54 protein-coding genes, 1 rRNA gene and 2 riboswitches (1 of these 57 running past the window's edge) are annotated in these 55826 nt (G+C 70.0%); of the genes, 21 read left to right on the top strand and 34 right to left on the bottom strand.

The window, feature by feature from the left end:
* From ACZ48Z_RS27235 to lnt, 3 genes are all read left to right on the top strand, one after another.
* Window positions 1-926, top strand: partial view of an FAD-dependent monooxygenase gene (locus ACZ48Z_RS27235; protein ID WP_468738513.1) — the 3' portion only. The gene continues 247 nt to the left of window position 1, outside the view; the window shows 926 of its 1173 coding nt (coding positions 248-1173); its start codon lies beyond the left edge, outside the window; it ends in the stop codon at window positions 924-926.
* Window positions 927-1086: 160 nt separating this feature from the next.
* Window positions 1087-1566 carry a nuclear transport factor 2 family protein gene (locus tag ACZ48Z_RS27230; protein ID WP_468738512.1) on the top strand — a complete coding sequence of 160 codons (480 nt, stop codon included), beginning with the start codon at window positions 1087-1089 and terminating at the stop codon, window positions 1564-1566.
* Between the two features lie 65 nt (window positions 1567-1631).
* Window positions 1632-3197: an apolipoprotein N-acyltransferase gene (lnt, locus tag ACZ48Z_RS27225; protein ID WP_468738511.1), complete on the top strand. Its 1566-nt coding sequence runs from the start codon at window positions 1632-1634 to the stop codon at window positions 3195-3197.
* Here lnt and ACZ48Z_RS27220 read toward each other — a convergent pair.
* Entirely contained in the window at window positions 3121-4026 is a 906-nt protein-coding gene (locus tag ACZ48Z_RS27220; RefSeq protein ID WP_468738510.1) for a Gfo/Idh/MocA family protein, read from the bottom strand. The two genes, lnt and ACZ48Z_RS27220, sit on opposite strands and share 77 nt — an antisense overlap.
* Window positions 4027-4171: 145 nt before the next feature.
* Between ACZ48Z_RS27220 and ACZ48Z_RS27215 the strand changes: the two genes are divergently transcribed.
* Both ACZ48Z_RS27215 and ACZ48Z_RS27210 read left to right on the top strand, forming a co-directional pair.
* The gene (locus ACZ48Z_RS27215) at window positions 4172-4684 is read left to right on the top strand and encodes a DinB family protein (protein ID WP_468738509.1); all 513 of its coding nucleotides are present in this window, start codon (window positions 4172-4174) and stop codon (window positions 4682-4684) included.
* A gap of 113 nt (window positions 4685-4797) precedes the next feature.
* Window positions 4798-5325 (top strand): hypothetical protein, encoded by a 528-nt coding sequence (locus ACZ48Z_RS27210; protein ID WP_468738508.1) that lies wholly within the window; start codon window positions 4798-4800, stop codon window positions 5323-5325.
* A gap of 13 nt (window positions 5326-5338) precedes the next feature.
* Here the strand turns inward: ACZ48Z_RS27210 and ACZ48Z_RS27205 are convergent, their stop codons facing one another.
* From ACZ48Z_RS27205 to ACZ48Z_RS27175, 7 genes are all read right to left on the bottom strand, one after another.
* Window positions 5339-5860 (bottom strand): hypothetical protein, encoded by a 522-nt coding sequence (locus tag ACZ48Z_RS27205; protein WP_468738507.1) that lies wholly within the window; start codon window positions 5858-5860, stop codon window positions 5339-5341.
* Between the two features lie 123 nt (window positions 5861-5983).
* Window positions 5984-6667, bottom strand: a complete 684-nt coding sequence (gene ung / locus ACZ48Z_RS27200; protein WP_468738506.1) for a uracil-DNA glycosylase — start codon at window positions 6665-6667, stop codon at window positions 5984-5986.
* 90 nt (window positions 6668-6757) lie between these two features.
* Window positions 6758-8338: an ABC transporter substrate-binding protein gene (locus ACZ48Z_RS27195; RefSeq protein ID WP_468738505.1), complete on the bottom strand. Its 1581-nt coding sequence runs from the start codon at window positions 8336-8338 to the stop codon at window positions 6758-6760.
* 189 nt (window positions 8339-8527) lie between these two features.
* On the bottom strand, window positions 8528-9292 hold the full coding sequence (locus tag ACZ48Z_RS27190) for an SDR family oxidoreductase (RefSeq protein WP_468738504.1): 765 nt from the start codon (window positions 9290-9292) through the stop codon (window positions 8528-8530).
* 11 nt (window positions 9293-9303) lie between these two features.
* Window positions 9304-10065: a 3-oxoacyl-ACP reductase FabG gene (gene fabG / locus ACZ48Z_RS27185; RefSeq protein ID WP_468738503.1), complete on the bottom strand. Its 762-nt coding sequence runs from the start codon at window positions 10063-10065 to the stop codon at window positions 9304-9306.
* 152 nt (window positions 10066-10217) lie between these two features.
* On the bottom strand, window positions 10218-10634 hold the full coding sequence (locus tag ACZ48Z_RS27180; RefSeq protein ID WP_468738502.1) for a DUF3037 domain-containing protein: 417 nt from the start codon (window positions 10632-10634) through the stop codon (window positions 10218-10220).
* Complete coding sequence (locus tag ACZ48Z_RS27175; RefSeq protein ID WP_468738501.1) at window positions 10631-11386, bottom strand: HipA family kinase; 756 nt, start codon at window positions 11384-11386, stop codon at window positions 10631-10633. The genes ACZ48Z_RS27180 and ACZ48Z_RS27175 overlap by 4 nt, the downstream gene beginning before the upstream one ends.
* A gap of 167 nt (window positions 11387-11553) precedes the next feature.
* Between ACZ48Z_RS27175 and ACZ48Z_RS27170 the strand changes: the two genes are divergently transcribed.
* Window positions 11554-12039 (top strand): Rieske (2Fe-2S) protein, encoded by a 486-nt coding sequence (locus tag ACZ48Z_RS27170; RefSeq protein WP_468738500.1) that lies wholly within the window; start codon window positions 11554-11556, stop codon window positions 12037-12039.
* Here ACZ48Z_RS27170 and ACZ48Z_RS27165 read toward each other — a convergent pair.
* Window positions 12026-12682: a cysteine hydrolase family protein gene (locus ACZ48Z_RS27165; protein ID WP_468738499.1), complete on the bottom strand. Its 657-nt coding sequence runs from the start codon at window positions 12680-12682 to the stop codon at window positions 12026-12028. The genes ACZ48Z_RS27170 and ACZ48Z_RS27165 overlap by 14 nt on opposite strands.
* Before the next feature lie 136 nt (window positions 12683-12818).
* On the opposite strand from ACZ48Z_RS27165, the gene ACZ48Z_RS27160 reads away from it, so the two are divergent.
* Entirely contained in the window at window positions 12819-13286 is a 468-nt protein-coding gene (locus ACZ48Z_RS27160) for a pyridoxamine 5'-phosphate oxidase family protein (RefSeq protein WP_468738498.1), read from the top strand.
* A gap of 15 nt (window positions 13287-13301) precedes the next feature.
* Here the strand turns inward: ACZ48Z_RS27160 and ACZ48Z_RS27155 are convergent, their stop codons facing one another.
* Complete coding sequence (locus ACZ48Z_RS27155) at window positions 13302-14204, bottom strand: LysR family transcriptional regulator (RefSeq protein WP_468738497.1); 903 nt, start codon at window positions 14202-14204, stop codon at window positions 13302-13304.
* A gap of 74 nt (window positions 14205-14278) precedes the next feature.
* On the opposite strand from ACZ48Z_RS27155, the gene ACZ48Z_RS27150 reads away from it, so the two are divergent.
* Complete coding sequence (locus ACZ48Z_RS27150; protein WP_468738496.1) at window positions 14279-15298, top strand: DMT family transporter; 1020 nt, start codon at window positions 14279-14281, stop codon at window positions 15296-15298.
* 21 nt (window positions 15299-15319) lie between these two features.
* Here the strand turns inward: ACZ48Z_RS27150 and ACZ48Z_RS27145 are convergent, their stop codons facing one another.
* The gene (locus ACZ48Z_RS27145; RefSeq protein ID WP_468738495.1) at window positions 15320-16651 is read right to left on the bottom strand and encodes an aminotransferase class I/II-fold pyridoxal phosphate-dependent enzyme; all 1332 of its coding nucleotides are present in this window, start codon (window positions 16649-16651) and stop codon (window positions 15320-15322) included.
* A 35-nt stretch (window positions 16652-16686) separates the two neighbouring features.
* Between ACZ48Z_RS27145 and ACZ48Z_RS27140 the strand changes: the two genes are divergently transcribed.
* Both ACZ48Z_RS27140 and ACZ48Z_RS27135 read left to right on the top strand, forming a co-directional pair.
* Window positions 16687-17370 (top strand): pyridoxamine 5'-phosphate oxidase family protein, encoded by a 684-nt coding sequence (locus ACZ48Z_RS27140; RefSeq protein WP_468738494.1) that lies wholly within the window; start codon window positions 16687-16689, stop codon window positions 17368-17370.
* Window positions 17370-18002: an FMN-binding negative transcriptional regulator gene (locus tag ACZ48Z_RS27135; protein ID WP_468738493.1), complete on the top strand. Its 633-nt coding sequence runs from the start codon at window positions 17370-17372 to the stop codon at window positions 18000-18002. The genes ACZ48Z_RS27140 and ACZ48Z_RS27135 overlap by 1 nt, the downstream gene beginning before the upstream one ends.
* A gap of 38 nt (window positions 18003-18040) precedes the next feature.
* Here the strand turns inward: ACZ48Z_RS27135 and ACZ48Z_RS27130 are convergent, their stop codons facing one another.
* The 3 genes from ACZ48Z_RS27130 to ACZ48Z_RS27120 form a co-directional block, all read right to left on the bottom strand.
* Window positions 18041-18952 (bottom strand): DMT family transporter, encoded by a 912-nt coding sequence (locus tag ACZ48Z_RS27130; protein ID WP_468738492.1) that lies wholly within the window; start codon window positions 18950-18952, stop codon window positions 18041-18043.
* 257 nt (window positions 18953-19209) lie between these two features.
* Window positions 19210-20205 carry an EamA family transporter gene (locus ACZ48Z_RS27125; RefSeq protein WP_468738491.1) on the bottom strand — a complete coding sequence of 332 codons (996 nt, stop codon included), beginning with the start codon at window positions 20203-20205 and terminating at the stop codon, window positions 19210-19212.
* A gap of 88 nt (window positions 20206-20293) precedes the next feature.
* The gene (locus tag ACZ48Z_RS27120) at window positions 20294-20860 is read right to left on the bottom strand and encodes a Clp protease N-terminal domain-containing protein (protein ID WP_468738490.1); all 567 of its coding nucleotides are present in this window, start codon (window positions 20858-20860) and stop codon (window positions 20294-20296) included.
* 198 nt (window positions 20861-21058) lie between these two features.
* Between ACZ48Z_RS27120 and ACZ48Z_RS27115 the strand changes: the two genes are divergently transcribed.
* Both ACZ48Z_RS27115 and ACZ48Z_RS27110 read left to right on the top strand, forming a co-directional pair.
* Window positions 21059-21247: a hypothetical protein gene (locus ACZ48Z_RS27115; protein ID WP_468738667.1), complete on the top strand. Its 189-nt coding sequence runs from the start codon at window positions 21059-21061 to the stop codon at window positions 21245-21247.
* A gap of 145 nt (window positions 21248-21392) precedes the next feature.
* On the top strand, window positions 21393-21821 hold the full coding sequence (locus ACZ48Z_RS27110) for a type II toxin-antitoxin system Rv0910 family toxin (protein WP_468738489.1): 429 nt from the start codon (window positions 21393-21395) through the stop codon (window positions 21819-21821).
* Between the two features lie 66 nt (window positions 21822-21887).
* Here ACZ48Z_RS27110 and ACZ48Z_RS27105 read toward each other — a convergent pair whose 3' ends face one another.
* Window positions 21888-22511 (bottom strand): PadR family transcriptional regulator, encoded by a 624-nt coding sequence (locus tag ACZ48Z_RS27105; protein ID WP_468738488.1) that lies wholly within the window; start codon window positions 22509-22511, stop codon window positions 21888-21890.
* Between the two features lie 317 nt (window positions 22512-22828).
* Between ACZ48Z_RS27105 and rox the strand changes: the two genes are divergently transcribed.
* The gene (rox, locus tag ACZ48Z_RS27100) at window positions 22829-24412 is read left to right on the top strand and encodes a rifampin monooxygenase (protein WP_468738487.1); all 1584 of its coding nucleotides are present in this window, start codon (window positions 22829-22831) and stop codon (window positions 24410-24412) included.
* Window positions 24413-24511: 99 nt separating this feature from the next.
* On the opposite strand, the gene ACZ48Z_RS27095 is transcribed toward rox, so the two are convergent.
* Window positions 24512-25405, bottom strand: a complete 894-nt coding sequence (locus tag ACZ48Z_RS27095) for an alpha/beta hydrolase (protein ID WP_468738486.1) — start codon at window positions 25403-25405, stop codon at window positions 24512-24514.
* 500 nt (window positions 25406-25905) lie between these two features.
* On the opposite strand from ACZ48Z_RS27095, the gene ACZ48Z_RS27090 reads away from it, so the two are divergent.
* Window positions 25906-26721: a PhzF family phenazine biosynthesis protein gene (locus tag ACZ48Z_RS27090; protein ID WP_468738485.1), complete on the top strand. Its 816-nt coding sequence runs from the start codon at window positions 25906-25908 to the stop codon at window positions 26719-26721.
* 7 nt (window positions 26722-26728) lie between these two features.
* On the opposite strand, the gene ACZ48Z_RS27085 is transcribed toward ACZ48Z_RS27090, so the two are convergent.
* Complete coding sequence (locus ACZ48Z_RS27085; protein WP_468738484.1) at window positions 26729-27529, bottom strand: CPBP family intramembrane glutamic endopeptidase; 801 nt, start codon at window positions 27527-27529, stop codon at window positions 26729-26731.
* 209 nt (window positions 27530-27738) lie between these two features.
* On the opposite strand from ACZ48Z_RS27085, the gene ACZ48Z_RS27080 reads away from it, so the two are divergent.
* A complete protein-coding gene (locus ACZ48Z_RS27080; RefSeq protein WP_468738483.1) occupies window positions 27739-29547 on the top strand; it encodes a substrate-binding and VWA domain-containing protein in 1809 nt (602 codons plus the stop codon).
* Between the two features lie 73 nt (window positions 29548-29620).
* On the opposite strand, the gene ACZ48Z_RS27075 is transcribed toward ACZ48Z_RS27080, so the two are convergent.
* Entirely contained in the window at window positions 29621-31138 is a 1518-nt protein-coding gene (locus tag ACZ48Z_RS27075; protein WP_468738482.1) for a glutamate-cysteine ligase family protein, read from the bottom strand.
* Between the two features lie 528 nt (window positions 31139-31666).
* Here ACZ48Z_RS27075 and ACZ48Z_RS27070 point away from each other — a divergent pair.
* The 3 genes from ACZ48Z_RS27070 (at window position 31667) to ACZ48Z_RS27060 (ending at window position 34023) form a co-directional block, all read left to right on the top strand.
* Entirely contained in the window at window positions 31667-32233 is a 567-nt protein-coding gene (locus ACZ48Z_RS27070) for a hypothetical protein (RefSeq protein ID WP_468738481.1), read from the top strand.
* A 375-nt stretch (window positions 32234-32608) separates the two neighbouring features.
* The gene (locus ACZ48Z_RS27065; RefSeq protein WP_328745488.1) at window positions 32609-32806 is read left to right on the top strand and encodes a DUF5999 family protein; all 198 of its coding nucleotides are present in this window, start codon (window positions 32609-32611) and stop codon (window positions 32804-32806) included.
* Window positions 32807-32985: 179 nt separating this feature from the next.
* Window positions 32986-34023, top strand: a complete 1038-nt coding sequence (locus tag ACZ48Z_RS27060; RefSeq protein WP_468738480.1) for a LacI family DNA-binding transcriptional regulator — start codon at window positions 32986-32988, stop codon at window positions 34021-34023.
* A 6-nt stretch (window positions 34024-34029) separates the two neighbouring features.
* Here ACZ48Z_RS27060 and ACZ48Z_RS27055 read toward each other — a convergent pair whose 3' ends face one another.
* The 4 genes from ACZ48Z_RS27055 to ACZ48Z_RS27040 form a co-directional block, all read right to left on the bottom strand.
* Window positions 34030-35073, bottom strand: a complete 1044-nt coding sequence (locus ACZ48Z_RS27055) for an endo-1,4-beta-xylanase (protein ID WP_468738479.1) — start codon at window positions 35071-35073, stop codon at window positions 34030-34032.
* Between the two features lie 55 nt (window positions 35074-35128).
* Window positions 35129-35893, bottom strand: coding sequence for a carbohydrate ABC transporter permease (locus tag ACZ48Z_RS27050; protein ID WP_468738654.1), 765 nt, complete (start codon window positions 35891-35893; stop codon window positions 35129-35131).
* 68 nt (window positions 35894-35961) lie between these two features.
* On the bottom strand, window positions 35962-36960 hold the full coding sequence (locus ACZ48Z_RS27045) for a carbohydrate ABC transporter permease (RefSeq protein WP_468738478.1): 999 nt from the start codon (window positions 36958-36960) through the stop codon (window positions 35962-35964).
* A gap of 6 nt (window positions 36961-36966) precedes the next feature.
* Window positions 36967-38262 (bottom strand): extracellular solute-binding protein, encoded by a 1296-nt coding sequence (locus ACZ48Z_RS27040; protein ID WP_468738477.1) that lies wholly within the window; start codon window positions 38260-38262, stop codon window positions 36967-36969.
* 1163 nt (window positions 38263-39425) lie between these two features.
* On the opposite strand from ACZ48Z_RS27040, the gene ACZ48Z_RS27035 reads away from it, so the two are divergent.
* Together ACZ48Z_RS27035 and ACZ48Z_RS27030 are read left to right on the top strand one after the other, a co-directional pair.
* Window positions 39426-41378: an APC family permease gene (locus ACZ48Z_RS27035; protein WP_468738476.1), complete on the top strand. Its 1953-nt coding sequence runs from the start codon at window positions 39426-39428 to the stop codon at window positions 41376-41378.
* Between the two features lie 47 nt (window positions 41379-41425).
* On the top strand, window positions 41426-41845 hold the full coding sequence (locus ACZ48Z_RS27030) for a TOBE domain-containing protein (RefSeq protein ID WP_468738475.1): 420 nt from the start codon (window positions 41426-41428) through the stop codon (window positions 41843-41845).
* A gap of 59 nt (window positions 41846-41904) precedes the next feature.
* On the opposite strand, the gene gcvP is transcribed toward ACZ48Z_RS27030, so the two are convergent.
* Window positions 41905-44790 carry an aminomethyl-transferring glycine dehydrogenase gene (gene gcvP / locus ACZ48Z_RS27025; protein ID WP_468738474.1) on the bottom strand — a complete coding sequence of 962 codons (2886 nt, stop codon included), beginning with the start codon at window positions 44788-44790 and terminating at the stop codon, window positions 41905-41907.
* Between the two features lie 63 nt (window positions 44791-44853).
* Window positions 44854-44968, bottom strand: a riboswitch (glycine riboswitch).
* Window positions 44969-45064: riboswitch (glycine riboswitch) on the bottom strand.
* Window positions 45065-45187: 123 nt separating this feature from the next.
* Here gcvP and ACZ48Z_RS27020 point away from each other — a divergent pair.
* Entirely contained in the window at window positions 45188-45565 is a 378-nt protein-coding gene (locus ACZ48Z_RS27020) for a PRC-barrel domain-containing protein (RefSeq protein ID WP_468738473.1), read from the top strand.
* 17 nt (window positions 45566-45582) lie between these two features.
* Here ACZ48Z_RS27020 and ACZ48Z_RS27015 read toward each other — a convergent pair whose 3' ends face one another.
* The 11 genes from ACZ48Z_RS27015 to rrf form a co-directional block, all read right to left on the bottom strand.
* Complete coding sequence (locus ACZ48Z_RS27015) at window positions 45583-46959, bottom strand: DNA polymerase IV (RefSeq protein WP_468738472.1); 1377 nt, start codon at window positions 46957-46959, stop codon at window positions 45583-45585.
* Between the two features lie 57 nt (window positions 46960-47016).
* A complete protein-coding gene (locus ACZ48Z_RS27010) occupies window positions 47017-47700 on the bottom strand; it encodes a MerR family transcriptional regulator (protein WP_468738471.1) in 684 nt (227 codons plus the stop codon).
* Between the two features lie 263 nt (window positions 47701-47963).
* Entirely contained in the window at window positions 47964-48437 is a 474-nt protein-coding gene (locus tag ACZ48Z_RS27005) for a bifunctional nuclease family protein (RefSeq protein ID WP_004002801.1), read from the bottom strand.
* A 77-nt stretch (window positions 48438-48514) separates the two neighbouring features.
* Complete coding sequence (gene ftsR / locus ACZ48Z_RS27000) at window positions 48515-49252, bottom strand: transcriptional regulator FtsR (protein WP_468738470.1); 738 nt, start codon at window positions 49250-49252, stop codon at window positions 48515-48517.
* Between the two features lie 18 nt (window positions 49253-49270).
* Entirely contained in the window at window positions 49271-50176 is a 906-nt protein-coding gene (locus tag ACZ48Z_RS26995) for an FHA domain-containing protein (RefSeq protein ID WP_468738469.1), read from the bottom strand.
* Window positions 50177-50237: 61 nt separating this feature from the next.
* Window positions 50238-51068: a DUF881 domain-containing protein gene (locus tag ACZ48Z_RS26990; RefSeq protein WP_468738468.1), complete on the bottom strand. Its 831-nt coding sequence runs from the start codon at window positions 51066-51068 to the stop codon at window positions 50238-50240.
* A 5-nt stretch (window positions 51069-51073) separates the two neighbouring features.
* Window positions 51074-51406: a small basic family protein gene (locus ACZ48Z_RS26985; RefSeq protein WP_003988855.1), complete on the bottom strand. Its 333-nt coding sequence runs from the start codon at window positions 51404-51406 to the stop codon at window positions 51074-51076.
* Window positions 51403-52239 carry a DUF881 domain-containing protein gene (locus tag ACZ48Z_RS26980; protein WP_468738653.1) on the bottom strand — a complete coding sequence of 279 codons (837 nt, stop codon included), beginning with the start codon at window positions 52237-52239 and terminating at the stop codon, window positions 51403-51405. The genes ACZ48Z_RS26985 and ACZ48Z_RS26980 overlap by 4 nt, the downstream gene beginning before the upstream one ends.
* 163 nt (window positions 52240-52402) lie before the next feature.
* Window positions 52403-54898: a sugar phosphate nucleotidyltransferase gene (locus tag ACZ48Z_RS26975; protein WP_468738467.1), complete on the bottom strand. Its 2496-nt coding sequence runs from the start codon at window positions 54896-54898 to the stop codon at window positions 52403-52405.
* Between the two features lie 115 nt (window positions 54899-55013).
* Entirely contained in the window at window positions 55014-55622 is a 609-nt protein-coding gene (locus ACZ48Z_RS26970; RefSeq protein WP_468738466.1) for a CDP-alcohol phosphatidyltransferase family protein, read from the bottom strand.
* 109 nt (window positions 55623-55731) lie between these two features.
* Window positions 55732-55826, bottom strand: a 5S ribosomal RNA gene (rrf, locus tag ACZ48Z_RS26965); the annotation flags it as partial.

The raw sequence follows: 55826 nt of genomic DNA, 5'->3' as shown, positions 1-55826 counted from the left end.
GCCGTTACGTGATCGGCCGCGAGGCCGAGGAGGAGTTCGGGGCGCCGTATCTCCAGGTCCACCGGGCCGATCTCCAGCAGGCGCTGGTCGGCGCGGTGCCGTCCCGGTCGCTGCGCCTGGACACCACCGTGGTCGGCATCGACCAGGACGACACATCGGCCCACGTGACGACGGCGAGCGGTGAACAGCTGGACGCCGACCTGGTCGTGGCCGCGGACGGGATTCGGTCCGCCGCCCGGCAGCGGCTCTTCGGCGTGGACGAGGCGGTGTTCTCGCACACCGCCGCCTACCGCGCCCTGCTCCCCGCCGCCGAGGTGGCCGACCTGGACCTTCCGGAGTACGCCGGCTGGCTCGGCCCCGGCCGCCACCTCGTCCACTACTGGCTGCGCCGCGGTGAACTCCTCAACGTCGTCGCCGTGTTCGTGACGGACCGGACGGCGCAGGAGTCATGGACCGCGCGGGCTGCGCCGGGCGAGCAACTGCGCGCGTTCGCGGACTGGGACCCCCGGCTGCTGACGGTTCTCGAACGCGCGGGCCAGGTCTTCCGCTACGGCATCCACACCCGGGCCCCGCTCACCCGCTGGAACATCGGCCGGATCACCCTGCTCGGTGACAGCGCCCACGCGATGGTGCCGTTCCAGGCCCAGGGCGCGGCCCAGGCCATCATGGACGCGGCCGTGCTCGGCGACTGCCTCACCGACACGACACCGGGCGAGGTACCCGACGCCCTCGACCGGTACGTCCGCAGGCGGGCTCCGGCCGCCACGACCGTGCAGGCCAGTTCCGCGCGGGCGGGTCAGGACTACCACCTGCCGGACGGCCCCGAGGCCGAGGCACGCAACGCCCGCCTGGTCGCCCTCGCGGCCGAGAACAGGTTCGGCCCGCACTCGGCCGCCTGGCCGGTGGACGTCCTGACCGACGGATGACGTACCGCTCACCGCCCGTCCGGCCCGTCGAGCGCCCCCGATGCCGACCGTCTCGCCCGACCCCCACCACCCGGCGGCCTCCCCGCCCGTCGGCTGCCCGCCCCCCGAATGTCACCGCACGCCCCTTGGCGCGGCCCGTCCCATGCCCAACACTGAGCCGATGACGCAGCGTGTGGAACTCGCGACCGTGATGGACCGGCTGGCCGTGGACGCACTCGTCACCGACTACGCCGTCGCCGTGGACGACGGCGACTGGGAGGCGTACCGGACGCTGTTCACGTCCGACGGACGGGCCGACTACCGCTCGGCGGGCGGCGTCGAGGGCGACGCGCACACCGTCGCCGCCTGGCTCACGCAGAGCCTGCAGCTGTTCTCGATGCGACAGCACCTGATCGTCAACCGTCGCATCCGGCTCGGGACCCTGGACGAGGACACCGGCGACACGGCCCGCGTCCAGGCCGACTACATCAACCCGATGCGCATCGGCGACGGCGACGGCACCGCCCCCGACTTCGTCTGCGGCGGCCGCTACTCCTTCACTGTGCTGCGCACGGACGCCGGCTGGCGGTTGCGCGAGGTCGTCGTACAGGAGAAGTGGCGACGTCTGCCCGACCCGCGGCCGGCACCTGTGATCAACTGAGCCGACGCCCTCGGGGTGGTCAACCACACGCACACCGGTGACACTCACGGGGTAGGAGGCGTCGTATGAACACGATCGGCCACTGGCTTGCCTCCCCGTGGCGGCGCTCGACCGTCGCCGCACTGGCGGGCGCCCTGCCCCTGCTCGCGTTCCCGGCACCGTCCCTGTGGTGGTTCGCCTACGTCGCCCTCGTCCCGTGGATCGCGCTGATCCGCTCGGCGCCCACGGCGAAACGGGCGGCCTACGACGGCTGGGCCGGGGGCTTCGGGTTCATGGTGGGGATGCACCACTGGCTGCTGCCGAGCCTGAGCGTGTTCATCTTCGTCATCGGCGCCCTGCTCGGCGCGCTGTGGGCGCCGTGGGGCGCGCTGGTACGGCACTTCCTGGCCGGGACGCCCTCGCGCGGCCGGATCGCGGCGGCGCTTGCCGTGCTGCCGTCGGGCTGGCTCGGCATCGAACTCGTCCGCTCCTGGCAGGGGCTCGGCGGCCCCTGGGGCGTGCTCGGCTCCAGCCAGTGGGAGGTCGAACCGGCACTGCGGCTGGCCTCGGTCGGCGGGGTGTGGCTGATCAGCTTCCTTCTGGTGGCCGTGAACGTCGCGCTCGCCGTACTGGTGACGGTCCGTGAGTCCCGGGTCCCCGCACTGGCGGGCCTGGTCGCGACCGCCGCCGTGACCTCGGCGGCCTGGATGTGGTCGCCGCGCCCCGACTCCGGGGGGACGACCCGGATCGCGGTCGTCCAGCCCGGCGTCATCGACGGCCCCGACAAACGCTTCGCGCGCGAGGAGCAGCTGACCCGCGACCTCGCCGGGCAGGACGTCGACCTGATCGTCTGGGGCGAGAGCAGTGTCGGCTTCGACCTCGACCACCGGCCCGACCTGGCGAAGCGGATCACGGCGCTCTCCGAGGAGACCGGCGCCGACATCCTCGTCAACGTGGACGCCCGCCGCTCCGACAAGCCCGGCATCTACAAGAGTTCGGTGCTCGTCGGCCCGGGCGGACCCACCGGCGACCGCTACGACAAGATGCGGCTTGTCCCCTTCGGTGAGTACATCCCGGCCCGCTCACTGCTCGGCTGGGCCACCTCGGTCGGCAAGGCCGCGGGTGAGAACCGCAGGCACGGTTCCGAGCAGGTCGTGATGGACGTCGGGCACGGGCTGAAGGTCGGCCCGATGGTGTGCTTCGAGTCGGCGTTCCCCGACATGAGCCGTCATCTCACCGAGGACGGCGCCCAGTTGCTGATCGCCCAGTCGGCGACCTCGTCCTTCCAGCAGAGCTGGGCCCCCGAGCAGCACGCCTCGCTCGCCGCCCTGCGCGCCGCCGAGTCGGGCCGCCCGATGGCGCACGCGACCCTGACCGGCGTCTCCGCCGTCTACGACGCGAGCGGGCAGCGCGTCGGACAGTGGGTCGGCACCGACTCCAGCACCGCGCGCGTGTACGACGTACCGCTGGCGACCGGGACGACCCTGTACGTCCGCTTCGGTGACTGGGCGCTGCACGCGGCGCTGCTCATCCTCGTGGCGTGGTGTGCCGTGGACGGCCTGCGTGTGCTACGGCTCAGGCGGACCGCTCCTGAACCGCTCGCACCACCCGCTCGCACAGCTCATGGGTCGCCAGCGCGTCCCGGGCGCTGAGCACCTTTCCCGCGCGCACGGCGTCGAGGAAGGCGAGCACCGCCTGCTCGATGCCGCGCTGCCGGGCCACCGGCACCCAGTCACCGCGCCGCCGTACGGTCGGCTGGCCCTTGTGGTCGATCACCTCGGCGAGGTTGAGCACCTGCCGCTTGGTGTCCTGTCCGGACACCTCCAGGATCTCCTCGGCCGAGCCGCTGAGCCGGTTCATCACACCGAGCGCGGTGAAGCCGTCCCCGGCGAGCTGGAGGACGACATGGTGCAGCAGCCCTTCCTCGACGCGGGCGCGCACGGTCACGTCGTCGACCGGACCGGGCACCAGGAACCGCAGGGTGTCGACGACGTGGATGAAGTCGTCGAGGATCATCGCGCGCGGCTCCTCGGGGAGCCCGATCCGGTTCTTCTGCATGAGGATCAGCTCGCGCGGGTGCTCGGCGCACTGCGCGTACCCGGGCGCGAAACGGCGGTTGAACCCGACGGCGAGCGACACGCCACGCTCCTCGGCGAGCGCCACCAGCCTCGCGGAGTCGGCGAGTTCGTAGGCGAGCGGCTTGTCGACGTAGGTCGGGACGCCCGCGTCCAGCAGCCGCTCGACGATGTCGGGGTGCACGTTCGTCGGCGCGTGCACGAAGGCGGCGTCGAGGTCCTGGGCGAGCAGCGAGTCGAGATCCCGGTGCCGTTGTCCCTCGGGCAGGTGCAGGCCGTCGGCGACCCGGGTCAGTGTCGCCGGTGTCCGCGTCTGCACATGCAGTTCGACGCCGGGCCGACCGCCGAGCACCGGCAGATACGCCTTCTGCGCGATGTCACCGAGTCCGATGCAGCCGACCTTCACGTGGACTCCTCCAGGTTGTCTGCCGGGGCCTTGCCGGAAGCATACGGCCGCTGCCGTGGGCGTGAGCAGGGTCGCCTGGGAGCATGGTCGCCGGCCGCCCCGGAAACCGATGGTGGCCGGGCGTGAACCGGGAAAGGATGAGGTCATGACCACTCAGCGCACCGAACCCGCGACCACCGCCGACGAACGCAGCATGCTGGAGGGCTGGCTGGACTATCACCGGCAGACCCTCGCCCTGAAGTGCGAGGGCCTGACCGACGCCCAGCTCAGGGCCGCCGCGGTGGAACCCTCCACGCTCTCCCTGATGGGCCTGGTGCGGCACATGGCGGAGGTGGAGCGCAGCTGGTTCCGCCGGGTCCTGACGGACGAGGACGCGGGGCCGATCTACTACAGCGAGGCCGACCCGGACGGCGAGTTCCGCCTCACGGAGGCCGACACCTGGCAGGAGGCCTACGACACCTGGCAGGCCGAGATCGAGGAGAGCCGGCAGAACACCGCCCGCTTCGGCATGGACGACATCACCGTGGGCAAGCACCGCAGGACCGGTGAGCGGTTCAACCTGCGCTGGCTCTACACCCACATGATCGAGGAGTACGCCCGCCACAACGGCCACGCCGACCTGATCCGCGAGCGCATCGACGGCGTCACGGGCGACTAGGCGTCAGCACCGGGAGGCACGAGCACGCCGTATGGGGACGGAGATCACCCGTGCGGGGCAACCTCCGCTCGTCCGCTGTCGCCGAGGTCGCCCCAAGCAGCAGAGTGGCGCGGGTGCATCGAACCACGACTACCGCAACGCTCCTGGTCACCGTGGCTGTCTCCGCCCTCACCGGCTGTGTGACGATCCAGCGGCCTCCGGTGTCCGGACCGCCGCAGAGCACGGCGCCCTCCCGGCTTCCGGGACCCGGGGACACCCGTCCGGACGGTCGCGCGGAGCCGCAGATCGTGCAGGCCCCCGCCCAGGAGGCCCTGTCCATGATCGACCCGTCCCGCTCGTCGGACCCGGACGGTACCGCACCGCGCGGTACGGCCCCGGGGGCCGCGGCCGCCCCCGCTCAGCCGCGGCACGGACAGCCGGCGCACGCGCGTCCCGAACACCCGGGACACCAGGCGCATCCGGCACGCCCCGAGCCGCGGCGCCCCCGGCAACCACGCGTCGAGATCCCGGACGTGGCCACGACGATTCCCAAGTCGGTCCCCAGGAACGCGCAGGACGTCTGCGCACTGGGCAAGAAGTACGGCCGTTGGCGGGAGGGCAGTCCGGAGTCGGCCATCTGCGACCAGACGTACGGTCGTTGAGGCACCGGCCGGGTCAGGGCCGCTGTCGCGGCGGCCCCCACCCTCCGTCGTCACCGGATCCCTGTTCGCCAAGCCGCAGTTCCAGTCTGCTGATCGCGGCCCGTACCCCGTCGCTGTAGCTGTCCTCCCCGAGGACGTGGGCCGCTCGGCGGGCCCGGCGCACATGGGTGCGGGCCGCCTCGGTGCGACCGAGCCGCACGTAGTCGGCGGCCAGGTTCAGATGCAACGAGGGGTACAGGGCACGCACGGCGAGCGCGCCCTCGTGCCGGGTGAGTCGGTCGTCGGAGAGTTCTTCGGCGGCCGTCAACGCCCGCAGGTCCCAGGCGAGTTCGTCGCAGGGGTCGTCCTGGGCGTCGGCCATGTAGTGCGCCAGGGTGCAGCGGTGCAGGGGGTCGCCGTCCTGTCCGATCTCGGCCCACAGTTCCAGGTAGCGGTGCCGGGCCTCCTCGCGGTCCCCCGCGTGACACAGCATGACGACCTGCCCGATCCGCGTCATCACGGCATCCGGCGCCGCCTGCTCCTGTCGCTCCGTCACCGCTTCCTCCAGGCCCTGTGTCGGCTGCCGTCGCTTGTCCCCGTCGACGCTAGCCGCCGCCACCGGCAAACCCGGTCAGGCGGGACCGGGCCGGGTCCGTGCGGCACCGGCCCGGTGGAGGGGTCAGCCGAGGTTCGGGATCGTCCAGTCGATCGCCTCGTGGCCCTGTCGGGCGACCGCCTCGTCGATCTGTGTGAACGGGCGGGAGCCGAAGAACTTCTTCGCCGACAACGGGGAGGGGTGCGCGCCCTTGACCACGACGTGCCGGGTCTCGTCGATCAGGGGGAGCTTCTTCTGCGCGTAGTTGCCCCACAGGACGAAGACCGCCGGGTCGGGGCGCTCGGCCACCGCGCGGATCACCGCGTCGGTGAACTTCTCCCAGCCCTTGCCCTTGTGGGAGTTGGCCTCACCGGAGCGGACCGTGAGCACCGCGTTGAGCAGCAGGACACCCTGCTGGGCCCACGGCATCAGGTAGCCGTTGTCCGGGATCTCCAGGCCCAGCTCCTCCTTCATCTCCTTGTAGATGTTCCGGAGGGAGGGCGGGGTCTTCACACCCGGGCGGACCGAGAAGCACAGCCCGTGGCCCTGGCCCTCGCCGTGGTACGGGTCCTGACCGAGGATCAGGACCTTCACCCGGTCGTACGGTGTCGCGTCGAGGGCGGCGAAGACCTCCTCGCGCGGCGGGTAGACGGGACCCTTCGCCCGCTCGTCCTCGACGAACTCCGTCAGCTCCTTGAAGTACGGCTGCTGGAGCTCGTCACCCAGAACCCCGCGCCAGGACTCGGGCAGCATGGCGATGTCGGTCACGTCAACGTCCTCACGATGTGCGGTCACTTCAGGCTTCAGAACCTACAGGCGACCACTGACAGTCCGTGCCGTGAGGGCCGGGCCGGGGACCTACCAGCTGGTCTTCCAGTACAGCTCCCACATCGTCATCATGGTCGCCGGGTCGATGACCTTCTCGAGGCCGGCGATCTCCTCGTTCGCGGCCACGTACTGCTTGCCCTGCCACAGCGGCACCAGCCGCGCGTCGTCGACGAAGATCTGCTGGGCGTCCTCGATCTCCGGGCCCACGGCTCCGCGGTCGCTCTCGGCGCGCGACTCCGGCAGCAGCCTGCGGGTGATCTCGGGGGCCTCGTAGGGGGTGCCGAGGGCGTTCTGCTGGCCCACGAAGGGCGCGATGAAGTTGTCGGCGTCGTGGAAGTCGGGGAACCAGCCGCGCCCGAACACCGGGTACTCGCCCTTCTGGTAGCCCTCGACGTAGGTCTTCCACGGGCGGCTCTTGAGGGTGATCGTGAAGAGACCGGAGGCCTCCAGCTGCCGCTTCAGCTCCTGGAAGGCCGGCTTGGTCGTCGAGCCGTAGCGGTCGCTGGTGTACCAGAGGGTCAGCGGGACGCGCTCGGTGATTCCCGCTGTCGTGAGGAGCCGTTTGGCCTTGGACACGCTGGGGTCGCCGAAGTCGTCGAAGAAGCCCGTGGTGTGGCCGGTGAGTCCGGCCGGGACCATCGAGTACAGGGGCTCGACGGTGTCCTTGTACACGTAGTGCACGAGCGCCGGGCGGTCCACGATCTGGGCGACGGCCTTGCGGACCGCGGGCTTCGCGGACCACGGGTCGCTCGGGTTGAACACCAGGTAACTGATCTCCGTGGTGGGGTTCTCCACCAGCTGGAGCCCCTCCTTCTGCTGGTTGACCTCGATGTCCACGGTGTCGGAGGCGCCGAGACCGCGGTACACGACCGAGATCTCCTTGTTCTTGAGGGCCTTGACCATCTCGTCGGACTGCTGGAAGTAGCGGATGGTGACGGCGTCGTTCTTGAGGTCCGCTATGCCCTTGTAGTCGTCGTTGCGGACGAGCTCGGCCTTCTTGCCCTCCTGGTAGGAGTCGAGGCTGTAGGGGCCCGAGCCGCTGACCTTCCCGTCCTTGCGGATCGCGTTCGCGGAGTACTCCTCGGGGTCCACGATCGACATGGCCGGCGTGGTGAGCACCAGGGGGAAGGTGGCGTCGGGCTGGCTGAGATGGAAGACGACCTCGCGGTCGCCCCTCGTCTGCACCCGGGAGAGCGTGCCGAGCAGCCCCGCGGGACCGCCGTTGACGTTGATCTTCTTGATCCGGTCGAACGAGTACTTGACGGCCTTGGCGTCCAGCGTGTGCCCGTTGGAGAACTTCAGCCCCTCGCGCAGCGTGCAGCTGTACTCGGTGCTCGACGCGTCCGTGAACTCGCACTTCTCGGCGGCGTCGGGTTCGGGGTCGGATCCACCGGGGCTGTAGTTCAGGAGCGTCTGGTAGACGTTGCGGAACAGCTCCCAGGAGTTGTCCCAGGAGGCCGCGGGGTCCAGCGTCGCCGGGGCACTGGTGGTTCCCACGACGATCGCCTTGTCGTCGTCGGAGGAGCCGGAGGAGAACACGCCGCATCCGGCCACCGTGGATATGGACACGAGTGCCGCGAGCGGCGGCAGGTATCGGTTACGCATGTACACGCGCTACTCCTCGAATGCCGTGCCGAGAGTCGGCAAAACATACCGCAGCGCCGGGCCCGCTCAACCTTTCCGTCACGGGTGCCTGGATCGTCACGCCCACTATGCGGCTATCTGCCGCTTATGGGGCGTTTTGTACGTCGACACGGGCGCCGTCACTGTCAACGGACGCCCGTGCCGAGGCGTGGAGGGTCAGCCCACGCCGGCGTTGAGGAAGATCCCGCCGTCGACGACGAGCGTCTGGCCGGTGACCCAGTCGGACTGCGTCGAGGTGAGGAAGGCCGCGGCGCCGCCGATGTCGGAGGGCACGCCGAGGCGGGCCAGCGGGTAGGACGCGGCGGCCTCGGCCTCGCGCCCCTCGTACAGGGCCGAGGCGAACTTGGTCTTCACCACGGCCGGGGCGATCGCGTTGACCCGCACCCCCGGCGCGAACTCGTGCGCGAGCTGCTGGGTGAGGTTGATCATCGCCGCCTTGCTGACGCCGTACGCGGCGATGAAGGGCGAGGGAGCGATGCCCGCGACGGAGGCGATGTTGACGATCGCGCCGCCGTTGTCCTTCTGCCAGGCGTGCCAGGTCCTCTGGGCAAAGCCGAGCGCGGAGATCACGTTGGTCTCGAAGACCTTGCGCGCCACGTTGAGGTCGAGGTCGGCGATCGGCCCGAACACCGGGTTGGTACCGGCGTTGTTGACCAGGTAGTCGACGCGGCCGAAGGCCTCCATGGCGCGTTCGACGGCGGTGGCCTGGTGGGCCTCGTCGTGCGCCTTGCCGGCGACGTAGACGGCACGCTCGGCGCCGAGCCGCTCGACGGCCTCCTTGAGGCTGTCCTCGGTGCGGCCGGTGATGACCACCCGGTCACCGCGTGCGACGAACGCCTCGGCGACGCCGTAGCCGATACCGCGGCTGGCGCCCGTGATGAGTGCGACCTTGCCCGAGAGTTCGGGGAGTTGCGAAGTCATGGTCCCGTTTCCTAGTCGAGCGGTCCGCCGGCGACGTACAGCACCTGGCCCGAGACGAATCCGGCAGCCTCGCCCGTGAAGAAGGCGATGGCGTTGGCGATGTCGTCGGGCTCACCCACGCGCGCGACCGGGATCTGGGTGGCGGCCGCGGCCTTGAAGTCCTCGAAGCCCATGCCGACGCGTGCGGCGGTGGCGGCGGTCATGTCGGTGGCGATGAAGCCGGGGGCGACGGCGTTGGCGGTGATGCCGAACTTGCCGAGCTCGATGGCGAGGGTCTTGGTGAAGCCCTGCAGACCGGCCTTGGCGGCGGAGTAGTTGGCCTGGCCCCGGTTGCCCAGCGCGGACGAGGAGGACAGGTTGACGATGCGGCCGAAGCCCGCGTCGACCATGTGCTTCTGGATGGCCTTGGACATCAGGAACGAGCCGCGCAGGTGCACGTTCAGGACGGTGTCCCAGTCGGACACGCTCATCTTGAACAGCAGGTTGTCGCGGAGCACGCCCGCGTTGTTGACGAGGATGGTCGGCGCGCCGAGTTCGTCGACCACGCGCGCGATGGCGGCCTGCACCTGGGTCTCGTCCGAGACGTCCGCACCGACCGCGATCGCCCGGCCGCCGGCCGCGGTGATCTTCTCCACGGTGTCCTTGCAGGCGGCCTCGTCGAGGTCGATCACGGCGACCGCGCGGCCCTCGGCCGCCAGTCGTACGGCGGTGGCGGCGCCGATGCCGCGCGCGGCACCGGTGACGACCGCTACGCGCTGCTCTGTGCTGGACATTCTGGTTCTCCTCGCCCTTGAGAAATCGCCCTGGGAAATCGCCCTGTGAAGGTAGGGAACGGTTGGTGAGCGACCGCTTAGTACCTTCGCCAGACGTGACGCTAGAAGCCATGGCACGCGGTGTCAACGTCACCCGGGCCGGGTGTGATCCATTACCTCACCAACAGGTCGAGCAGGCGCTCCGGTTCGGCGCCCGGATCGATGGTGAGCCCGGTGTGCACGGGGCCCGGCTGAACGACGGTGGAGCGGGGCGCGATCAGCCAGCGGAAGCGCCGTCCGGCGTCGTCGGGGGCGGCGGACCCCGCCCTCTCACCCCCGGCGCAGACCCCTTCGACGGCCTGCAGGGCGGCCCGGACACCGGCCACGTCGGCGTCCGGGTCCAGTGCCCGCAGCCGGGCCTCGTCGAGATGGGTGCGCACCCCGACGTAGGCCTTGGCGCGGCAGTACACGAGTACTCCGGCGTTGATGCACTCGCCGCGTTCGACGCGGGGCACGACCCTCAGCAGGGCGTACTCGAAGACCTCGCGGTCGTCGGTGCGACCGCCCCTGATGATGTGGCGCTCGGTCACTGGATCCCCTCGATCCGCTCGTGGACGACGCTCGCGCGTGCGAGCAGGGGGCGCGCGTAGGTTCGCCGGAGTTCGTCCGGCGACCCGAAGCCTGGTTCGTCGGCCAGCCAGACGTCCGGGATCTCCGCGGTGACCTCGGCGAGCAGGTCCTCGGTGACCTGCGGGGCCAGTTCGGCGGCGGCCGCGGCGACATCCGGGGCGAACGGGCGCAGGACGTGGTCCGAGGCGTCGTAGGGACGCGCGGCGGACTTCTCCGCACCGGGCCAGTTGTGCTGCCAGATCATGGTCGCGCCGTGGTCGATGAGCCACACCTCGCCCTGCCATCGCAGCAGGTTGGGGTTGCGCCAGGAGCGGTCGACGTTGTTGACCAGCGCGTCGAACCAGACGATCCGCCCGGCCTCCCGGGCGCCGACCGAGAACGCCAGCGGGTCGAAGCCGAGGGCTCCGGAGAGGAAGTCCATGCCGAGGTTGGTGCCGCCGCTGGACTTGAGCAGTTCCTGCACCCGCTCGTCCGGTTCGCCGAGCCCCAGGTCCGGGTCGAGGTCGAGCGTCACGAGCCGTGGTACCCGCAAGCCGAGCCGCCGCGCGAGTTCCCCGGCCACCACCTCGGCGACCAGCGTCTTGCGGCCCTGTCCCGCACCGGTGAACTTCAGGACGTACGTCCCGTGGTCGTCGGCCTCGACGAGCCCCGGCAGCGAGCCGCCCTCACGCAGGGGCGTGACGTAGCGGGTCACGATGGCTTCCTTGAGCATCGCCCCAGGTTACTGGCCGCACCGGGGACCGACAGCGAAGCGACAGCTCTGGCTTACACGGCTCTGATCTCGAACACGTTTAGATCTCGACATCGTCTGAACAACCCGTGTCGGACGACCGTACCCCTGGACAGCTGCACCACGTCCGCGTTGGAAGGAATGTCAGCATGACCAGCGAACTGCCCCATCCTGTTCCGGCTCCTGCTCGCCGTACCGTCGTGGCGGCGGTGGGCGCGGCGGGACTCGCCGTCGCGCTGACCGCGTGCGGGTCGGGTGACGACTCGTCCGACTCCTCGTCCAGCACCCAGGCGGGTGCGAACGCGAGCGGCGGAGGTTCGAGTTCCAGCTCCGGCAGCGGCTCCGGCGGCACCGTCCTGGCGAAGACCTCCGACATCCCCGAGGGCGGTGGGACGATCTTCAAGGACCAGGGTGTCGTGGTCACCCAGCCGACGGCGGGCACCTACAAGGCGTTCTCGTCCAAGTGCACGCACGCGGGCTGCGCGGTGGGCAGTGTGGCCGACGGCGTCATCCACTGTCCGTGCCACAACAGCGAGTTCTCGGTCGTGGACGGCAGCGTCAAGAAGGGTCCCGCAACCCAGGCGCTGCCGGCCGAACAGATCAAGGTGAGCGGGGACTCGATCACGCTGGCGTGACCCGGGTGCGCCGGGCCCGCTCGAAGCCGGCCAGCACCTCGTCGGTGGTCGCGACCGTGGCGACCAGCGCGAGGGTGTGACGGACCATGGCGGGGGTGTAGTCGGAGGGCACCCCCGCGATGGCGTCGCCGGGCACGACGACGGTGTAGCCGCGGTTCACGGCGTCGAAGACGGCGTTGGGGATCGCCACGTTGGCCGAGACCCCGGTCACGACCAGCGTGCGGCAGCCCAGGTTGCGCAGCAGCGCGTCCACCTCGGTGCCCTGGATCGGGGACAGCCCATGGAGTCGCCGTACGACAAGGTCGTCCTCGGCGACCTCGATCGGGGCGGCCGGCCGCACCGCCGCGGTTCCGGTCAGCTGCTGGACGGGCAGGCGCTCGGCGGCGCGGAAGAGGCGGGCGTTGCGGTTGGCGCCGCGCCCGTCCGGGCGGCGTTCGGCGATCGCGTGGATGACCTGGACCCCGCTCTCGTGGGCGGCGGCCACCAGCCGCGCGATGTTGGCGAGGGCGCCCGAGTCCCGTGCCTCGCGGGCGAGTTCGGGCAGGGCGCTGTCCGGTCCGACGACGCCCTGCTGGCATTCGACGGTGAGCAGGACGGTGCTTCCGGGAGCGAGGAGCTCGCCGAGTTGTTCGTACGACGGCATGGTGTCTCCTCGTCGCCGGCGGCCCGGAGCCGGTGACAGTAGCCACCATTGCGTGGGGACGGAAGACCACCCATTCTTTTCTGACGTGATGTCAGAGGATCTCCTCTGACACGACGTGAGACAAAGAGGGGGATGAATGACCGTCACTCAGCGCCGAGGCCGGAAGATCATGATGACGCCGGGCGAGCTGGACGAGTTCCTGACCAGCCAGCGCACGTGCCGGGTCGCCACCGTCTCCGCCGACGGTGCCCCGCATGTGAGCACGCTGTGGTTCGCCTGGGACGGCGCCTCGATATGGCTGTACTCCGTCGTGCGCAGCAAGCGCTGGACGGACCTGCGCCGCGACCCGCGGGTCGCGATCGTGGTCGACACCGGTGAGGAGTACGACGACCTGCAGGGCGTGGAGCTGTCCGGGGCCGTGGACTTCGTGGGCGAGGCTCCGCGCACCGGTGAGCTGTACGCCGAACTCGACGCTCCCGAGACCCTGTTCGCCCGCAAGAACTTCCGCCTGGAGGAGATGCCGCACGACGGCCGGCACGCCTGGATACGGCTGACCCCCGAGAAGATCGTCTCCTGGGACTTCCGCAAGCTGGGCTCGGCCTGACCCGGACGGCCGGGCTCAGGCGGCCTTCTCCGCCGCCGACTTGAGCGCCTGCACCGCCGCCCGGATCGACGGGCGGCGGTCGGCGTCGGCGCGCCACACGGCGTAGATGTGCCGGCTGACCGGCTGCCGTACGGGCACGGCCCGCACGCCGTCCGGGAGCGGTCCCCGCCCCAGCCGGGGCGCCACACACACCCCCAGCCCTGCGGCGACCAGGGCGAGTTGGGTCGGATGCTCCTCCGCGCGGTGCGCGACGCGGGGTTCGACACCCTTGGAGCGCAGGGTGTCCATCAGCCACTCGTGGCAGAACTCGTTCTCACCCCAGGTGACCCAGTCGTCGTCGGCGAAGTCCTCCAGGTCGACCTCGCTCCGGTGCGCGTGGCGGTGGGTCTCGGGCATCGCCACGTCGGCCGTGTCGTCGACGATCGAGGCCTTCACCAGCCCGTCGGGCATGGGCAGCGGCTTGTTGTACCAGTCCAGGACGACCGCGAGATCGTGGTCGCCGCGGAGCACGGCGAGGAGCGCGGCCTCGGGCTCCATCTCGCGCGAGCTGATCCGCAGCCCCGGATGCTGGGCGCGCAGCCCTGCCAGGGCGGCCGGGAACAGCCCGCGCGCGGCCGTCGGGAACGCGGACAGACGCAACTCCCCCACCACCTGACCGCGTTGGGCTTCCAGGTCGGACTGGGCCAGCTCGACCTGGGACAGGATGCGGGCCGCGTGCTCGGCCAGCAGGCGGCCCGCGTCGGTGAGCCGCACCCCCCGGCCGTTCTTGGCGAGGAGCTGCTGGCCGACCTCCCGCTCCAGCTTGGACATCTGCTGCGAGACGGCCGACGTCGTGATGTGCATCCCCTCGGCGGCACCGCTGACCGAGCCGTGCCGGGCGAGGGCGTCGAGGGTGCGCAGGCGCTCCAGGTTCAACATGTAAGCAACTCTACGACATACATCGCTCGAAAACTCGCTTGTGCTACGAGATCACGTACCGGATCGTGGTCGGCATGACCACTGCGACCGTCACCGAAGCCCCGGTCCGGGCTGTCCGCCGCCCCGCCCTGGACTGGCGTCTGCGCTTCGGCGCGCTCTCGCTGATCTGGGGGTTCAGCTTCCTGCTGATCAAGGTGGGCACGCAGGGGTACGCGCCGTTCCAGGTCACGCTCGGGCGGCTGCTGTTCGGGACGGTGGTGCTCGCGGCGGCGATGGCGGTGAGGCGGGAACGGCTCCCGCGCGGGCTGCGCATCTGGGGCCGCCTGGCAGTCGCGGCGTTCTTGTTGAACGCGCTCCCGTTCTCCCTCTTCGCCTACGCGGAGTTGACCATTCCGTCCACGCTGGCGGGGATCTGCAATGCGACCTCACCGTTGTGGGGGATGGCGTTGTCCCTGGTCGCCCTGTCCGAGGACCGGCCCACGCGCGTGCGGGTCGCGGGACTCGGGCTCGGGTTCCTGGGGGTGCTGACGGTTCTCGGCGCGTGGCAGGGGTTCAGCGGCCTGGACGGCAGGGGGACGGTGATGGCTCTGCTGGCCTCGCTCAGCTATCCGATCGGGTGGATCTACGTCCGCCGGACTCTCGCGGGTGCGGGTCACTCCCACATCTCCCTGACGGGGGCGCAGTTGCTGTTGGCCACGGCCCAACTGACGCTCGTCACCGTGCTGTTCAGCGGGATACCGACCCATGTCGACGTGCTGCCCCTGCTGGCCGTCGCGACTCTGGGTGCGCTGGGGACGGGAGTGGCCCTGCTGATCCAGTACGGCCTGGTGGCGGAGGTCGGGCCGACGACCGCACAGATGGTCACCTACTTCATTCCGGTGATCGCCACGGGGGCGGGGGTCGCCGTGCTGGGTGAGTCGTTGAGCTGGTCGACGCCGGTGGGGGCGGTGGTCGTTCTCGCGGGGGCGGCGCTGACACAGCTGCGGCGGGGCGCCGGGCACAGCGGGGCGCGGACGGCCGGTGGTCGCGGGCCCGACGGGACCGGTCGCGCTCACGCCACGGAGCCGCACATCGAGGCGGCCCCGCGCCCCTGATCAGGTTCGCCCGCCCTCTCCCTACACATGGTTCCTGGTCGGCGCCGGCCCCAATGCCCCTGCGACGGCGTCCGCCAGGGCTACGGCCTCTTCGGCCGTGAGAGTCGCCACGGTCACCCTGATCCCCTGCGGGGCGCCCATCCTGAAGCGGGCACCCGGGGCCACCGCCCAGCCCGCGTGGAGCAGGCGGGCCACCGCTCCGGTCTCGTCCGGGACCGGGATCCACACGTTGAGGCCGCTGCGGCCGTGGGCCTCGACCCCACGCTCCGCCAGCGCGCCGATCAGCTGATCGCGGCGCCTGCGGTACGCCGCCGCCACCTTCGCCGTGTCCGGTGTGCCCTCGGCCCACAGGTGCGCCACCGCCCGCTGGGTGACGAGGCTGACCCAGCCGGGGCCCAGGCGGTGGCGGCCCTGGACCCGGTCCACCGTGACCTCGTCACCGGTGAGGACCGCCAGGCGCAGGTCGGGGCCGTAGGCCTTGGCGACCGAGCGGACGAAGGCCCAGTGGCGGGTGACGCCGGCCAGCGGGTGCAGGGGGAGGTCCACGATGCCGTGGCCGTGGTCGTCCTCGATCAGAAGGGTGTCCGGGTGCTCCCCGAGCACGGCGCGCAGGGCATGCGCGCGCGTGGCCGTCACCGAGGCCCCGGTCGGGTTCTGGGCGCGGTCGGTGACGATCAGGGCTCGCGCGCCGGCCGTCAGGGCGCGGCGCACGTCGTCCACCAGCGGGCCCTCCTCGTCCACGCCCACCCGGACCATGCGCAGGCCCAGCGCCGGGACCAGGTCGAGGAGGCTGCCCCAGCCGGGGTCCTCCACGGCGACGGTGTCGCCCGGTCTGAGGTGGGCCGCCAGGACTCGCTCGATCACGTCGAGGGAGCCGGAGGCCAGGGTGAGGGGGCCCTCGGGAACGCCGTCCGCGTCCAGTGCCCTGCGGGCGAGGCGCGCCAGGTCCGGGTCCACCGTCGACTCCCCGTACAGGACGGGTTCCCGGTCGCCCTGCTCGGCGGCCGCGGCGAACGCGGGGGCCAGCGGGGGGAGCAGCGCCGGGTCCGGGTTGCCGTTCGCCACGTTCCGCACCCCGTCCGGGACCTCCACCCGGATGTACTCGCGTCCCGTGGTCGCCGGCTTCGACCGCACCCGGCTGCCTCTCCGCCCGGCGGTCTCGATGACCCCGCGCTCGCGCAGGGTGCGGTACGCGGCCGCGACCGTGTTGGGATTCACGCCCAGATCGGCCGCCAACTCCCGCATCGGCGGGAGCAGTTGCCCTGGCTCCAGCTCTCCGGCACCCACCGCACGTTCGACGCTCGCCGCAATCTCCGCTGCGCGCCGACCTTCGATCCGATATCCTTCTAGCACAAAGCCTACTATGCACTAGTGCAATGGAGACCGCAATGCAGGGGACCACCGCGACCACGCCGGAGCCGACCGCCTACGCGCCGACCGACCGCACCGTCCCGACGCGCTCCCCCCAACGGGCCTCGTACGACAGGGAACTGGTGCACTCGATACTCGACGAGGGCTACGTCTGCCACCTCGGTTTCGTCCGGGACGGTGCCCCGGTGGTGCTCCCCACGCTCTACGGCCGGGTCGGCGAGCGGCTCTACGTCCACGGCTCGACCGGTTCACGCCCGCTGCGGATGACGGGCACGGCCGACCCCGGGCTGCCGGTGTGTCTCACCGTCACCCGTGTCGACGCGCTGATCCTGGCCCGCTCGGCCTTCCACCACTCGATCAACTACCGGTCCGTGGTGGTGCACGGACTCGCGTACGACGTCACGGACCCCGAGGAGAAGCGCCTCGCCCTCGACGCGCTGGTCGACCATGTGGTCCCGGGGCGCGCGGCCGACTCGCGGCCGGCCAACAAGAAGGAACTCGCCGCCACCGCCGTCATCCGCCTCGACCTCGACGAGGTCTCCGCCAAGCTGCGCACCGGCGGGGTGAACGACGAGCCCGAGGACCTCACCCTCCCCCACTGGGCCGGTGTGGTCCCGCTGCGCAAGGGTTACGGCACCCCGGTCGCCGACGGCGGGCTGGCCGCCGGCACCGAGGTCCCCGGCTACCTGGCGAGCCTGTGATGCTGATCCATCCCTGGGACGCGGCCCGCGACGACGCCGAGTGGCAACGGTGGCTGGCCGTCCACGACTTCGGGCAACTCGTCGTCAACGGCCCGGCGGGCGAGCCGCCGTTCGTCCAGCCGCTGCACTTCGCCTACGACCCGGAGCGGGGCGAGGCCCTCACACATCTCGCCCGGCCAAACCCGCTCTGGGACGCACTGGAGGCGAACCCGGAGGTGGTGCTGAGCGTGGTCGACGACTACGCCTTCGTCCCCGGCCCCTGGCAGGCCGAACCGGACACCTCTCCCGAGCACGGCGTGCCCACGAGTTTCTACGCGGCCGTCCAACTCCGTTGCCGCGCCCATCTGGTGGACGATCCGGCCGGCAAGGCCGCACTGCTCAACCGCCAGGTCGGCCACTTCCAGCCGGAGGGCGGCACCTCGGAGGCGGCGGCCGGTGAGGCGCCGTTCGGGAGGTCGCTGTCGGGGATCCGCGGGCTGCGGCTCGAAGTGACCGGCGTGCGGGCGAAGTTCAAATACGCGGGCAAGCGGACCGTGGAGGTGCAGGACCGGATCGTGGGAGAGCTGGCCGGCCGGGGCGCTCCTGGGGACGCGGCGGCGCGTGAGCATCTCCTGCGGCGACAGCGCGCCTGAACGGCGGGGCCCTTCCCGCAGAAGGGCCCCGCCGCTCGTCATGCGAGTACGCGTGCCTCCGTCACGGCGAGCCCGGCGACCGCGCCCAGCATCAGCAGGGTGCCGACGAGGGTGGTCGCGGTGAGGTGTTCGCCGAACAGCACGACGGCCAGGACCGCCGCGCTCACCGGTTCGAGCAGCATGATCACGGAGACGGTGGTGGAGCGGACGACCGCTGCCGCCGCGAAGTAGAGGGCGTAGGCGAGAGCCGTGGGAAATGTAGCGAGGTAGGCCAACAGGACGACGAGCAGGGCGGGTTGGGCGGTGTGCGGGACGAGTCCCTCGGCCCACGCGAAGGGCAGCAGACAGACGCTGGTGACCGCGAACACCCCGAGGGACGTGCCGGAGGACCCGGCCCGGGCGGCGCGCGTGATCAGGGTCATCACACAGCAGCCGGCCGCCGAGAGCAGTCCGAGGAGCACACCCTGGAGCCGTACGGACGCCTCCGCGCCGCCGAGCATCAGCACGCCGAGTCCGGCGAGTGCGCCCACGACGGCGACGACTCCGCTCCGCCCCAGCCGCTCCCCCAGGGCCAGGCGTGCCCCGAGTGCGATGAGGACGGGTCCGGCGCCGAGGGTGACGACGGTGGCCACGGCGAGGCCGGTGGACCGTACGGAGGCGAAGTACGCGGTCTGGAACACCGCGAGCGCCAGGCCCGAGGCGCCGACGCGCAGTGCCCTGCGGCCCGCCGACTCCGAGACGGCCGTACGCGCGTGTGGCCGTAGGGCACGGACGCCGAGCAGGACCACGAGCCCGGCCGCGCAGCGCCAGAAGGACAGGGCCAACGGGCCCAGGTCACTGGTGCGGTAGACCAGAGAGGCGACCGCTCCCGCGGTGCCCCAGGTGGTACCGGCGATGATCAGGTAGACGAGACCTCGCCCGATGGGCAGGCCTGAAGAAGCATGCAACACGTGTTCTCTCCGCAGACGCGCCGAAGCGCGGAGTTCGGAAGGGGACACCCGCTCGATGGCGGGGTCCGCGGACTTCGTCTGCGGGCAGCACCGTCACGCCCGGCGACATGCCGGGCGTGATGTCCGGAAGGCCCGCCTCAGGCGGCCGGCGGAGAAACGATGAGAGTGCGCGTATGCATGGCGCGGAGCCTAGTCCAGGACGGCCGGGTGAGGTCCGCTGCTTTTCGGCGACGGAGCCGGCACATCCCGCGGAGCGCTCAGGCAGAGGTCTTCCGGGCGGCGAGCCGGCTCTCGCCGCCGCCGGTCGCGATCGGCTCAGCGGAGCCCTTGGCCGGGGCCGAGGACTGGGCGATGAAGGCGCCCAGGAGGACCACCGCGCCGCCCACGATCTGCGGTGCCGAGAGGTGTTCGCCGAGCAGCACCCAGGCAAGGACCGTCGCGACGACCGCTTCGAGGCAGGCCACGACCCCGGCGATCGCCGGTGAGAGCCTGCGCACCGAGACCACGCCCGTGACGTAGGCGAGAACGGTGGCCACGAGCACGATCCACCCGAGCAGCAGCCCCGCCGCGACCGGGGTGCCGTCCATGTCGGCCCGGCCCGTGAGGACGGAGAAGTCCATGGCCCACGGGCGGGCCACGACGGTCAGCACAACGGCGCCGACGAGGAGGCCGTACGCGATCACGCCGAGCGGGTCAGGGGCGTCGGCGGAGCCGCTGCCCTGGTCGGACAGGACGAAGTAGCCGACCTGGCAGCAGGCGGCACCGAGCGCGAGGAGCAGCCCGAGGGCGTCGAAACCCAGACCTGTCCAGACCTCGACGACACAGGCGAGGCCGCCGACCGCGAGGACCACGCCGAGCGCGGCCGCGCGGGTCACCGGCCGCCGCTGCACGAACCGCACCCAGCCGAGCACCAGCGCGGGCGCGAGGTACTCGACGAGCAGGGCCACACCGACCGGGATGCGGGAGATCGAGGCGAAGTAACAGGCCTGCACACCGGCCACGCCCAGCAGGCCGAACCCGGCGAGCAGCGCGGGCCGACGGCGCACCAGCGCGCGATGGCGTACGGCTAGCGGCAGCATCAGCAGGGCCGCGCCCGCCACCCGCAGCCACACCACGTCGAGCGGGTCGAGCCCTGCCTCGATCAACGGTTTGGCCGCGACCCCGGAACCACCGAAGGCGAGCGCGGACACCAGCGCCAGACCGAGTCCGACGCCCTTGCCGCCACCGGCACTGCTGCTCTCAGACGTAAACACCGACCCATGATGACAGGGGACGACATGAGCGTCACCCCTGTTGACTCCTGTCTCAGCGGCTGGACCCGCCCCCGCCGCGCGCCCCGCCTCAGGGAGCAGGGTGCTGCGGTCCGCTCCGGAGGCCTCCCGGCCGACGGTCCTCGATCCGCGCGCGCACGTCCCGGGCATCGATACCGGCGCGGGTCAGCACTTCCACGGCCCGGGACCCGGGGTCCGCCAGGATCGCCGCGAGCAGGTCGATCCCCCGGGAGGGTCCGTCGTCGCGGTGCCCGGCCCGGGCATGGGCGTACGCCATCGCGCCCGCGGCGAGCGGCGAGAAGCCATCGGCCGCCGTCACGACGGGGACGGGGACGGAGTCCTCCACGGTGCCCTGCCAGCGCAGTCCGTAGCCGATGCTGCGCTGCACGAGATAGCCGAGCAGCCGGGGCAACTGGGTTTCACCCTCGAAAACGGCGTACGCCTCGGCGTCGGCGTCCAGCAGCGAGTGCAGCAGATGTGCCGTGTCGATCTGCCGGTCACCGTCACGGAGCGCGCGTCTGCGGGCACCGGACACCACCGCTGCCAGTTGCGCGCTGAGCCTGGCATCGCCGTCCGGGCCGACGGCCGGCGGGCCGCCCTGTTCGCGGGCCGACTGCCGGGGGATTCGGGGGTGCACGTGTCCCACCCCATCAGCCCCACCGAATCGAGTCATCCCCGAGGGGAAGCATCTTCGGGTCCCACGCTGAGCGGACCCCGGGAGCAGGAATCTCCTCCTCAGGGAGGAGATCAAGCCGTTCTGTCCTGGTGGGCGCGCACCGCCTCGCCGTGCGCCCCTTGCGCAACCGCGGTGCGACGCCACTCGTCCCACACAGGCGTGGAGAGCAGGAGCTGGCTGGTGACGCTGCCGGCCGTGGACGGCAAGCAGTACGTGTACCGGGTGTACGGCCCGGAGGACGCACTGCTCGCCGACCTGTTCTGGGAGGCCTGGCACTGCCACGACGAGAGCGCGTTCCCGCGCGCGTGGGACCTCTTCGACGCGGCGGTGATACGGGAGGTCGGCTGAGGCGGGCCGGCCCGGACGCAGGGTCGCCTGGACAGCCGGGCCGCCCAGGACGGTGCGCACTTCCTGACGGTTCATCAGTATTGAATGTTGCGGTCCCTGCGGCTACTTTCCGCGACACCACAGCCCGACACGAAGAGGTGGCCGCATGGCGGAAATCAGCGCGGAGGCACGCGTCCAGGCACCCGCGGAGAAGGTCTGGGCACAGCTCACGGACTGGTCCTCGTACGGGGAGTGGAACGCGACCCACACCAGCTTCCCCAAGGGTGGCCCGACGGTTCTCGAAGTGGGCGGGACCTTCCAGGAGAACATGAAGCTGATGGGTTTCCCCGCCGAGGTCGAGTGGACCGTCGACCAGGTGGAGCCGGCCCGGCTGTTGGCCATCCGGGGCAAGGGCCCGATGGCGGTGAGCGTCGCCACGCGCTACACCCTGACCCCCGACGGCGACGCCACGGCCGTCCGCATCGACGGTGAGTTCACGGGCGCCGCCGTCTCCTTGATGGCGGGCAAGCTGAAGGACTCGGGGACCGCGGCCCTGAACGAGTCGCTGCGGAAGCTGGCCGGGCTGGTGGAGTGAGCGCGGCACACACGAGGGCGCCCCGCGGATCGCTCCACGGGGCGCCTGTCGATCGCCGTACGGCTGTCAGTCCTCGTCTGCGAGGATCAGGTACAGCTTCTTGCGGGCCTCGTTGATGACGGCCACCGCCTTGTCGCGCTGTTCCTTGTTGCCGGTCTTCCAGACCTGACCGAAGGCCTCCATCAGACCGAACCCGGCCTGCCGGATCTCACCCAGCGCCTCGAAATCGATGCCGCGGGAGGCTTCCTCCCAGGGCGCGTCGGGCCCCTCGTCGGCCGCGGCGCGGCCGGCCTCGGTGAGCGCGAACAGCTTCTTGCCGCCCTCGCTCTCACTGGCGATCAGCCCCTCGTCCTCCAGCATCTGGAGGGTGGGGTACACCGAGCCGGGGCTGGGCTTCCACGCCCCGCCGCTGCGCTCGGCGATCTCCTGGATCATCTCGTAACCGTGCATGGGCCGGTCCTTGAGCAGGGCCAGGATCGAGGCGCGCACGTCGCCGCGCCGCGCCCTCCCCCTGGGTCCACCCCGCCCCCTCGGCCCCCAGGGCCCGGGGCCGAACCCCGGACCACCGAAGCCGGGGCCACCGGGGCCGCCCGGACCGAAAGGCCCGAAGGCGCCACGCAGGCTCTCGAAGCCACCTCGGCCCTGACGACCGGCACCACCGTGTCCACGCTCGAATCCATGGGAACGCATCGCAATCACTCCATTCCATCGTCGATCAGTCGCGATGCTTCAACGATATATCGGGACTGTTCACATGGCAAGGCCCTTCAACCGACAACCGCACCGACCTGTGCCGACGGGTGCGCTCACGCCGCCAACCGGAAAAGGGGTGGACGGGCCGATGCCCAAACTTGTAACTTGCCGTCGACCGCGGCACCGCCCAAGGAGGTGAGACCCATGAACGCTGTATCGATGTGGGTGCTCCCCCTTCCCGTCACGGTCGGGCGATCGACGTAGGTCTCGCCGGGAGCGCCTCCCCCACAGGGCACTCCCGAAAGGCACCACCCATGGACTCTCCGCAGTTCACCGCCCAACCGTCGTCGAGCGATTCGGCCGAGTGCGACGCCACCGCGGGCGTCCCCCGACTCCGGCCGCAGGCCCCGGGCGCCGATCGCGCGCCCCTCATGTTCGACGTGATCATCGCCGGGTGCGGGCCGACCGGCGCGACGCTGGCCGCCGAACTACGGCTGCACGACGTGCGGGTACTCGTCCTGGAGAAGGAGACCGAGCCCGTCTCGTTCGTCCGCATCGTCGGTCTGCACATCCGCAGTCTCGAACTGATGGCCATGCGCGGACTGCTGGACCGCCTTCGCGAACACGGACGGCAGCGTCCGGCCGGCGGGTTCTTCGCCGCCATCGACAAACCCGCGCCCAAGGACCTGGATTCCGCGCACGCCTATCTGCTCGGCATCCCGCAGCAGGTCTTCGAGCGCGTCCTCGAAGAGCATGTGATCCAACTGGGTGCGCAGGTCCGGCGCGGTTGCGCGGTCGCCGGTTTCGAGCAGGACGACGAGGGTGTGACCGTCGAGCCGGCCGAGGGGGAACGGCTGCGTTCGCGCTATCTCGTCGGCTGTGACGGGGCGCGCAGTACGGTGCGCAAACTGCTCGGCGTCGGCTTTCCCGGCGAGCCCTCGCGGACCGAGACGCTCATGGGCGAGATGGAAGTGAGCGCGCCGCAGGAGGAGATCGCCGCCAGGGTGACCGAGATCGGCCGGACCCAACAGCGCTTCTGGCTCAGGCCCTTCGGCGCGGGGATCTACAGCGTCGTCGTGCCGGCCGCGGGAGTCGGCGACCGCGCGGAACCGCCCACTCTCGAGGATTTCAGGCAACAGCTGCGCGCTGTCGCCGGAACCGATTTCGGCGTGCACTCCCCACGCCGGCTGTCCCGCTTCGGGGATGCCACCCGGCTGGCCGACCGGTATCGGGTCGGGCGCGTACTGCTGGCCGGCGATGCGGCACACATCCATCCGCCCACCGGCGGCCAGGGCCTCAACCTGGGCGTACAGGACGCCTTCAACCTCGGCTGGAAACTGGCCGCCCAGATCCACGGGTGGGCGCCGGACACACTGCTGGACACCTACCAGGCCGAACGCCGCCCGGTCGCCGAGGACGTGCTGGACAACACCCGCGCCCAGATGGAACTGCACTCCACCGAACCGGGCCCGCGCGCCGTACGCAGGCTGCTCACCGAACTCATGGACTTCGACGCGGTGAACCGCCATCTGATCGAGAAGATCACAGCGATCGACATCCGCTACGACTTCGGCGCGGGCCCTGACCTGCTCGGCCGCCGGCTGCGCGACGTCGACGTGCGGCAGGGCAGCCTCTACGGTCTGCTGCATCGCGGCCGCGGCATGCTGCTGGACCGCACCGAACGCCTGACCGTCGGCGGCTGGTCGGACCGGGTCGACCACCTCGCGGACCCCACCGCGGCACTGGACGTCCCGGGCGTCCTGCTGCGCCCCGACGGCCACGTCGCCTGGATCGGCGACGACCAGCAGGAGCTGGACGACCACCTCACCCGCTGGTTCGGCACGCCCACCGGCCCCGACGGCGCTCCGGCGGGTCGCCTCCGGCGGGCGCCACGGTGAGGATGCCGTGATGTTGCCGCACAGCTCCGCCGCCTCGCCGGCCCGGTGCTCGCGCGCATGGCGGCGGATCCTCCGGCCTCCCGCGAGCGCCCTGCCGTGTCAGTCGTTCAGGGCGGCGCGCAGGCTGGTGGCCATCAGGTGGATGGCCTCCTTCCCGGCCGGTACCGGGCCGGTGTGCGTGAAGTAGTGGTCGACGCCCACGAAGGTGTGGTGGGTGACCGGGACACCGGCGGCCTCCAGGGCCTTGGCGTAGGCGTCACCTTCGTCGCGCAGGCGGTCGTTCTCCGCGGTGACGACCAGGGCGGGAGCGAGTCCGGCGAGGTCGTCGGCGAGGCCCGGCGAGACGAGGGGCTGGGCGCGGTCGGCGGGATCGGGGACGTAGGCGGCCGTGAAGATCCGCATGAGCTGGGGGGTGAGCAGGGGCTTGGCGATGAGGGACTGCTTCGTGGCCGGGTCGGCGACCTGGTCGAAGGGCCCCGAGTCGAGGATCTGCAGCCGGGGCGAAAAGGCTCCGCGCTCCCTGGCCAGGCGGCAGACCGCGGCGGTCAGGTTGGCCCCGGCACTGTGTCCGCCCACGGCGAGGCGTGTCCCGTCCCAGCCGCCCGTGGCGCCGTTCTCGACGACCCACGCGGTGACGTCGTAGGCCTGGGTGACGGGGACGGGGAACGGCCGCTGCGGGGCGACCGAGTAGTCGACGTTGATCACGACACAGCCGGCCGTGGCGGCTATGTAGCGGCAGATGTGGTCGTCCTGCTCGGCTCGGGCGACCACGAACCCGCCCCCGTGGAAGTTGACGTACACGGGGGCCGGGGCCCCGGTGGAGGCCGGCGGGCGGTAGACGGTGCACGTCACCGGACCGGCACCGGTCTCCACCCGAAGGGTTTCGGTGCGGGCCGGGACGTCGGTGAAGCGCAGGTCCTTGTGCACGCGGGACATCACGCGGCCGAGCAGGAGCTGGATCCCTCGGGCCTTGATTCTGGAGCTGAGCGGCATGCGGGGCACCTATCAGTGCAAGTTTAAAATAACAGGTTTCCTGATGATGAACGCTCGCCGCCCATCGCGCAATGGGCGCGGAGTCATTCCGTCGCCGAGCACTTCCGCCGCAGCACCGACCACCGTCGCCGCCGATCCCGTGCGGCCGGCCAGGACGACAACGGAGCGAGCACGAGCAGCCCCGGCTGATCGCGGTCTCAAGCGCGCCGGAACGAATCCCGCCCGGATCCGGCTCACGCAGAGGTCCCGGCCCGGTGGGCTCCCGTTCCACGACGACCGCCTCTCGTCGCGGCCGACATCACCGACCTCAGGCGGCACGAACACGGCCAAGGCGGCAACCGGCAGCGTCTCCAAGGCGCGGGCGTTCGCAGCCCCGAAGGCCACCAACCCCCGTGATACTCCGCGACGCGATCCCTCACGGTCGACGCATCGGGAAATGGGTCCAGCACCCCGGAATTGGCCTTGTTCCGGCGCCGAGATCACGCCGTACCGTCGTTGCCATGCGCATCCGTATCGTCGACGCCTTCACCGACCGCCCCTTCGCCGGCAACCCCGCAGGGGTCCTGCTCCTGGACGACGCGTTCCCGGACGACGACCGGCTCCAGAACATCGCCCTGGAGGTGAACCACGCCGAGACGGCCTTCGCCCACCGGCTCCCCGCAGGCGGCGAGGCGGACTGGGCGTTGCGCTGGTTCACACCCACGACCGAGGTGAACATGTGCGGCCACGCGACGCTCGCCGTTGCTCACGTCCTGCACAGCACCGGCGCCCATGAAGGCCCCGCGCGGTTCGCCACCCGCAGTGGTGTCCTCATCGCGACACCCGGCGAGGACGGCTCGATCACCCTGGACTTCCCGACCGCCCCGCTCACCCCGGTCGAACCGCCCGAGGGAGTCGCCGAGGCGCTGGGCGCCGAGCCCCTCACCGCCTTCGACACCGGCCCGAACATCGGCGACCTGCTGCTCGAACTGGCCGACGAGAAGACCGTCCACGCGCTGAACCCCGACCACAAGGCGCTGGCCGCGTACTCCGCGCGCGGCATCATCGCCACCGCCCTCGCCGAGAACCCGGCGCTGGGCTACGACTTCGTCTCCCGCTGCTTCTTCCCGAACGTCGGCATCGACGAGGACCCGGTCACCGGCAGCGCCCACACCGCCCTGGCTCCCCACTGGTCCGGGCGCCTCGGCCGTACGGAACTCACCGGACTGCAGGCATCGCCCCGCTCCGGCCGGGTCCGCACCGAACTCCGGGGCGAGCGAACCCTGTTGACGGGCCGCGCGGTCACCGTCATCGAGGGCGAGCTGCTGGCGTGGTGACAGCCGCTCACGCCGTCGGCAGCCAGCCGACCTTCCCCGCGAGCAGCGCGTATCCCACGAACGCCCCGATGTCGAGCAGGGAATGCGCCACCACCAGGGGCCCCACCCGACCCCACCGCCGGTACAGGTAGACGAAGACCACGCCCATGACCATGTTGCCGATGAACCCGCCGACCCCCTGGTAGAGGTGATAGCTGCCGCGCAGTACGGAACTGGCCACCAGCGCGGTGCCGGGGGTCCAGCCCAACTGGTGCAGCCGGCGCAGCAGGTAGCCGACGACGATCACTTCTTCGAGGACCGCGTTCTGCATGGCCGAAAGGATCAGGACGGGGTACTTCCACCACACGTCGGGCAGCGCCTCGGGCACCACGGTGAGGTTGAAGCCGAGGCCGCGCGCGGCCAGGTAGAAGGCGATTCCGGTGCTGCCGATGACGGCCGCGATCCCGGCCCCGCGGACGAGGTCGGGTCCCGGCCGGGTGCGGTCGAAGCCCAGGGTCCGCAGGCTCCCGCCCTCGCGCAGCAGGAAGTGCGCGACCAGCAGCACGGGCACCAGGGACGACGTGATCCCGAAGAGCTGCCAGGCAAGATCCAGCCAGGGGCGGCCGGGCGCGGCCGAGGCGTTGAGGGTCGCCGCCTGGTCCTTTAGGCCTCCCGGCCTGGTGACCGATCCGACAAAACTGATCAGTGCGGACACACCGCTCGCACCGAGCGAAAGCCCCAGAACGAGCAGTGTCTCGTCACGGAAGAACTTCCGTGAGAGGGCCTCCCCGGGAAAAGAATCGGCCACCCCACCTGTCTCCGCCTGCACACCTGCCTCCAGTTGAGTAATCCCGCCTCATCCCCATCGCAGCCCCGCTAGGGTCCTTCGAAAGAACTTACGAAGATCGTGAGACTTTACGAAGTTCGTGCGTGACAGACCGTCGAGGGGACGGACGCCGTACGGGGGCGTACCTCCCTCCTTCCTGCCGGATACGGCTGTCCGGGCACGGGGAGTCGACAGGGAGGGGCACCACCGTCATGGGACGTCACAGCTTGCCCGATCAGTATGGGGCGGGCGGCAGCGACCCCCGTCCACACGACCCTCGCCCACGCGAGCCCCGCCCGCGCGTGCGCCGCCGCACGGTGGCCATCGCGACGGTGCTCGTCGTGACCGTCGCCGGCGGTACGGCCGCCGCGGCCCAGGGCGGCCTGCTCTCCTTCGGTTCCTCCTGCCGGGACGAAGCCGTGGAGCTCAAGGTCGCCGCCTCCCCCGATGTGGCCCCGGCACTGCGCACCGCGGCGAAGCGCGCCCGCGATCAGAACCTCACCTCCGACGGGCGCTGCCTCGACATCACGGTGACCGCGCGCGAGTCGTACAAGGTCAGGGACACCCTCGCGGCCGGAAAGGCTCCCGACGCGCAGGTGTGGGTGCCGGACTCGGACGTGTGGGTGGAGCAGATCTCCGCGAACGGCGGCGCGACCAAGGTGGCCCGCGTCGGCAATGTGGCCTCCAGTCCGGTCGGGATGGCGATGGTGCCGGCCGCCGCGAAGTCACTGGGCTGGCCGAAGAAGACGTACGGCTGGCTCCCGCTGGCGGGCGCCACCCTTCAGGACGACTCCCTCAAGCTGGGCGCCGCCGACCCCGCGCGCAGCGCGACCGGGCTGCTCGCCCTCACCCGGCTCAGCGGTGCGGCCGGCCGGGTCGAGGGCGGGCAGACACAGGCCGCGGCGATGATGAAGGCGCTCTCGCAGCGCATCTCCGACAGCGACGGGCAGCTGGTGGAGACCCTGCCGCGGGGCTCCTCGGGCACCGAGCAGGGCAATCCGAAGCGCAACCAGGCGCTGGTCCTGTCCGAGCAGGCCTCCTTCGCGTACAACTCCTCGGCCGACTCGGGCAGCGGGCTGGACTTCTTCTATCCCACGGACGGTTCACCGCGGCTCGACTACCCCTACGCGCTCGTCGACGAGACCCGGCTGACCACGGACGAGAGCCGGGCGGCGATCCGGTTCATGACGTATCTGCGCAAGCCCGAGCAGGAGCAGCTGCTGACTGACCACGGGTTCCGCACGTCCGACGACCAGGTGTCGGCCACGCTGGTGGCGAAGGCCGGGGGCAAGGTGCCGCAGCCGTACACGGAGGCGGCCCCCGAGCCCGCCTCGGCGACGGCCCTCCAGGAGGCCCTGGGCACCTGGACGATCACCGTGCAGAGCGCACGGATCACGACGGTCGTGGACGCGTCCTCCTCCATGTCGGAGCCCGTGCCGGGCACCGGCCGCTCCCGCATGGACGTCACCAGGGCGTCCCTCCTCCAGGCCCTCGCCACCTTCACCCAGGAGGACGAGATCGGACTGTGGGAGTTCTCCACCAAACTCGACGGCGCCAAGGACTACAAGGTCCTGGTGCCGACGGAACGCCTGGGCGACAGCGCGGACGGCGGCGGGACCCAGCGCGAGCGGCTGTCGGCGGCGTTCGGCGGCCTGGAGCCGGTGCCGGGCGGCGCGACGGGGCTGTACGACACCACGCTCGCCGCGTACCGGGCGGCGGCCTCCTCCTATGCCGAGGGGAAGTTCAACGCGCTGGTCGTGCTGACGGACGGCGTGAACCAGGACCCGGGCAGCATCTCGCGCGGGAAGTTGATCTCGGAGCTGGAGAAGCTGTCCGACCCCCGACGGCCGATCCCACTCATCGTGATCGCGGTGGGCCCCGACGCCGACCGCGCGGAGGCGCAACAGCTCGCCGAGGCGACAGGCGGTTCCGGTCAGCAGGTCAACGACCCCGCCCAGATCCACACGGTGATCCTGAAGGCGATCGTCGCGGCGGGCGCCCGGGGCAGCAGCACGAGCTGACACCGGGGCCCCGCACCGCGGCCGCGCTTCGGCCGGCCCCGGCCATCCACCACGACGGCGGTACGCGACGGCCTCACCCCAGCGGCACCGGCTCCGGCGACCCCACCGGCCACGTGTGCACCGGGTCTCCCTGATGCATCAGCTCGCCGTACCGTCGGGTCGTGGCCGCCAGGGCCGCGTCCCTGGAGAGGCCCGCCTCCAGTGCCCGGTGGAACGTCGCCGCCTGCCAGGACGCCCCGTTGGTCCGTCGCCGGCACCGCTCCTCGATCACCCCGAGGTAGAGGTCCCGGTCGGCGCGCTCCACGCCCCACGCCGCGAGGCCTGCCTCGGCGAGCGGCAGCAGTTCGTCGCGTACGAGGCTCACCGCGTCGACCTCGACGGTGCCGCCGTACCGGCCGCGCCGGGGCCAGGTGAGGCGGGCGTCGATGCCGTACCGGCATGCCGCGTCGAAGTTGGCCGCCGCCGCCTCGAAGGGCAACCGGGTCCACACCGGGCGCGACTCCTCGGCGAGGGCGCGGACCAGGCCGTAGTAGAAGGCCGCGTTGGCGATGACGTCCGTGATGGTGGGCCCGGCGGGCAGCACCCGGTTCTCGACGCGTAGGTGCGGGACGCCGTCGGCGATGCCGTAGACCGGCCGGTTCCAGCGGTACACCGTGCCGTTGTGCAGGACGAGTTCGGCGAGGGAGGGCACGCCGCCCTCGTCGAGGACCTTCAGCGGTTCCTCCTCGTCGCAGATCGGAAGCAGCGCCGGGTAGTAGCGCAGGTTCTCCTCGAACAGGTCGTACGCCGAGGAGATCCAGCGCTCCCCGAACCAGGTGCGCGGCCGGACGCCCTGGGCCTGGAGCTCGGGCGGGCGGGTGTCCGTGGACTGCTGGAAGAGCGGCGGCCGGGACTCGCACCACAGCTCGCGGCCGAACAGGAAGGGCGAGTTGGCGCCGACGGCGATCTGCACGCCCGCCACCGCCTGGGCGGCGTTCCACACGTCGGCGAACCGGCCCGGGGTGACCTGGAGGTGGAGCTGCACGGACGTACAGGCGGCCTCCGGGGCGATGGACTTCGAGGTGCAGGTGAGGCGTTCCACCCCGTCGATGTCGAGGACGAAGTCCTCACCGCGCGCGGCCACGATCTGGTCGTTGAGCAGGGTGTAGCGGTCGACGTCGGAAAGGTTGGAGGAGACCAGGTCGTCCCGGTCCAGCGTCGGCAGAATGCCGATCATCAGGATTCCCGCGTCGAGCTCACCGGCTTTACGGTCGGCATATGCCAGCGATGTGCGGAGTTCCTCCGCGAGCCGGTCGAAAACCCTGCCGCCCAGTCGGTGTGGGGCTATGTTGACTTCCAGATTGAACATGGCGAGTTCTGTTTGGAAATCTCGGCTTGCGATGCGTTCGAGGACCTCCCCATTCAGCATTCTCGGCATACCGTCGGAGCCGACGAGATTCAATTCGATCTCCAGCCCCATCAGGTTCTTGGGACGGTCGAACCGCTGCTCCGCCAGGAGCCGCTCCAGCCCCGTCAGGCACCTGCGGAGCTTGTCGCGGTAGCCCTGGCGATCGGACAGGTCGAACTGCCCCGCCACGACCTTCTCCCCCATCGAAGGGTCCCTCCTCGATACGTCATTGAGTCAGGTGGGATGATGCCCCGCCGGAACGATCGGTAACGTCCCGCGAGGGCTTTGAGCCCGCTACGCTGTCGGATGTGACCGGTGGCACATTCACTCGGCATGATGCGCTCAGCAGTTCCGGGTGCCCCGAAGAACTCGTGAAAAACGCCGACGACAACGGGCCGACCGTTTTACCGGTATTTCCCGAGGTCACCGCCGCCGGGCAGGCACGGAATCGGGATGATTCCCGCGTAACGCCGACTGAAGTATCCCTTGCCCCGCGCGCCGAAAGCGGCTAGACGAAACACTGTCTGAACACATGTCGTATAAACTCCGCGAACAAGGCAGAGGGTGGGCACCCCGCGGTTCTTGATCCTGCCGTCAGGCGACGTTCGGCAGTCCTCCTCCGTGCGCCGCCTCACCGGACCCCGGCCCCCGCCTCTCTGGCCCCGTGAGCTGACAGCGCCGTCCGCCCCCGCCCTCGCGCCACCATGCCTGTCGAATGAGAGGCGACCCACCATGCCGCTGCATGTCCACCCGGCTCCCGCGCCCGCACTTCGCTCCGTCCTCACCGCACTCGGTTCGCCCACCGCCGTCCGTGAGGCCCGCACACCCTCCCTGCTCCGTGCCCAGGGACCCGTCACACCCGAACTTCCACTGCCCGTGCACGTCCTGGACGGCAACGCCACCAGGCTGACCGGGTGGCGTTTCCTGATCCGCTGCGGCGAGCGCTCGGTGGCCGCCGCCGAGACCATGCTGACCCCGGACGGCTGGGCGTTCTCGCACTTCTTCGAGGGCCCGTACATCGCGTCCACCGAGCGTGCGCTGCGCCAGGCCGAGGTGATGCAGCAGCCCTACCAGCCACGGCTGCTGTCGATCCCGGGCCTGTACATGCTCGCGCTCTGGCTGCACGGCGACTGCGCGGCCGACGCCGCCACGGGCCGCCTCGCCGCCTCCGATCTGCTCGTGCCGCTGGCGCCGGCCCCGCCGGGCATCGCCGCCCACCGCCCGCACCGGGCCGCCGAACTGCTCCCGGTACTGACCCATCGGGTGGCTCCGGCCCCCCTGCTCGGCTCGCCTGCCTGAGATCCCACACCTGCGTCCCCGTACCCCGCCCCGAATTCCGGGTAGCGGGGTACGGGTCCGTTCGCGGCGGGATTAAGGTCGTACAGAATCCGCGGGGATCCACAGAAAAGATTTTGCTCGTACGAGCGGATAATTGCTCGGACGAGCCGAACACGGGGCGACTCCAGGTGGACTAGCCCTATCCGGCCACTGCGAACCACCCAAAGGGGCAGTGCAGTTGGGATGAACCGTCCAGCCGGGTGATGCGTCATCAACCTGTGAAGAAGTGGTGATGCGAAATACCTGCGGATTGACGCCCGTAGAGCAACACTGGGTTCAGACTGAGTAATCACGACGGGGGACGTCATGACCACAACACAGCGAAAGATCCCACCAATGTGCCAGCACCAGTCACCGTGTCCCACAGCCGACTCCGCCGACCGGGAATCCGCCCGCCTCGTGGCGCACCACCCGGAACAGGGCTGGAGCCTGCTGTGCAACGGCGTTCTGCTCTTCGAGGACACCGGTGAGCTCCTGCCCGACGGCCGGGTCATCGCCCCGCACCGCCCGCTCGCGGCGGCCACGGCCGCCTGAGCACAGCCGGGCGGCCGCCGAATCGCCCGGAGACCTTGAGGGGCCGGCTCGCAGCGACTGTCTGCGCACCGGCCCCGACGCATGTCCGGGGGCGATCACTCCCTGTGACGCCTTGTGTATGAACCCACTTTTCCGGAAGACTCCTGGAAGTTTCGACACGGAGACGTGGAGGTGGGCACGTGACAGCAGGCGAGGCCGGCGCCGGGCCCCGGGGCAGGGTCACCATCACGGAGATCGCCCGGCAGGCCGGAGTCTCGGTGCCGACGGTGTCCCGGGTGGTCAACGGCCGCTCGGACGTCTCCCCGCGCACCCGCGCCCGGATCGAGGAACTGCTCCAGCAGCACGGCTACCGCAAGCGCCCCGCGGCCCACGGCACCCGCGCCGCCCTGCTCGACCTGGTCTTCAACGACCTCGACAGCCCCTGGGCCGTGGAGATCATCCGGGGCGTCGAGGAGGTCGCCCATGCGGAGGGCGTCGGGACCGTGGTCTCCGCGATCCACGGCCGCTCCGGGGACGCCCGCGAGTGGATGCGCAACCTGCGCGCCCGCGCCTCCGACGGAGTCATCCTCGTCACCTCGGCCCTGGAGCCGGTCCTCCACGACGAACTGCGCGTCCTCGGTGTCCCGCTGGTGGTCGTCGACCCGGCCGGCTCGCCCGCCCTGGACGCCCCCACCATCGGCGCCGCCAACTGGTCGGGAGGCCTCGCGGCCACCGAGCACCTGCTGTCGCTGGGCCACCGCCGGATCGGCCTGATCGCCGGACCGCCCCGGCTGCTGTGCTCACGGGCCCGCTTCGACGGCTACCGGGCCGCTCTCGAAGGCGCCGGTCTCAGCCTCGACGAGTCGCTGGTCGTACCCGGCGACTTCCACCCGGAGTCCGGCTTCGCCGGCTGCGGCAAGCTCCTCGACCTGCCCGAACCGCCGACGGCGGTGTTCGCGGCGAGCGACCAGATGGCGCTCGGCGCGATCGAGGCGCTCAGGCAGCGCGGCCTGAGAGTGCCCGAGGACCTGAGCCTGGTGGGATTCGACGACCTTCCGGAAGTCCGCTGGTCGGCGCCCCCGCTGACCACCGTGCGCCAGCCGCTCGCCGACATGGGCAAGCTGGCCGTCCGCACGGTCCTCGAACTGGCCCGCGGCGAGCGCCCCGACTCGCCGCGGGTGGAGCTGGGCACGGAACTGGTGGTGCGGTCGAGCACCGCACCACCAACCCCCCGATGAGCCCGGCTACTTCAGTGCCGCCCGGATCGCGGCGTACGCCGGCTTCGGCTTGAGCTGCTCGTCCCACGGCAGCGCGGCGCCCTGGCCCTCGAAGAACGCGGGGATCCAGCTGTACTTGTCGGTGTAGTCCCAGATGGTGATGCCGACGCACCGGCGCACCGCGAGGCACGCGTCGGTCAGGTCCGCGTACCACTGGGCCTGCTGGGCCAGTTTCTCCTCGGTCGCGGGCAGGATCATCCGGATGTCGACCTCGGTCAGCGCGGTGTCGAGACCCAGCTTGGAGAAGCGGCGCAGGTTGTCCTCCAGGGTGGTCGGATAGCCGTACTGAAGTGCCAGGTGGGCCTGGAGGCCGATGCCGTCGAGCGGGACACCCTGCGCCTTCAGCTCCTTGGCCAGGGCGTAGTAGGCGTCGCTCTTCGGGCCGACGCCCTCGATGTTGTAGTCGTTGAGGTACAGCTTGACCTTGGGGTCGGCCTGGCGGGCCCAGCGCAGGGCGTCGGCGATGTAGCCGGGGCCGAGGGTCTTGTAGAACACGGTCTCGCGGTAGGTGCCGTCCTCGTTGAACGCCTCGTTGACGACGTCCCAGGCGAAGACCTTGCCCCGGTAGTGCCGCACCTCGGTCTGGATGTGCTTCTTCAGTACGGGCTTCAGCTCGTCCGCGGTCCACTCGCGCGAGGTGATCCAGCCGGGCAGCTGGCTGTGCCACACGAGCGTGTGGCCGCGCACCTTCTGGTGGTTCGCCCGGGCGAGGTTCACGATCTCGTCGCCGTTGGTCCAGTCGAAGACGCCCTGCTGGGGTTCGGTGGCGTACCACTTCATGCCGTTGCCCGGCGTGATCTGGTCGAATTCGCTGCCCAGGATCTTCTTGTACGGCTCGTCGACGAGTTCGGGGTTGTCGGTGGCACTGCCGAAGTAGCGGCCGTGGCGCTGGGCGAGGTCGGCGAGGGTGGTGGGTCTGCCGTGGGCCTGGGCGGCCGGAGCGGCGATGCCGGTCGCGATGAGACCGGCGGCGAGAGCACCGGCGAGTCTGAGGCGGGTGGTGCTGCGCATGGGGCGACTCCTCACGTGAGGGGGTGGGTGAGCCGTACTGGTGGAACCGCCGCCGTCAGCCCTTGGTGGCACCGGCGGTCAGGCCGCCGACGAGCTGCCGCTCGGCGACCGAGTAGAAGGCGAGGGCGGGCACCATCGCCAGGACGAGATAGGCGAAGACCCGGGCGTACTCCGCGGAGTACTGGCCCTGGAACTGCTGCACGCCGATGGGCAGCGTCCACCATGTGTTGTCGGTGAACACCAGCAGCGGCAGCATGAAGTTGTTCCAGCTGGTGACGACGGCGAGCACCGAGACCGTGCCGAGGGCGGGCCGTGCCATCGGCAGCAGTACGCGCCAGAAGAAGCCGAAGGGGCTGCACCCGTCGAGGGTGGCCGCCTCCTCCAGCTCGCCGGGGATCTCCCGGAAGAAGGCGCGCAGGATGATGATCGTCATCGGCAGTCCGAAGGCGGCCTGCGGCAGGATCACGCCCAGCGGGTTGTCGAGCAGCCCGAGCGAGCGCAGCAGCAGGAACAGCGGGAGCACCGCCACCGCGAAGGGGAACATCAGCCCCATCGTGAAGAGCGTGAACAGCGCCTCCCGGCCGCGGAAGGCGAACCGCGCGAAGGAGAACGCGGCCAGCGCGGACGCGGCGACCACCAACACCGTCGTACCCACCGCGATCAGCGTGCTGCTGCCGAGCAGCCGCCAGAAGTCGCTCCCGCCGAGGATGTCGGTGTAGTTGCTGATCAGCCAGCGCTTCGGCAGCCCGAAGGGGTTGCTGGAGAGCTCGTCGGTGGACTTGAACCCGGACAGGACGGCGTACACCAGGGGTACGACCATCACCGCGCCGACGGCGACGAGGATCGCGTGCAGGGGCAGGGTCCGTGCGGTGGTGGTCTTGCGGGCGGTCACTTGCCGTCCCCCCTCATCGTCGTGGTGGCCCCTTCGAGGTCGCGGCGGAGCACGAACCGCTGGTAGGCGAGGGCGAAGACGAGGCAGATGCCGAACATGACCACGCTGATCGCGCTGGCGTAGCCGACCTGGTAGCGCTTGAACCCGTACTGGAACATGGTCACGGCCATGGTCTCGGAATGGTGGTCGGGGCCGCCCTGAGTGACCACCCACACCAGGTCGAACAGCTGGATGGAGCCGATGACGGACAGGAAGACGCTGATCCGCAGGGTGGGCGCGAGCAGCGGCAGGGTGACGTTGCGGAACCGCTGCCAGGCACCGGCGCCGTCGATGAGCGCGGCCTCGGTCAACTCCCTCGGGATCGACTGGAGTCCGGCGAGGTAGAGCATCATGTGGAAGCCGAAGTACTTCCACATCATGACCAGGAAGAGCGTCGCCATGACGTACGAGGGGTCGGCGAACCACAGCCCGCCCACCCCGTCGAGGCCGACCGCGCCGAAAACGTGGTCGGCGAGGCCGTCGTCCGGGGCGAAGACCATGCTGAACAGCACACCCGTGATCGCCTCGGACAGGACGTAGGGCGCGAAGAACAACATCCGGTAGAGGGCCCTGCCGCGCATCTTCTGGTTGAGGAGGACGGCCATGGCGAGCGCGAACGGCAGTTGGAGCGCGAGGGACAGCAGGACCAGGACCAGACAGCGCCACAGGTCGCCCAGGAAGACCGGGTTGTCGAAGAGCGACGTGAAGTTGTCGACGCCGACGTAGTCGGAGGGCATGCCGAAGCCGCCCCAGCGGAAGAACGCGGCGTACAGCGCGAACAGCATCGGCAGCAGGACCATGCCGATGAACAGCACCAGCGCGGGCACCTGGAAGCCGACCGCGGTGAGCCAGTGCAGTACGCGCCGACGGCCCCGCCCCCGGGCCCTGACTGATTCCGGGGGCGGGAGATCGGTACCCGGACCGCTCCGCTTGTCTGCGAGGAACGTGGAGGTCATCGCGGGCTACTGCTCTTCCTTCGCCGTCTGCGTGATCGACTGGGTGACCTGTTCGGGGGACTTGGAGCCCGCGATGAGCGCGGCCACGCTGTCGTTGACCTCCTGGCCGACGGCGGGCGCGTATGCCTGGTCGAGGTAGAGCTGGAAGCCGGTGGCGGCCTTCAACTGCGCCTGGACGAGCTTGAGGTTGGGGTCGGTCATGGCCTTCTCCGCGTTCGGGAGCACCGGAAGGATGCTGGTCTTCTTGACCAGTTCCAGTTCGGTGGCCTCGGAGGCGAAGAACTTCAGGAAGTCCACGGCCGCCTGCGGGGCACCCCGGCGCAGGGCGTGTCCGCCGCCGCCGCCGAACACCTCGGTGAGGGCGCCCTTGCCGCCCTCGACCGCGGGGAACGGGAAGAAGCCCAGGTCGCCCCCGAGGCCCTTGCCGCTGTCGGCCTCCACGGACGGCGCCCACTGGCCCATGAGCTCCATGGCCGCCTTGCCGTTGCCGACGGCGGCCGCCTGGCCGGTGGGGGTGGAGTAGGCGGCGTTGAGGAAGCCCTTCTGGAAGGGCTGGAGGTCCACGAGCTGCTTGAGGTGCCGGCCGGCCTCGACGAATCCGGCACCGGTGAAGTCCTTGTCCTCGCTGGCCTTCTGGAGGGCGTCGATGCCGGCGGTGCGCATCGCGAGGTAGGCCCAGTAGTACATGCCGGGCCACTTCTCCTTGCCCGCGAGGGCGATGGGCGTGATGTTCTTCGACTTCAGCTTGCTCACGGCCTCCAGGAAGCCGCCCCAGGTGGTGGGGGGCTCACTGACACCGGCCTGCTTGAAGAGCTTCTTGTTGTACCAGAAGCCGATCATGCCCATGTCGAACGGAATGCCGTAGACCTTGTCGTCGAGGATGTACGGCTCCTTGGTGACCTTCAGCAGACCGTCTGCCCACGGCTTGGTCCGGTCGGTCAGATCCTCCACGAGCCCCGCGTCGACCTGCTGCTTGAGGACGCCACCGCCCCAGGTGTGGAAGATGTCGGGGAGCTTCCCGGAGGCGGTGAGCGCCGTCATCTTCGACTTGTAGGCGTCGTTCTCCAGCTGGACGATCTTTATCTTGACCTTGGGGTTCGCGGCCTCGAACTTCTTGGCGAGGCCCGCCCAGACACTCTTCGCCGGCTCGGTGGTGGAGATGTTCCACCACTCCACCGTGGTCGTCCCGTCGGTCGATCCTCCGTCCGAGTCGCCGCCACAGCCGGTCAGTGCCGTCATGCTCAGACCGGCCGCGGCGGACGCCGCCAGAAATCCACGGCGGGACAGTGCCGGGTCGCCCATGATGCGCTCCTTGGGTACGGGACGGAGCCGTCCTTGTCCGTCCTGCGGTCCGAAAGTTTCGGAGTAGATCCAGAAACCTTCGCTGCTGCCGCACCCTAGAGACAGCTACCAAACGGTGGCAACCCCTTGTGCACAGGCAATGTTGAGCAGTTGAACCAGGCGAGCCCACGGCGCCCTCGGCCGACCCGCCCGCACGAGGGCGCGGTCGATTCCGGGAGCGGCCGTCTCGACGCCATCGAAGGGAAGTCCGCACACGTCACGGCGCGTTGGAGAACGCGAGAAGGTCCGCATGGATCACGCCGGTGGACAAAGGAGTGCCGGACCGGCCCGGACCGCAGCCCGCCGCGAACAGAGCCGGGTATCCGAAACGACCGGGGACCTCGGGGCTGCCGCGCGATCGGATTTTCGCGACACCCGGCATCCCGCAACGCTCCCGGCGCCGAAATCGCCGATCCCCCAGGGGCGTTGCACCGAGCTACGGCCAACGGCACCCGGGCGCCTGCCACATGCCAGATCGACAGCGGCAGCCCGGACCGACCCACAGGCGCCAGGTAGGCGTCCCGGCCAAGGACCCGCTCCACCGACGCCCCGAAGGAACTGCCCTCTCGGCCCACTCGGTAAGGGGCCCACCTCAACCTCCCTTGCCGGTCAGGGGCGTTATCGCTCCGCTTTCCGCACCTGAGGCGACCCCCGACCGAAGGGTTCGGCACATTCGCCTCCGAACCGAAACATTCGCTCTCGTTGGCGATCCTTACGGAACGGACTGCTCGACAGGACTCGGGCCGGGGTGACGCTCCGACGAGGTGAGCCGCACACCGCGTGCACCGGGCATCGCCCTCCTGGACGGTGGCAGGCAAGTCACGGTGAATTCACCGGAGCAGGCCCGGTTGCCGGAAGCTCTCCCCGAACACGTCGACACCCGGCGCCACCATGACGCAACGTGTTCGCCTCCCCCGATCCGACCCACCGACCTTTTCCGGGAGAAACCCCCACCCAGCTGCCCCGACACCCGCCGCCGGCCCTCGCGGACCGAGTCTTAACGGAAGCTTGACGCCCATACGCCCCACATCCGTGGGCCCAGGCGTCACTCTCCGCTTACGCTGGTCCGGCCGTCGGTCGGGGCGGCCCGAACCCAGCTGAGCCGCACCTCTGGAGCGCCCGCGATGGCCACCACCGAACACCCTCCCTCCAGTCGCCTGCGCTCCTGGATGCTGGAAGGCCTGTCGGACATGGGCAAGGGCGGCGGCCACCCGGGCCCGCACGCCGAACCGGAACCCCCACACCAGGGCCAGCCCTGGTGGCGGGTCATGTGCCTGACCGGCGTCGACTACTTCTCCACCCTCGGCTACCAGCCCGGCATCGCCGCCCTCGCGGCCGGCCTGCTCTCCCCCATCGCGACCATCGTCCTGGTGATCGTCACCCTCGCGGGCGCCCTGCCCGTGTACCGCAGGGTCGCCGAGGAGAGCCCGCGCGGTGAGGGCTCGATCGCCATGCTGGAGCGACTGCTGTCGTTCTGGCAGGGCAAGCTGTTCGTCCTCACCCTGCTCGGCTTCGCCGCCACCGACTTCCTGATCACCATCACCCTGTCCGCCGCGGACGCCTCCACCCACCTGGTCGAGAACCCGCACCTCACCGGCGCCCTGCACGACAAGCAGATGCTGATCACCCTGGCCCTCGTGGCCCTGCTGGGCGCGGTCTTCCTCAAGGGATTCCTGGAGGCCGTCGGGATCGCGACCGTCCTGGTCGGCATCTACCTCGCCCTGAACGTCGTCGTCGTGATCGTCGGCCTGTGGCACATCGTCACCGCGGACCATGTCATCACCGACTGGTCCAGCGCCCTGACCACCGAACACGGCAACGTCTTCGTGATGATCGGCGTGGCCCTGATCGTCTTCCCCAAGCTCGCGCTCGGCCTCTCCGGCTTCGAGACCGGCGTCGCCGTCATGCCGCACGTCAAGGGCGACCCGGACGACACCGAGGAACGGCCCACCGGCCGGATCCGCGACACCAAGAAGCTGCTCACCGTCGCGGCCCTCATCATGAGCTGCTTCCTGATCGCCACCAGCTTCATCACCACCCTGCTCATCCCGGAGAAGAACTTCGAGCCGGGCGGCCCGGCCAACGGCCGTGCGCTGGCCTACCTCGCCCACGACTACCTCGGCGGCGTCTTCGGCACCGTCTACGACGTCTCGACCATCGCCATCCTGTGGTTCGCCGGCGCCTCCGCGATGGCAGGCCTGCTCAACCTCATGCCGCGCTACCTGCCCCGCTACGGCATGGCCCCGCACTGGGCCCGCGCGGTGCGCCCCATGGTCATCGGCTTCATCCTGATCGCCTTCCTGGTGACGTGGATCTTCGACGCGAACGTCGACGCACAGGGCGGCGCGTACGCCACCGGCGTGCTGGTCCTGATCAGCTCGGCGGCGATCGCGGTGACCATCGCCGCCCGCAAGGCCGGCCAGCGCGGCTGGACCATCGGCTTCGCCGTCATCTCGGCGGTGTTCCTCTACACGACCGTCGTCAACGTCATCGAACGCCCCGACGGCGTCAAGATCGGCGCCTGCTTCATCGCCGGCATCATCCTGATCTCGCTGCTCTCCCGGCTGGCCCGTGCCTTCGAGCTGCGTGTGACCAGCGTGACGCTCGACGGCATGGCGGAACGTTTCATCCGGGACATCGCCAGCCGCAAGATCCGGTTCATCGCCAACGAACCCGACCAGCGCGACCGCGCCGAGTACCGCGACAAGATCGAGCAGATCCGCGAGGACAACGACATCCCCGGCGAGGACTTCGTCTTCGTCGAGGTCACCGTCCTGGACCCCTCCGAGTTCGAGGCGAGCCTCACCGTCCGCGGCGAGATCCTCCACGGCCGCTACCGCGTCCTGACCCTGGAGTCCTCCTCCATCCCCAACGCCCTGGCCGCCCTCCTCCTGCACGTCCGCGACACCACCGGCTGCACCCCGCACATGTACTTCGAGTGGACCGAAGGCAGCCCCTTCGCCAACTTCCTGCGCTTCTTCCTCTTCGGCCAGGGCGAGGTCGCCCCGGTCACCCGCGAGGTCCTCCGCGAGGCGGAACCGGACCGCGCCCGCCGCCCCCGCGTCCACACCGGCTGACCGGCGCATACCCGACATCAGCCGCACAAGGTCCTAAGTTGGTGCCCATGACCCTGAGCATCCGCAACCAGCTCCCCGGCACCGTCACCACCGTCACGCCGGGCGAGGCCATGGCGACGGTCACGATCCGACTCGACGGAGGCCAGGACCTCACGGCCGCGATCACCCTCGAATCCGTCGGCGACCTCGGCCTCGCCCAGGGCTCGTCCGTACGCGCCCTGGTGAAGGCGACGGAGGTCTCCCTCGCCACCGCCCCGATCCGGGGCGTGTCCATCCGCAACCAGCTCCCGGGCACCGTCACCGCCGTGGTCGCCGGCGCCGCCATGGCCACCGTGAAGATCGCCGTCGAGGGAGGCGAACTCACCTCCGCGATCACCGCGGACGCCGCGACCGATCTCGCCCTGAGGGCCGGCACCCCCGTGGTCGCGCTCATCAAGTCGACCGAGGTGTCACTGGCGAACGCGTAGGCCCGGCCCCCGGCGCAAGGAAAAGGGCCCCGCCGTAACGGGGCCCTCATCGCCTCAGGTCAGTCCTCGTACGCGTCCATCGGCGGGCAGGAGCACACCAGGTTCCGGTCCCCGAAGGCCTGGTCGATCCGCCGCACCGGCGGCCAGTACTTGTCCGCGACCGACACCCCGGGAGGGAACACGGCCTCCTCGCGCGTGTAGGCGTGCTCCCACTCCCCGCCCAGCGCACCGGCGGTGTGCGGAGCGTTGCGCAGCGGGTTGTCGTCGGCGGCCCACTCCCCGGCCCCGACCTTCTCGATCTCCCCGCGAATGGCGATCATCGCCTCGCAGAACCGGTCGAGTTCGATCAGGTCCTCGGACTCGGTCGGCTCGATCATCAGCGTCCCGGCCACCGGGAACGACATGGTCGGCGCGTGGAAGCCGTAGTCGATGAGCCGCTTGGCCACGTCGTCGACGCTCACCCCGGTCGCCTTGGTCAGCGGCCGCAGGTCGATGATGCACTCGTGCGCGACCAGCCCGCCGGGGCCCGTGTAGAGCACGGGGTAGTGCGGCTCCAGCCGCTTGGCGATGTAGTTGGCGGAGAGCACCGCCACCTGCGTGGCCCGCTTGAGCCCCTCACCGCCCATGAGCCGGACGTACGCCCACGAGATCGGCAGGATCCCCGCGGAACCCCAGGGCGCGGCCGAGATCGGCCCGACGCCGGTCTCCGGGCCCGCCGCGGGCTGCATCGGGTGGTTCGGCAGATACGGCGCCAGGTGCGACCGGACACCGACCGGACCGACGCCCGGGCCACCGCCGCCGTGCGGGATGCAGAAGGTCTTGTGCAGGTTCAGGTGCGAGACGTCACCGCCGAAGTGCCCGGGCTTGGCCAGCCCCACCAGGGCGTTGAGGTTGGCCCCGTCGACGTACACCTGCCCGCCCGCCTCGTGCACCTGCGCGCAGATCTCGGCGACGTGCTCCTCGAACACCCCGTGCGTCGAGGGGTACGTGATCATCAGCACGGCCAGCTCGTCGCGGTGCTGCTCGATCTTCGCCCGCAGGTCCTCGACGTCGATCTCGCCGTCCCCGGCGGTCTTCACGACGACGACCTTCATGCCCGCCATCACGGCGCTGGCGGCATTGGTCCCGTGTGCGGACGACGGAATCAGACACACGGTCCGCTGCTCGTCACCGTTCGCCCGGTGATACCCGCGTACGGCGAGCAGCCCGGCCAGCTCGCCCTGCGAACCGGCGTTGGGCTGCAGCGACACGTTGTCGTAGCCGGTGACCTCGGCGAGCCGCTCCTCCAGCTCCCGGATCAGCGTCAGATAGCCCTGTGCCTGCTCGGCGGGGGCGAAGGGGTGCAGCTGGCCGAACTCGGGCCAGGTGACCGGTTCCATCTCGGTGGTCGCGTTGAGCTTCATGGTGCAGGAGCCCAACGGGATCATGCCGCGGTCGAGCGCGTAGTCGCGGTCGGCCAGCCTGCGCAGGTAGCGCAGCATCGCGGTCTCGGAGCGGTACTGGTGGAAGACGGGATGGGTGAGGAAGTCATCGGTGCGCAGCAGCGCGTCCGGCAGCGCCTCCTCGGTGGCCGCGTCCAGCACCTCGATGTCGGCCTCGACCCCGAACGCACCCCACACCGCGGCGAGTTGGGCCCGCAATGTGGTCTCATCGCAGGCGATGGAGACATGGTCGGCGTCGACGAGGTGGAGGTTGACGCCGTTCTGCCGTGCCGCGGAGACGACCTCGGCGGCCTTCGCGGGCACCCGCACGGTGAGCGTGTCGAAATAGGAACCGTGCACGACCTCGACCCCGCCGGCCGTGAGACCCGCGGCGAGGATGTTCGCGTACCGGTGCGTCCGGCGTGCGATCCCCCTGAGTCCCTCGGGCCCGTGGTAGACGGCGTACATCCCGGCCATCACCGCGAGCAGCACCTGGGCGGTGCAGATGTTGCTGGTCGCCTTCTCCCGGCGGATGTGCTGCTCACGCGTCTGCAGCGCGAGCCGGTAGGCCTTGTTCCCGTCGGCGTCCACGGACACGCCCACGAGCCGCCCGGGCAGGCTCCGCGCGAACTTCTCCCGCACGGCCATGTATCCGGCGTGCGGCCCGCCGAACCCCATCGGCACACCGAACCGCTGTGTGGTCCCGACCGCGATGTCCGCCCCGAGCTCACCCGGCGACCGCAGCAGGGTCAGCGCGAGCAGATCGGCGGCGACGGTCACGAGCGCGCCGAGCTCATGGGCCTGGTCGACGACCGCCTTGATGTCGCGTACGGCCCCGGAGGCGCCGGGGTACTGGAGGAGCACCCCGTTGATCTCCCGCTCGGCGAGCTCGGCCGGGATTCCGTCGCTGAGGTCGGCGACCACGACCTCGACTCCGGTCGGCTCCGCCCGGGTCCGGATCACGGCGATGGTCTGCGGCAGCGCGTCGGCGTCGACGAGGAAGATCCCCTTCTTGTTCTTCCCCATCCGGCGGGACAGTGCCAGGGCCTCGGCCGCGGCGGTCCCCTCGTCGAGCAGCGAGGCACCGGAGGTCGGCAGCCCGGTGAGGTCGGCGACCATGGTCTGGAAGTTGAGCAGGGCCTCGAGGCGCCCCTGCGAGATCTCCGGCTGATAGGGCGTGTAGGCCGTGTACCAGGCCGGGTTCTCCATGACGTTGCGCAGGATGACGGGCGGCGTGAAGGTCCCGTAGTACCCGAGCCCGATCATGGAGTCGAGCACCTGGTTCCGGTCGGCCAGCGACCGCAGTTCGGCCAGCACCTCGGCTTCGGTGCGCGCTCCGGGCAGCTCCAGGGCATCGGCGTTCTTGATCACATCCGGCACCGCGGCGGCGGTGAGTTCGTCCAGCGAGCCGTAGCCGACCTGGGCGAGCATCTTGGCCTGAGCCCCGTGGTCGGGGCCGATGTGACGCTGCTCGAAGGGGATTCCCTGCTCGAGCGTGGAGAGCGGAATGCGATGGGCGGTCATTGCGGAGGCCTCCTGGTCTGACGCGACCTTCGAGGGGTACACCCCGGCACGGGTACCCCGACGGCCTCCCCCTCTGTCATCTCAACCTGAGAGCTTCACCAGACCGCCCGAGAGCAGTCGGCTTTCACCGTCGGTGAGAGCGGAAGCCGTCGACACCCGCCCTGCTTTCCAGAGTGACCTCGCCCGTGCGGTACGTGAGCCTGAGAGATTCCGGGGAGGATTTGCTCCTTCGGCGCCTCCGATGATGTCTGGAGGACTCTCCCGCACGGTGTCGACAGCCGCCTGCAACACTACCAGCGAGGTCAACGCCCGAGCTTTCGAGTGGCCGCACACCCCGATGTGCTCTTTCGTAGTGCTTACGACCGCTTCGGATGAGGTGCGACCAAGTGGAGGGCCCGTGCAGACCGACATCGATCCGCGCAACCTGATCGGCCGCAAGGCGTTCGACCGCAACGGCACCAAGATCGGCAGTGTTGACGAGGTCTACCTGGACGACGCGACCGGCGTGCCCGAGTGGGCGGCCATACGCACCGGCCTCTTCTCCCGGGACGCCTTCGTCCCCCTTGGACCGAGCGAAGTGATCGAAGGCACACTCCACGTCCCCTTCGACCGCAGGCTCATCAAGGAAGCCCCCGACTTCGGCGTGGGCCGGCACCTCTCCCCCGAGCAGGAACTCCAGCTCTACCACCACTACGGCCTCGACACGGCCCCACCGCCGTCGTTCCCGGACCGGGACTTCGGCAAGCTGGCGGGCACGGAGGAAGCCGACGCCTGAGGCACCTTCCGGCCCGCTCACCCGCCGACCAACCCGTCACGGGTGATCCGGTGCGGACCCGCCGCCTCCACCAACGGCAACGGCTCGGCCGGCTCCAACGCAGGATCCTCGACCCGGAACGTCCGCACCCGCCCCGGCTCCGAATCCGGCGTCTCGAACCGCACGGTCACCCTCCCCAGCCCGCTCCCCTGCACCCACCCGTGCCCGTACTCGGCATGCCGCACATCGTGACCGGCGACCCACCTCCGCCCGACCGCCACCTCCCGCTCCTCCGCAGGCGTGTCATCAGCCGCCTCCTCGACGGTGTCCTCCCCGCGCTCCTCCATGGCCTGAGCGAACAGGTCCTCCTGCGTGAAGTCCGCCAGCCCGCTCACCCCCACCCCCAGCAGCCGCACACCCCCCGTGGAGTCCACGCCCTCCAGCAACCGCAGGGCGGCCTCCCGCACCACCGCGGGATCGTCCGTGGGCCCCCGCAGGGTCTCGGACCGCGTCAGCGTCGAGAAGTCGTACCGCCGCACCTTCAACACGATGGTGCGTCCCGACAGCCCGGCCGCCCGCAGTCGCCGCACACACCGGTCGGCCAGCCGCTGCACCTCCAGCCCCACCCGGACCCGGTCATGGATGTCCACGTCGTACGTGTCCTCCACCGACACCGACTTCGTCTCCCGCGCCGCCACCACGGCCCGCTCGTCCCGGGCCAGCGCCATCGCGTACAGCCCGTGCCCGTGCGCCTTCCCCAGCAGCCGTACGAGCTCGTCCTCCCCCGCCTCCACGATCTCGTCGACCGTATGGATACCGGCCCGCCGCAGGTGGTCACCCGTGGCCGGCCCCACCCCCGGCAGCGTCCGCACCGACATCGGCCCCAGCAGCGCCCGCTCGGTCCCCGGTTCGATCACCACCAGCCCGTCCGGCTTGGCCTGCTCGGAGGCGATCTTCGCGAGCATCTTGGACGCGGCGAGCCCCACGGACCCCGTCAGGCCGGTGCCGGCCCGTATGTCGGCCCGCAGCTTCGCACCGGCCAGCCGCGCCGACCGGTCGTCCCAGGCCGTGCCCCCGGCCTCCAGGTCCACGAACGCCTCGTCCAGGCTCAGCGGCTCCACCAGCGGCGACAGCTCCCGCAGCAGCCCCATCACCTGCTCGCTGATCGACCGGTAGAAGTCGAAGCGCGGCACGAGATACGCGGCGTTCGGCGCGAGCCGCCTGGCCTGGCCCATGGGCATCGCCGAGTTCACACCGAAGACCCGGGCCTCGTACGACGCGGTCGCCACCACACCCCGCGGCCCCAGGCCGCCCACGACAACGGCCTTCCCGCGCAGGCTCGGCTTGGATGCCTGCTCCGCCGAGGCGTAGAAGGCATCCATGTCGAGATGCAGGATCGTGGGCGCTTTTCTCACATGTCCGATGCTGCCCTACGCCACTGACAATGCCCGCCCCGAAGGGTGGTGCGGGTCTCAGACCGCCCGGTTGCGCCGGCGCGCCAGCTCGTCCGCCGGGTTGTGTCCCATGAGGGTCTCCCCGGTGTCGATGCGCTCTCCGTGCAGCTGGGACAGGGCGCTCTCTACGTCACGCCACACGACACCCACCGCGATCCCGAAGATCCCCTGGCCGCCCTGGAGCAGCGCGTGGACCTCGTCCGGCGAGGTGCACTCATAGACCGTGGCACCGTCGCTCATGAGCGTCATGCGCTCCAGGTCCTGGAAGCCCCGCTCCCGCAGGTGCTGGACGGTGGTGCGGATGTTCTGCAGCGACACGCCGGTGTCGAGGAACCGCTTGACGATCTTCAGGACGACGACGTCCCGAAAGCTGTAGAGCCGCTGCGTCCCCGACCCGTGGGCGGGCCGCACGCTCGGTTCGACGAGCCCGGTGCGTGCCCAGTAGTCGAGCTGCCGGTAGGTGATACCGGCCGCCGCGCACGCCGTAGGGCCGCGATAGCCGATCTGCTCGGACGCCATGGACGTCGCCCCTCCGCTGCTCGGCACGGCCGCCGTTCGCTGCGGAGCGGGATCGGCCGCGCTGCCGTGCTGGGGATCCCCCCAGCTCGACCGAAGTTGAGAGCTTGGGGGAGGGTACGGACCGCTTGCCCCGAGACTCCGTCCGGGGGCACCCCCAGCCGTACCGTCGCCGCTGCTTCTCACGCCGACCTCCGTCCTTGACCTGCCTTCTCGACGGTAGGCAGTCACCAGGGGTGCGTCAACGATCGCCACACTCGGCACGCCGGGTGATAATCACCCTAGGAGTGGTTTCCCGCACCCAACCGCGGGGAAAGGCTAGCCGAATGAGCTCCGAACGGGCCGCAGGACGCTCTCACTCGCCGGTGGCAAATGCCAGCATTTTGGTGACGACCGGACACGGCCGGCCTCTCACGGACCGCTGATCCGCCGGGCCGGCCGCCTTCGTCTCACTGACTGCTGGTGCCGAAGTCCTCGGGGGAGATCTGGTCGAGGAACTCGCGGAACTTCTCCACTTCGTCCTCCTGCTCGTCGGGAATCGCGATGCCGGCGTCGTCGAGGACTCCGTCGCTGCCGTAGATCGGCGTCCCGGTGCGCAGGGCCAGCGCTATGGCGTCGGACGGCCGCGCGCTCACCTCGACCCCGCTGGCGAAGACCAGCTCCGCGTAGAAGACGCCCTCACGCAGGTCCGTGATGCGCACTTCGGTGAGCTCCTGGCCGACCGCCTCCAGCACGTCCTTGAACAGGTCGTGGGTCAGCGGTCGTGCGGGGGCCATGCCCTGCTGCGCGAAGGCGATCGCAGTCGCCTCCCCGGGCCCGATCCAGATGGGGAGGTAGCGGTCGCCTCCCACTTCACGCAGGAGCACGATCGGTTGGTTGGAGGGCATTTCGACCCGGACACCTACGACATCGAGCTCGTTCACACAGCAACCCTAGGCCGTGCCCGGGACGTTTGGGTAGTCGGGCAGGAAACGGGTGACAGTTCCTGCACCAGTCGCCCTCAGGGCAGCCGTACACCGAGCGCGGTCTGCACGAGTGCTGCGTGCAGCTTCACCGTGAGACCGGCGAGTTCCTTCGCACGGGCTTCCGCGTGCGCGCGGGTCTGCGGATTGCGGTGGCGCTTCAGCGGGGCCACCACCTGCTCCACGAGTCCGGCCTCGCGTTCGGCGGCGGCCTTCATCGCGCGCAGGTGCCGCGGCTCGATCCCGAACCGTCCGAGTTCGGCGACGAGCGCGGCGACCGTGACCACCTCGGCGTCGTACGCCCCGTCCGGCAGCGGGGCGATGAGCCCGTACGACTCCCACTCCGCCAGCTCCGACTCACCGATCTCGGCGGCGGCGAGCAGTTCGGTCCTGCCGATCCGTGCCGCGGTGGGTCCCTCGGAGACCTCCAGGACCGTTTCTCCGTCGCGCTGACGGCCCACCGTGGGCAGCGCGACGGCCTCGCCCCGCTCCATGGCGTCCAGATGCTCACGGATCACCTTGAGCGGCAAATAGTGGTCCCGCTGCATCCGCAGGACGTGGCCGAGCCGCTGGAGGTCCCGGTCGCTGAACTTGCGGTACCCGGAGGGAGTCCGCTGCGGCTCGATGAGCCCCTCGGACTCCAGGAAACGGATCTTGGAGATCGTGACTTCGGGGAACTCGTCGCGCAGCACGTTCAGCACCGTGCCGATGCTCATCAGCCCACTGTCCGTGGCGGCGGTGCCGTGTCCCGCACCGCCGCTCGGTGTTTGAAGCATGGACCTTCCCTGGGAGGGTCAGTAGCCCTGCTGGCTCGCGTAGAACACCAGCCGGTACTTGCCGATCTGCACCTCGTCGCCGTTGTTCAGAGCGACCGAGTCGATGCGCTCACGGTTGACGTACGTGCCGTTGAGACTTCCCACGTCGGACACCGTGAACGTGCCGTCCTGGCCGCGGCGGAACTCCACGTGCCGACGCGAGACGGTGACGTCGTCGAGGAAGATGTCGCTCTGCGGGTGCCGGCCGGCCGTGGTCAGCTCGCCGTCCAGGAGGAAGCGGCTGCCCGAGTTCGGCCCGCGGCGCACCACCAGGAGTGCGGAGCCCAGCGGCAGCGCGTCGACGGCCGCCTGTGCCTCCGGAGACAGGGCCGGCATCTGCGTCTGTCCGGTGACCTCGGCGTCGTACGCCTCGAGCCCGGAGATGGAGATGGTGGAGGTCGTCTCCGAGGGACGCTCGGGCACGGCCCCCGCCCGCAGCGGGGCGCCGCAGTTGGAGCAGAAGCGGCTGTTCTCCGCGTTGCGGTTACCGCACCTCGTACACACCTGGGCCGACATAGGGGAAAACCCTCCACCCGTACTTGAGGTTGACGGCTGCCCGAAACCTATGTCGCCGGACTGGGCAGGGTCAACAGACGGCACGCCCTGACCTCCGGGAACGTCACCGTCCGGGCCACCGACCTGATCCCGGAACAGCGGGCGCTGCCCTTCTGCGTCGGGCTGTGCGCGATGACGAGCGGTCGCGTTGTCACTGCCCTCTCGCGCGCTCTTGCCGAACAACTTCGCAAACAACTTCACGGGCGATTCCCCTTGACCGAAACAGACCCGCCCGTGGGGCAGGACGAACCCTGATTGAACACACCGGTCGACCCGGACACCCTCACAACGTCCGTTTCCACCAGACAGTTTCCACCACGCACCACCCATTCGGTGCGCCGACCCCCCGCAACCTCATGCCCTGGCCCGACGCGCCGCATGCACCCCCGGTTCACCGGGAGGACGACCGAGCGTAGTCAGGCCGCTTCGCCGCTCGCAAGGCGTCCACGACGATCTTGTTCGACCGCTCGACGGTAACGGTGGCCTGCTCCTTCTCAAGAGTCTGCACCACGCCTCCAGGAATGTTGAGGGCCGGTTCGAGGTCCTGCGGATTGCCGATGACCTTGAAACGAAACGGCGAGGTGATCTTGTTCCCGTCGACGTTCACGCTCTTGTCGGAATCCGACAGATAGGTGCCCGCGACGACCCGCACGCCGTTCACCTGGATCGCCTCCGCGCCGGCCGCGCGCAGCTCCTGGATCGCGTCGAGCAGCATGTCCGCCTCGACCGTCCCCTTGGTGTCCTCGATCGTCATCGTGATGCCCGGCCCCTGCGCGGCCACGGTGCCCGCGAGGATGCCGAGTTGCCGCTCCTTCTCGACCGTCTGCTTGCGGGCCTCCTCAGCCTGGTCGGAGCTGTTCTCCAGCTCGTCCCGCTGTTTCTCGAGACCCTGCTTCTCGTCTTCAAGACGCTGAGTACGGTCGTCCAGTTCATCGAGGATGCGTACGAGATCCTCCTGCCGCGCCCCGCGCAGCGCGCTGTCGCTGTCGCTGTTCGACGCCACCTGGACGGCGAGGCCGAACCCGAGGCCGAACAGAAGGACGGCGACGATGAGTTGGGCCCGCGTCACACGCGGCGGCCACAGCCCCTGCACCAGCCGCTGACGGCCGGTGAGCCGAGGCTCCACCGCCGGGACGTCCACCACCTCGGGCGGCCTCGCGGGAAGTTCCTCGGGCAGTTCCTTGCGCAGCCTGTTGCCGGGCGGCTCGTCCTGCTCGCTCATCGGCCTCACGCCCGGAAGACGTGCCGGCGGATCGCGGCGGCGTTGGAGAAGATGCGGATCCCGAGCACGACCACGACACCGGTCGACAGCTGCGCGCCCACGCCCAACTTGTCGCCGAGGAACACGATCAGCGCTGCCACGACCACGTTGGACAGGAACGACACGACGAAGACCTTGTCGTCGAAGATGCCGTCGAGCATGGCCCGCAGGCCCCCGAAGACGGCGTCGAGCGCCGCCACCACGGCGATCGGCAGATAAGGCTCGACGACCGCCGGAACCTCAGGCCGGACCAACAGGCCGGCCACGACTCCCACGACGAGGCCCAGTACGGCGATCACGATGTGCCCTTCTCAGTTCTCGGCTCTGCTGTACGTACGATCACACTCGGTGCGGCCGGCAGCCGGAGGTCGCCCTCCACGGAAATGGCGGTCCGGATGCCGTAACTCTCCTGGAGGGCGTGCAGATACAGTCCGTCGGCACTGTTCTGGAACCTGGTGCTCAACCGCTGCCCGTCCCCCACCGCAAGCACCGTATACGGCGGAACCAACGGCTTGTTGTCGACCAGTATCGCGTCACCCGCGGCTCTGATCGCCGACAGTGCGGTCAGCCGCTGTCCGTTGACGGAGATGGCCTCGGCCCCCGACGCCCACAGCCCGTTGACGACCCGCTGCATGTCACGGTCGCGCACCCGCCCGGTGTCGGAGAACCCCGATGTCTCACGCGGGTTGCCGTCGCCGCCCGTGCTGGCTTCCTTCGCGTCGTTCACGACCAGTTTGACGCCGGGGCCGTGCACTTCCGCGGCGCCCGACAGGATGCCCATGAGATCGGCCCGACCGCTGTCGCCGCTCTGCTTCAGCGCCTGGCGCTGCCGTGTGCTCACGTCGTCGCGCAGCTCGTCCACGCTCTTCTCGAGCTTGTCCGCCGTCTCGCTCTCACGGTCGATCCGGTCGATGAGCTCTTCGCGCTCCTTGGCCACGACAGGAGCGGCCACGCGGGCCTGCGCCGCCCCCACGGTCACCACCAGAGCCGCGAGCACCAGGCCGACGGCAAGACCGAGCTTGGCCCGCAACGTCCTGGGGAGCCCGGCGTCACCGGCGGCCTTCTTCCGGGCCGCCGACTCCGCGTATCCGTCGTCGAGGCTGTGATCCATGACGTTGGTGAGCAGCGACATGGAGGCGTCCGGGCGCGAGGGGCGCGTGGGGGTGCTCCGGGCGGGGGGCTGCTGCGGCATGCCGAACATCGTCGCACGTCGCGGCCACTACCTCCGAACGGCCCCATCCGCGTGCCGGACAGGCCCCCTTGGGGGGCACATGTCCGGCACGCGCGTGTGTGGATCAGCGGCCGGCGCTGTCCACGACGGCCGCCCACTCGTCGAGCAGGGCCTGCGCGGATGCGTCGTCGGGCCCCTCGGCCCACAGATGCGTGACCGCCTCGGCCGGGTCCGGCAACACCATCACCCAGCGCCCGTCGGTCTCCACGACCCGGACACCGTCGGTCGTGTCGACAAAGCGATCGCCTGCCGCCTCGACGACCCGCCGCATCACCAACCCCTTGACGGCCCACGGGGTCGCCAGATCCCGCTTGATGACGTGCGCCCGCGGAATCCGCGCGTCGATCTGACTGAGCGTGAGCTGCGTCCGCGCCACCAGCCCGATGAGCCGCACGAATGCAGCCGCGCCGTCGAAGACACTGCTGAACTCCGGAATGATGAAGGCGCCCTTGCCGTCACCGCCGAAGATCGTGGAGTCGTCACGGCCGACACGGGTGAGGTCGTCGGGCGACGTGGTCGTCCACTCCACCTGCGTGCCGTGGTACGCCGCCACCTGCTCGGCGATCCGCGTGGTGGTCACCGGCAACGCCACACGACCGCTGCGCCGCTCCGCAGCGACCAGGTCGAGCATGACGAGCAGCGCCCGGTCGTCCTCGATGATCCGTCCCTTCTCATCGACCAGGGACAGCCGTTCACCCACGGGGTCGAACCGCACCCCGAACGCGGCCCGCGCGGACGCCACGATCTCTCCGAGCCTCACCAGCCCCGACCGGCGAGCATCCGCCGTCTCCGTGGGCCTGGACTCGTCGAGCCCCGGGTTGATGGTCAGCGAGTCCACACCGAGCTTCCCGAGCAGACTGGGCAGCACCAGCCCCGCGCTGCCGTTCGAGGCGTCCACGACGACCTTGAGCCCGGACTCGGAAATCCCGGTGATGTCGACGTTCCGCAGCAGCGAACCGGTGTACGAGTCGAAGACACTCGCCGGGAAGTGCAGGTCACCGATCTCCCCGGGGAACGCCCGCCGGTACTCCTGCCGGGCGAAGACCCGGTCCAGCTTCCGCTGGCTGCCCTGGGAGAGGTCCGCACCCCGCCCGTCGAAGAACATGATGTCCACGGAGTCCGGCACGCCGGGCGTGGTCCGGATCATGATCCCGCCGGCACTGCCCCGCGCGGTCTGCTGCCGTGCCACGGGCAGCGGTACGTTCTCCAGGTCGCGTACGTCGATGGCGCTGGCCTGGAGAGCGGAGATCACTGCCCGCTTCAGGGCCCGGGCGCCTCGGGAGTGGTCGCGGGCGGTGGTGACGGTCGACCCCTTCTTGAGGGTCGTCGCGTAGGCACCGGCCAGCCGGACCGCGAGCTCAGGAGTGATCTCGACGTTCAGGATGCCGGACACCCCGCGGGCGCCGAAGAGATGCGCCTGCCCCCTGGACTCCCAGATGACCGAGGTGTTGACGAAGGCACCGGCCTCGATGGTCTTGAACGGGTAGACCCGCACATTCCCCTGGATGATCGATTCCTCGCCGACGAGGCACTCGTCACCGATGACCGCGCCGTCCTCGATACGGGCCGCGCGCATGATGTCGGTGTTCTTCCCGACGACACATCCGCGGAGATTGCTCTGCTGGCCGACGTACACGTTGTCGTGCACAACGGCCTTGTGCAGAAAGGCCCCGCTCTTCACGACCACGTTGGAGCCGACGACACTGTGCTCACGGATTTCGGCTCCGGCCTCGACCTTCGCGTAGTCCCCGATGTAAAGCGGGCCACGGAGAACGGCATCGGGATGCACCTCAGCACCCTCGGCCACCCATACGCCCGGGGAGAGCTCGAAGCCGTCGATCTCGACGTCGACCTTGCCTTCAAGAACGTCGGCCTGAGCCTTCACATAGCTCTCGTGGGTGCCGACGTCCTCCCAGTACCCCTCAGCGATATAGCCGTAGATCGGCTTGCCTTCCTTCATCAACTGCGGAAAGACATCGCCGGACCAGTCCACGGGCACATCGGACTCGACATAGTCGAAGACCTCGGGCTCCATCACATAGATGCCCGTGTTCACCGTGTCCGAGAAAACCTGCCCCCAGGTCGGCTTCTCCAGGAAGCGCTCGACCTTCCCCTCTTCATCGACGATGGTGATGCCGAATTCGAGGGGATTGGGTACACGCGTCAGGCAGACAGTGACCAGCGCACCCTTTTCCTTGTGGAAGTTGATGAGCTCGGTGAGATCGAAGTCGGTCAGGGCATCACCGGAAATAACGAGGAAAGCATCGTCCTTCAACGCCTCTTCGGCGTTCTTGACGCTTCCGGCGGTACCGAGTGGCTTCTCCTCGTTGGCATAGGAGAGCTCCATCCCGAGCTCTTCGCCGTCACCGAAGTAGTTCTTGACCAGCGAGGCCAGGAACTGGACGGTGACGACGGTCTCGTTGAGACCATGCCTTTTGAGCAGCCGAAGAACATGCTCCATGATTGGCCGGTTTACCACCGGCAGGAGCGGCTTGGGCATGCTTGAGGTCATTGGGCGAAGGCGTGTACCTTCGCCTCCGGCCATCACGACGGCCTTCATGTCGGAAGCGTCCTCCTCCAAGAGATGACGGTCTAGCCGACTTCACCCGTCCAGATTGTCCCGCACTTTTCCGTCGGGGGCCATCGAGCCGCTACGGCTGTGCCAATGGACGAGTTCAATCGGCCATGGCGTCCGCACGGACCAGGCGGCGGACTTGTACCACGTAGAGGACTCCTGCCCACCAGTAGAGGGTTGTACCCCATCCTGCGAACGCCCATCCGAAAATAGCACCGAGTGACGAGAGCCATCCGGTTCCGTCACTGAGCAGGAGCAGCGGGAAGGCGTACATCAGGTTGAAGGTGGCGGCCTTGCCGAGGAAGTTCACCTGCGGTGGAGGATAACCGTGACGCCTGAGGATGCCCACCATCACCAGGAGAACCAGCTCACGCAGAAGCAGTGCAGCCGTCAACCAGATTGGCAGAATCTCGCGCCAGGTGAGACCGACCAAAGTCGAAAGAATGTAGAGCCGGTCAGCCGCGGGATCCAGCAGCCGGCCCAGGCTGCTGATCTGGTTCCAGCGCCGGGCGAGCTTGCCGTCCAGGTAGTCGCTGATGCCGCTCAGGGCCAACACCAGCAACGCCCACTCGTCACTCTTGGGGCCCCCGAACTCAGGCCTGAGAATCAGCCACAGGAAGAGCGGCACGCCAACGAGCCGCGCCATGCTGAGGATGTTGGGGATGGTGAGGACCCGGTCCGTCTGGACCCGGGTCTCCTGGACCTCCACCCGGGAGCCTCCTGTGGGAAATGTGCCGACGATGCCCCCTGACCCTACCTCAACGCAAAAAAGCTCTGGCTCTTGGGCTGCGTGCCCAAGAGCCAGAGCTCTAAAAGGAGTTCGGCGGTGTCCTACTCTCCCACAGGGTCCCCCCTGCAGTACCATCGGCGCTGTAAGGCTTAGCTTCCGGGTTCGGAATGTAACCGGGCGTTT

The organism is Streptomyces sp. NPDC031225, assembly GCF_055570355.1.
Note: the sequence above shows the minus strand (reverse complement) of the source record. Positions and strands in the feature narration are given on the sequence as shown.

Bases quoted from the DNA above. Each gene is read 5' to 3' on its own strand.
- ACZ48Z_RS27230 (WP_468738512.1), top strand. From the start codon at position 1,087: ATGACGCAGCGTGTGGAACTCGCGACCGTGATGGACCGGCTGGCCGTG.
- lnt (WP_468738511.1), top strand. From the start codon at position 1,632: ATGAACACGATCGGCCACTGGCTTGCCTCCCCGTGGCGGCGCTCGACC.
- ACZ48Z_RS27215 (WP_468738509.1), top strand. From the start codon at position 4,172: ATGACCACTCAGCGCACCGAACCCGCGACCACCGCCGACGAACGCAGC.
- ACZ48Z_RS27190 (WP_468738504.1), bottom strand. From the start codon at position 9,292: ATGACTTCGCAACTCCCCGAACTCTCGGGCAAGGTCGCACTCATCACG.
- fabG (WP_468738503.1), bottom strand. From the start codon at position 10,065: ATGTCCAGCACAGAGCAGCGCGTAGCGGTCGTCACCGGTGCCGCGCGC.
- ACZ48Z_RS27175 (WP_468738501.1), bottom strand. From the start codon at position 11,386: ATGCTCAAGGAAGCCATCGTGACCCGCTACGTCACGCCCCTGCGTGAG.
- ACZ48Z_RS27170 (WP_468738500.1), top strand. From the start codon at position 11,554: ATGACCAGCGAACTGCCCCATCCTGTTCCGGCTCCTGCTCGCCGTACC.
- ACZ48Z_RS27165 (WP_468738499.1), bottom strand. From the start codon at position 12,682: ATGCCGTCGTACGAACAACTCGGCGAGCTCCTCGCTCCCGGAAGCACC.
- ACZ48Z_RS27160 (WP_468738498.1), top strand. From the start codon at position 12,819: ATGACCGTCACTCAGCGCCGAGGCCGGAAGATCATGATGACGCCGGGC.
- ACZ48Z_RS27155 (WP_468738497.1), bottom strand. From the start codon at position 14,204: ATGTTGAACCTGGAGCGCCTGCGCACCCTCGACGCCCTCGCCCGGCAC.
- ACZ48Z_RS27150 (WP_468738496.1), top strand. From the start codon at position 14,279: ATGACCACTGCGACCGTCACCGAAGCCCCGGTCCGGGCTGTCCGCCGC.
- ACZ48Z_RS27140 (WP_468738494.1), top strand. From the start codon at position 16,687: ATGCAGGGGACCACCGCGACCACGCCGGAGCCGACCGCCTACGCGCCG.
- ACZ48Z_RS27135 (WP_468738493.1), top strand. From the start codon at position 17,370: ATGCTGATCCATCCCTGGGACGCGGCCCGCGACGACGCCGAGTGGCAA.
- ACZ48Z_RS27110 (WP_468738489.1), top strand. From the start codon at position 21,393: ATGGCGGAAATCAGCGCGGAGGCACGCGTCCAGGCACCCGCGGAGAAG.
- ACZ48Z_RS27105 (WP_468738488.1), bottom strand. From the start codon at position 22,511: ATGCGTTCCCATGGATTCGAGCGTGGACACGGTGGTGCCGGTCGTCAG.
- rox (WP_468738487.1), top strand. From the start codon at position 22,829: ATGGACTCTCCGCAGTTCACCGCCCAACCGTCGTCGAGCGATTCGGCC.
- ACZ48Z_RS27095 (WP_468738486.1), bottom strand. From the start codon at position 25,405: ATGCCGCTCAGCTCCAGAATCAAGGCCCGAGGGATCCAGCTCCTGCTC.
- ACZ48Z_RS27090 (WP_468738485.1), top strand. From the start codon at position 25,906: ATGCGCATCCGTATCGTCGACGCCTTCACCGACCGCCCCTTCGCCGGC.
- ACZ48Z_RS27080 (WP_468738483.1), top strand. From the start codon at position 27,739: ATGGGACGTCACAGCTTGCCCGATCAGTATGGGGCGGGCGGCAGCGAC.
- ACZ48Z_RS27075 (WP_468738482.1), bottom strand. From the start codon at position 31,138: ATGGGGGAGAAGGTCGTGGCGGGGCAGTTCGACCTGTCCGATCGCCAG.
- ACZ48Z_RS27070 (WP_468738481.1), top strand. From the start codon at position 31,667: ATGCCGCTGCATGTCCACCCGGCTCCCGCGCCCGCACTTCGCTCCGTC.
- ACZ48Z_RS27065 (WP_328745488.1), top strand. From the start codon at position 32,609: ATGTGCCAGCACCAGTCACCGTGTCCCACAGCCGACTCCGCCGACCGG.
- ACZ48Z_RS27055 (WP_468738479.1), bottom strand. From the start codon at position 35,073: ATGCGCAGCACCACCCGCCTCAGACTCGCCGGTGCTCTCGCCGCCGGT.
- ACZ48Z_RS27050 (WP_468738654.1), bottom strand. From the start codon at position 35,893: ATGGTCGTACCCCTGGTGTACGCCGTCCTGTCCGGGTTCAAGTCCACC.
- ACZ48Z_RS27045 (WP_468738478.1), bottom strand. From the start codon at position 36,960: ATGACCTCCACGTTCCTCGCAGACAAGCGGAGCGGTCCGGGTACCGAT.
- ACZ48Z_RS27040 (WP_468738477.1), bottom strand. From the start codon at position 38,262: ATGGGCGACCCGGCACTGTCCCGCCGTGGATTTCTGGCGGCGTCCGCC.
- ACZ48Z_RS27035 (WP_468738476.1), top strand. From the start codon at position 39,426: ATGGCCACCACCGAACACCCTCCCTCCAGTCGCCTGCGCTCCTGGATG.
- ACZ48Z_RS27030 (WP_468738475.1), top strand. From the start codon at position 41,426: ATGACCCTGAGCATCCGCAACCAGCTCCCCGGCACCGTCACCACCGTC.
- gcvP (WP_468738474.1), bottom strand. From the start codon at position 44,790: ATGACCGCCCATCGCATTCCGCTCTCCACGCTCGAGCAGGGAATCCCC.
- ftsR (WP_468738470.1), bottom strand. From the start codon at position 49,252: ATGCTTCAAACACCGAGCGGCGGTGCGGGACACGGCACCGCCGCCACG.
- ACZ48Z_RS26995 (WP_468738469.1), bottom strand. From the start codon at position 50,176: ATGGGTGGTGCGTGGTGGAAACTGTCTGGTGGAAACGGACGTTGTGAG.
- ACZ48Z_RS26990 (WP_468738468.1), bottom strand. From the start codon at position 51,068: ATGAGCGAGCAGGACGAGCCGCCCGGCAACAGGCTGCGCAAGGAACTG.
- ACZ48Z_RS26980 (WP_468738653.1), bottom strand. From the start codon at position 52,239: ATGTCGCTGCTCACCAACGTCATGGATCACAGCCTCGACGACGGATAC.
- ACZ48Z_RS26975 (WP_468738467.1), bottom strand. From the start codon at position 54,898: ATGAAGGCCGTCGTGATGGCCGGAGGCGAAGGTACACGCCTTCGCCCA.